Origin of the sequence: Vibrio sp. Vb0888 (genome assembly GCF_033338835.1) — a bacterium.
GTDB classification, from domain to species: Bacteria; Pseudomonadota; Gammaproteobacteria; order Enterobacterales; family Vibrionaceae; genus Vibrio; species Vibrio alginolyticus.
The window spans coordinates 57,672-113,120 of record NZ_JAWOTL010000001.1; the positions used below are offsets into that span (position 1 = coordinate 57,672).

64 protein-coding genes (2 of these 64 running past the window's edge) are annotated in these 55,449 nt (G+C 43.8%); 46 read left to right on the top strand and 18 right to left on the bottom strand.

Annotated elements, in window-relative coordinates; all coding sequences use genetic code 11:
- On the bottom strand, positions 1 to 224 hold the beginning of the coding sequence (locus R7P72_RS00270) for an endonuclease/exonuclease/phosphatase family protein (protein ID WP_005376211.1). 640 nt of this gene lie to the left of the window's left edge; the window shows 224 of its 864 coding nt (coding positions 1–224); its start codon is at positions 222 to 224; its stop codon lies beyond the left edge, outside the window.
- Positions 225 to 533: 309 nt separating this feature from the next.
- On the opposite strand from R7P72_RS00270, the gene nrdD reads away from it, so the two are divergent.
- Both nrdD and nrdG read left to right on the top strand, forming a co-directional pair.
- Positions 534 to 2,654 (top strand): anaerobic ribonucleoside-triphosphate reductase, encoded by a 2,121-nt coding sequence (gene nrdD, locus R7P72_RS00275; RefSeq protein WP_213907039.1) that lies wholly within the window; start codon positions 534 to 536, stop codon positions 2,652 to 2,654.
- 84 nt (positions 2,655 to 2,738) lie between these two features.
- The gene (gene nrdG, locus R7P72_RS00280; protein ID WP_017634628.1) at positions 2,739 to 3,209 is read left to right on the top strand and encodes an anaerobic ribonucleoside-triphosphate reductase-activating protein; all 471 of its coding nucleotides are present in this window, start codon (positions 2,739 to 2,741) and stop codon (positions 3,207 to 3,209) included.
- Positions 3,210 to 3,293: 84 nt separating this feature from the next.
- On the opposite strand, the gene R7P72_RS00285 is transcribed toward nrdG, so the two are convergent.
- Positions 3,294 to 4,679, bottom strand: coding sequence for an MATE family efflux transporter (locus tag R7P72_RS00285; RefSeq protein WP_005388027.1), 1,386 nt, complete (start codon positions 4,677 to 4,679; stop codon positions 3,294 to 3,296).
- A 120-nt stretch (positions 4,680 to 4,799) separates the two neighbouring features.
- Here R7P72_RS00285 and R7P72_RS00290 point away from each other — a divergent pair, with 120 nt between their 5' ends.
- The 3 genes from R7P72_RS00290 to R7P72_RS00300 all read left to right on the top strand — a co-directional run bounded on the left by R7P72_RS00290 (position 4,800) and on the right by R7P72_RS00300 (position 7,695).
- The gene (locus tag R7P72_RS00290) at positions 4,800 to 5,657 is read left to right on the top strand and encodes an AraC family transcriptional regulator (protein WP_213907038.1); all 858 of its coding nucleotides are present in this window, start codon (positions 4,800 to 4,802) and stop codon (positions 5,655 to 5,657) included.
- A gap of 155 nt (positions 5,658 to 5,812) precedes the next feature.
- Positions 5,813 to 7,000 carry an aromatic amino acid transaminase gene (locus tag R7P72_RS00295; protein ID WP_047101084.1) on the top strand — a complete coding sequence of 396 codons (1,188 nt, stop codon included), beginning with the start codon at positions 5,813 to 5,815 and terminating at the stop codon, positions 6,998 to 7,000.
- A gap of 11 nt (positions 7,001 to 7,011) precedes the next feature.
- The gene (locus R7P72_RS00300; protein WP_005388032.1) at positions 7,012 to 7,695 is read left to right on the top strand and encodes an ATP-dependent zinc protease; all 684 of its coding nucleotides are present in this window, start codon (positions 7,012 to 7,014) and stop codon (positions 7,693 to 7,695) included.
- 129 nt (positions 7,696 to 7,824) lie between these two features.
- On the opposite strand, the gene R7P72_RS00305 is transcribed toward R7P72_RS00300, so the two are convergent.
- Positions 7,825 to 8,361 (bottom strand): hypothetical protein, encoded by a 537-nt coding sequence (locus tag R7P72_RS00305; protein WP_017634623.1) that lies wholly within the window; start codon positions 8,359 to 8,361, stop codon positions 7,825 to 7,827.
- 154 nt (positions 8,362 to 8,515) lie between these two features.
- Complete coding sequence (locus tag R7P72_RS00310) at positions 8,516 to 8,890, bottom strand: YgiW/YdeI family stress tolerance OB fold protein (protein WP_005376220.1); 375 nt, start codon at positions 8,888 to 8,890, stop codon at positions 8,516 to 8,518.
- A 155-nt stretch (positions 8,891 to 9,045) separates the two neighbouring features.
- On the opposite strand from R7P72_RS00310, the gene R7P72_RS00315 reads away from it, so the two are divergent.
- The 4 genes from R7P72_RS00315 to modC all read left to right on the top strand — a co-directional run bounded on the left by R7P72_RS00315 (position 9,046) and on the right by modC (position 13,142).
- Positions 9,046 to 10,497, top strand: a complete 1,452-nt coding sequence (locus R7P72_RS00315; RefSeq protein ID WP_054728981.1) for a cobyric acid synthase — start codon at positions 9,046 to 9,048, stop codon at positions 10,495 to 10,497.
- Between the two features lie 69 nt (positions 10,498 to 10,566).
- Positions 10,567 to 11,322 carry a molybdate ABC transporter substrate-binding protein gene (gene modA, locus R7P72_RS00320; protein ID WP_213903777.1) on the top strand — a complete coding sequence of 252 codons (756 nt, stop codon included), beginning with the start codon at positions 10,567 to 10,569 and terminating at the stop codon, positions 11,320 to 11,322.
- 27 nt (positions 11,323 to 11,349) lie between these two features.
- Positions 11,350 to 12,039, top strand: coding sequence for a molybdate ABC transporter permease subunit (modB, locus tag R7P72_RS00325; protein ID WP_205391170.1), 690 nt, complete (start codon positions 11,350 to 11,352; stop codon positions 12,037 to 12,039).
- Entirely contained in the window at positions 12,036 to 13,142 is a 1,107-nt protein-coding gene (modC, locus tag R7P72_RS00330) for a molybdenum ABC transporter ATP-binding protein ModC (protein ID WP_005388041.1), read from the top strand. Before modB ends, modC begins: the two co-directional genes overlap by 4 nt.
- A 76-nt stretch (positions 13,143 to 13,218) precedes the next feature.
- Here modC and R7P72_RS00335 read toward each other — a convergent pair whose 3' ends face one another.
- Positions 13,219 to 13,656 (bottom strand): DUF3069 domain-containing protein, encoded by a 438-nt coding sequence (locus R7P72_RS00335; RefSeq protein ID WP_005376232.1) that lies wholly within the window; start codon positions 13,654 to 13,656, stop codon positions 13,219 to 13,221.
- A 273-nt stretch (positions 13,657 to 13,929) separates the two neighbouring features.
- Between R7P72_RS00335 and R7P72_RS00340 the strand changes: the two genes are divergently transcribed.
- Positions 13,930 to 14,889, top strand: coding sequence for a diguanylate cyclase (locus tag R7P72_RS00340; RefSeq protein WP_171053575.1), 960 nt, complete (start codon positions 13,930 to 13,932; stop codon positions 14,887 to 14,889).
- A 251-nt stretch (positions 14,890 to 15,140) separates the two neighbouring features.
- Here R7P72_RS00340 and R7P72_RS00345 read toward each other — a convergent pair whose 3' ends face one another.
- Entirely contained in the window at positions 15,141 to 16,379 is a 1,239-nt protein-coding gene (locus tag R7P72_RS00345) for a sensor domain-containing diguanylate cyclase (protein WP_213907036.1), read from the bottom strand.
- 253 nt (positions 16,380 to 16,632) lie between these two features.
- Here R7P72_RS00345 and R7P72_RS00350 point away from each other — a divergent pair, with 253 nt between their 5' ends.
- From R7P72_RS00350 to R7P72_RS00395, 10 genes are all read left to right on the top strand, one after another.
- Positions 16,633 to 17,001 carry a late competence development ComFB family protein gene (locus tag R7P72_RS00350; protein WP_005376241.1) on the top strand — a complete coding sequence of 123 codons (369 nt, stop codon included), beginning with the start codon at positions 16,633 to 16,635 and terminating at the stop codon, positions 16,999 to 17,001.
- 41 nt (positions 17,002 to 17,042) lie between these two features.
- The gene (locus R7P72_RS00355) at positions 17,043 to 17,324 is read left to right on the top strand and encodes an HlyU family transcriptional regulator (protein WP_005376244.1); all 282 of its coding nucleotides are present in this window, start codon (positions 17,043 to 17,045) and stop codon (positions 17,322 to 17,324) included.
- A gap of 434 nt (positions 17,325 to 17,758) precedes the next feature.
- Positions 17,759 to 19,315: a Re/Si-specific NAD(P)(+) transhydrogenase subunit alpha gene (locus tag R7P72_RS00360; protein WP_005376246.1), complete on the top strand. Its 1,557-nt coding sequence runs from the start codon at positions 17,759 to 17,761 to the stop codon at positions 19,313 to 19,315.
- Between the two features lie 8 nt (positions 19,316 to 19,323).
- Positions 19,324 to 20,700, top strand: coding sequence for a Re/Si-specific NAD(P)(+) transhydrogenase subunit beta (gene pntB / locus R7P72_RS00365; RefSeq protein ID WP_005376248.1), 1,377 nt, complete (start codon positions 19,324 to 19,326; stop codon positions 20,698 to 20,700).
- A 155-nt stretch (positions 20,701 to 20,855) separates the two neighbouring features.
- Positions 20,856 to 22,310, top strand: coding sequence for a sensor histidine kinase VxrA (gene vxrA, locus R7P72_RS00370; protein WP_318110354.1), 1,455 nt, complete (start codon positions 20,856 to 20,858; stop codon positions 22,308 to 22,310).
- A complete protein-coding gene (gene vxrB / locus R7P72_RS00375; RefSeq protein WP_005376251.1) occupies positions 22,285 to 22,947 on the top strand; it encodes a response regulator transcription factor VxrB in 663 nt (220 codons plus the stop codon). The genes vxrA and vxrB overlap by 26 nt, the downstream gene beginning before the upstream one ends.
- Positions 22,948 to 22,953: 6 nt before the next feature.
- A complete protein-coding gene (locus tag R7P72_RS00380) occupies positions 22,954 to 23,835 on the top strand; it encodes a DUF2861 family protein (RefSeq protein WP_053303637.1) in 882 nt (293 codons plus the stop codon).
- A gap of 60 nt (positions 23,836 to 23,895) precedes the next feature.
- Positions 23,896 to 25,017, top strand: a complete 1,122-nt coding sequence (locus tag R7P72_RS00385) for a conjugal transfer protein TraF (RefSeq protein WP_005376255.1) — start codon at positions 23,896 to 23,898, stop codon at positions 25,015 to 25,017.
- Between the two features lie 41 nt (positions 25,018 to 25,058).
- Entirely contained in the window at positions 25,059 to 25,220 is a 162-nt protein-coding gene (locus R7P72_RS00390; protein ID WP_005376257.1) for a YoaH family protein, read from the top strand.
- Between the two features lie 871 nt (positions 25,221 to 26,091).
- Positions 26,092 to 26,481, top strand: coding sequence for a universal stress protein (locus tag R7P72_RS00395; protein WP_005376258.1), 390 nt, complete (start codon positions 26,092 to 26,094; stop codon positions 26,479 to 26,481).
- 90 nt (positions 26,482 to 26,571) lie between these two features.
- Here the strand turns inward: R7P72_RS00395 and R7P72_RS00400 are convergent, their stop codons facing one another.
- Together R7P72_RS00400 and R7P72_RS00405 are read right to left on the bottom strand one after the other, a co-directional pair.
- Positions 26,572 to 26,784, bottom strand: coding sequence for a hypothetical protein (locus R7P72_RS00400; protein WP_005376260.1), 213 nt, complete (start codon positions 26,782 to 26,784; stop codon positions 26,572 to 26,574).
- Between the two features lie 296 nt (positions 26,785 to 27,080).
- Positions 27,081 to 27,920, bottom strand: coding sequence for a LysR family transcriptional regulator (locus R7P72_RS00405; protein WP_005376262.1), 840 nt, complete (start codon positions 27,918 to 27,920; stop codon positions 27,081 to 27,083).
- Positions 27,921 to 28,001: 81 nt separating this feature from the next.
- Here R7P72_RS00405 and R7P72_RS00410 point away from each other — a divergent pair, with 81 nt between their 5' ends.
- Together R7P72_RS00410 and R7P72_RS00415 are read left to right on the top strand one after the other, a co-directional pair.
- Positions 28,002 to 28,352 carry a hypothetical protein gene (locus R7P72_RS00410; protein WP_005376264.1) on the top strand — a complete coding sequence of 117 codons (351 nt, stop codon included), beginning with the start codon at positions 28,002 to 28,004 and terminating at the stop codon, positions 28,350 to 28,352.
- Between the two features lie 248 nt (positions 28,353 to 28,600).
- Positions 28,601 to 28,834 carry a hypothetical protein gene (locus tag R7P72_RS00415; protein WP_005376266.1) on the top strand — a complete coding sequence of 78 codons (234 nt, stop codon included), beginning with the start codon at positions 28,601 to 28,603 and terminating at the stop codon, positions 28,832 to 28,834.
- Between the two features lie 40 nt (positions 28,835 to 28,874).
- On the opposite strand, the gene R7P72_RS00420 is transcribed toward R7P72_RS00415, so the two are convergent.
- On the bottom strand, positions 28,875 to 29,141 hold the full coding sequence (locus R7P72_RS00420; protein ID WP_258501129.1) for a helix-turn-helix domain-containing protein: 267 nt from the start codon (positions 29,139 to 29,141) through the stop codon (positions 28,875 to 28,877).
- A 142-nt stretch (positions 29,142 to 29,283) separates the two neighbouring features.
- On the opposite strand from R7P72_RS00420, the gene R7P72_RS00425 reads away from it, so the two are divergent.
- From R7P72_RS00425 to R7P72_RS00525, 21 genes are all read left to right on the top strand, one after another.
- Positions 29,284 to 29,475 carry a hypothetical protein gene (locus R7P72_RS00425; RefSeq protein ID WP_005457445.1) on the top strand — a complete coding sequence of 64 codons (192 nt, stop codon included), beginning with the start codon at positions 29,284 to 29,286 and terminating at the stop codon, positions 29,473 to 29,475.
- On the top strand, positions 29,472 to 29,738 hold the full coding sequence (locus R7P72_RS00430) for a hypothetical protein (RefSeq protein WP_042765862.1): 267 nt from the start codon (positions 29,472 to 29,474) through the stop codon (positions 29,736 to 29,738). The genes R7P72_RS00425 and R7P72_RS00430 overlap by 4 nt, the downstream gene beginning before the upstream one ends.
- Positions 29,735 to 30,169, top strand: coding sequence for a hypothetical protein (locus tag R7P72_RS00435; RefSeq protein WP_258501128.1), 435 nt, complete (start codon positions 29,735 to 29,737; stop codon positions 30,167 to 30,169). Before R7P72_RS00430 ends, R7P72_RS00435 begins: the two co-directional genes overlap by 4 nt.
- The gene (locus R7P72_RS00440) at positions 30,166 to 32,022 is read left to right on the top strand and encodes a hypothetical protein (RefSeq protein WP_318110355.1); all 1,857 of its coding nucleotides are present in this window, start codon (positions 30,166 to 30,168) and stop codon (positions 32,020 to 32,022) included. Before R7P72_RS00435 ends, R7P72_RS00440 begins: the two co-directional genes overlap by 4 nt.
- Positions 31,997 to 32,233 (top strand): hypothetical protein, encoded by a 237-nt coding sequence (locus R7P72_RS00445; RefSeq protein ID WP_162564178.1) that lies wholly within the window; start codon positions 31,997 to 31,999, stop codon positions 32,231 to 32,233. The genes R7P72_RS00440 and R7P72_RS00445 overlap by 26 nt, the downstream gene beginning before the upstream one ends.
- 3 nt (positions 32,234 to 32,236) lie before the next feature.
- Positions 32,237 to 32,548, top strand: coding sequence for a hypothetical protein (locus R7P72_RS00450; RefSeq protein ID WP_005457413.1), 312 nt, complete (start codon positions 32,237 to 32,239; stop codon positions 32,546 to 32,548).
- Positions 32,541 to 33,086 carry a hypothetical protein gene (locus R7P72_RS00455; RefSeq protein WP_318110356.1) on the top strand — a complete coding sequence of 182 codons (546 nt, stop codon included), beginning with the start codon at positions 32,541 to 32,543 and terminating at the stop codon, positions 33,084 to 33,086. Before R7P72_RS00450 ends, R7P72_RS00455 begins: the two co-directional genes overlap by 8 nt.
- On the top strand, positions 33,076 to 33,531 hold the full coding sequence (locus R7P72_RS00460) for a hypothetical protein (RefSeq protein WP_017634759.1): 456 nt from the start codon (positions 33,076 to 33,078) through the stop codon (positions 33,529 to 33,531). Before R7P72_RS00455 ends, R7P72_RS00460 begins: the two co-directional genes overlap by 11 nt.
- The gene (locus R7P72_RS00465) at positions 33,503 to 34,261 is read left to right on the top strand and encodes a hypothetical protein (protein WP_047506899.1); all 759 of its coding nucleotides are present in this window, start codon (positions 33,503 to 33,505) and stop codon (positions 34,259 to 34,261) included. Before R7P72_RS00460 ends, R7P72_RS00465 begins: the two co-directional genes overlap by 29 nt.
- 112 nt (positions 34,262 to 34,373) lie before the next feature.
- A complete protein-coding gene (locus R7P72_RS00470; RefSeq protein ID WP_005457441.1) occupies positions 34,374 to 34,502 on the top strand; it encodes a hypothetical protein in 129 nt (42 codons plus the stop codon).
- The gene (locus R7P72_RS00475) at positions 34,502 to 35,329 is read left to right on the top strand and encodes a major capsid protein P2 (protein ID WP_213889399.1); all 828 of its coding nucleotides are present in this window, start codon (positions 34,502 to 34,504) and stop codon (positions 35,327 to 35,329) included. Before R7P72_RS00470 ends, R7P72_RS00475 begins: the two co-directional genes overlap by 1 nt.
- 9 nt (positions 35,330 to 35,338) lie before the next feature.
- Positions 35,339 to 35,647, top strand: a complete 309-nt coding sequence (locus R7P72_RS00480; RefSeq protein ID WP_025627790.1) for a hypothetical protein — start codon at positions 35,339 to 35,341, stop codon at positions 35,645 to 35,647.
- Positions 35,647 to 35,790 (top strand): hypothetical protein, encoded by a 144-nt coding sequence (locus R7P72_RS00485; protein ID WP_017636141.1) that lies wholly within the window; start codon positions 35,647 to 35,649, stop codon positions 35,788 to 35,790. Before R7P72_RS00480 ends, R7P72_RS00485 begins: the two co-directional genes overlap by 1 nt.
- Positions 35,787 to 35,984, top strand: coding sequence for a hypothetical protein (locus R7P72_RS00490; protein WP_005457419.1), 198 nt, complete (start codon positions 35,787 to 35,789; stop codon positions 35,982 to 35,984). The genes R7P72_RS00485 and R7P72_RS00490 overlap by 4 nt, the downstream gene beginning before the upstream one ends.
- Positions 35,969 to 36,355 carry a hypothetical protein gene (locus tag R7P72_RS00495; protein WP_025766626.1) on the top strand — a complete coding sequence of 129 codons (387 nt, stop codon included), beginning with the start codon at positions 35,969 to 35,971 and terminating at the stop codon, positions 36,353 to 36,355. The genes R7P72_RS00490 and R7P72_RS00495 overlap by 16 nt, the downstream gene beginning before the upstream one ends.
- A complete protein-coding gene (locus R7P72_RS00500; RefSeq protein ID WP_318110357.1) occupies positions 36,356 to 36,871 on the top strand; it encodes a chemotaxis protein in 516 nt (171 codons plus the stop codon). It begins immediately after the preceding gene.
- Positions 36,868 to 37,584 (top strand): hypothetical protein, encoded by a 717-nt coding sequence (locus R7P72_RS00505; protein ID WP_318110358.1) that lies wholly within the window; start codon positions 36,868 to 36,870, stop codon positions 37,582 to 37,584. Before R7P72_RS00500 ends, R7P72_RS00505 begins: the two co-directional genes overlap by 4 nt.
- Positions 37,585 to 37,587: 3 nt before the next feature.
- Positions 37,588 to 38,712: a CalY family protein gene (locus tag R7P72_RS00510; RefSeq protein WP_239938589.1), complete on the top strand. Its 1,125-nt coding sequence runs from the start codon at positions 37,588 to 37,590 to the stop codon at positions 38,710 to 38,712.
- A gap of 2 nt (positions 38,713 to 38,714) precedes the next feature.
- A complete protein-coding gene (locus R7P72_RS00515; RefSeq protein WP_318110359.1) occupies positions 38,715 to 39,185 on the top strand; it encodes a structural protein in 471 nt (156 codons plus the stop codon).
- A gap of 13 nt (positions 39,186 to 39,198) precedes the next feature.
- Complete coding sequence (locus R7P72_RS00520) at positions 39,199 to 39,426, top strand: hypothetical protein (RefSeq protein ID WP_029797398.1); 228 nt, start codon at positions 39,199 to 39,201, stop codon at positions 39,424 to 39,426.
- Positions 39,407 to 39,592, top strand: coding sequence for a hypothetical protein (locus tag R7P72_RS00525; RefSeq protein ID WP_274061105.1), 186 nt, complete (start codon positions 39,407 to 39,409; stop codon positions 39,590 to 39,592). The genes R7P72_RS00520 and R7P72_RS00525 overlap by 20 nt, the downstream gene beginning before the upstream one ends.
- Positions 39,593 to 39,705: 113 nt before the next feature.
- Here the strand turns inward: R7P72_RS00525 and R7P72_RS00530 are convergent, their stop codons facing one another.
- From R7P72_RS00530 to R7P72_RS00555, 6 genes are all read right to left on the bottom strand, one after another.
- Entirely contained in the window at positions 39,706 to 41,487 is a 1,782-nt protein-coding gene (locus R7P72_RS00530) for a DUF262 domain-containing protein (RefSeq protein WP_274061106.1), read from the bottom strand.
- A 73-nt stretch (positions 41,488 to 41,560) separates the two neighbouring features.
- Complete coding sequence (locus R7P72_RS00535; RefSeq protein WP_274061107.1) at positions 41,561 to 41,983, bottom strand: phage protein; 423 nt, start codon at positions 41,981 to 41,983, stop codon at positions 41,561 to 41,563.
- Between the two features lie 495 nt (positions 41,984 to 42,478).
- Positions 42,479 to 42,790, bottom strand: coding sequence for a stress response translation initiation inhibitor YciH (gene yciH / locus R7P72_RS00540; RefSeq protein WP_005376292.1), 312 nt, complete (start codon positions 42,788 to 42,790; stop codon positions 42,479 to 42,481).
- Between the two features lies 1 nt (position 42,791).
- Positions 42,792 to 43,178: a DUF3319 domain-containing protein gene (locus R7P72_RS00545; protein WP_005376294.1), complete on the bottom strand. Its 387-nt coding sequence runs from the start codon at positions 43,176 to 43,178 to the stop codon at positions 42,792 to 42,794.
- A 128-nt stretch (positions 43,179 to 43,306) separates the two neighbouring features.
- Positions 43,307 to 44,296 (bottom strand): D-alanine--D-alanine ligase, encoded by a 990-nt coding sequence (locus R7P72_RS00550; protein ID WP_005376296.1) that lies wholly within the window; start codon positions 44,294 to 44,296, stop codon positions 43,307 to 43,309.
- 149 nt (positions 44,297 to 44,445) lie between these two features.
- The gene (locus R7P72_RS00555; protein WP_005376298.1) at positions 44,446 to 45,015 is read right to left on the bottom strand and encodes an SPOR domain-containing protein; all 570 of its coding nucleotides are present in this window, start codon (positions 45,013 to 45,015) and stop codon (positions 44,446 to 44,448) included.
- A 236-nt stretch (positions 45,016 to 45,251) separates the two neighbouring features.
- On the opposite strand from R7P72_RS00555, the gene R7P72_RS00560 reads away from it, so the two are divergent.
- The gene (locus R7P72_RS00560) at positions 45,252 to 47,885 is read left to right on the top strand and encodes a bifunctional acetate--CoA ligase family protein/GNAT family N-acetyltransferase (RefSeq protein WP_005376300.1); all 2,634 of its coding nucleotides are present in this window, start codon (positions 45,252 to 45,254) and stop codon (positions 47,883 to 47,885) included.
- Positions 47,886 to 47,962: 77 nt separating this feature from the next.
- Here the strand turns inward: R7P72_RS00560 and R7P72_RS00565 are convergent, their stop codons facing one another.
- The gene (locus R7P72_RS00565) at positions 47,963 to 48,850 is read right to left on the bottom strand and encodes a LysR family transcriptional regulator (protein ID WP_005376302.1); all 888 of its coding nucleotides are present in this window, start codon (positions 48,848 to 48,850) and stop codon (positions 47,963 to 47,965) included.
- Between the two features lie 231 nt (positions 48,851 to 49,081).
- On the opposite strand from R7P72_RS00565, the gene R7P72_RS00570 reads away from it, so the two are divergent.
- Entirely contained in the window at positions 49,082 to 51,220 is a 2,139-nt protein-coding gene (locus R7P72_RS00570; protein WP_005376305.1) for a TonB-dependent hemoglobin/transferrin/lactoferrin family receptor, read from the top strand.
- A 335-nt stretch (positions 51,221 to 51,555) separates the two neighbouring features.
- Here R7P72_RS00570 and galE read toward each other — a convergent pair whose 3' ends face one another.
- Both galE and R7P72_RS00580 read right to left on the bottom strand, forming a co-directional pair.
- Positions 51,556 to 52,572, bottom strand: coding sequence for a UDP-glucose 4-epimerase GalE (gene galE, locus R7P72_RS00575; RefSeq protein WP_005376309.1), 1,017 nt, complete (start codon positions 52,570 to 52,572; stop codon positions 51,556 to 51,558).
- Between the two features lie 54 nt (positions 52,573 to 52,626).
- Entirely contained in the window at positions 52,627 to 54,585 is a 1,959-nt protein-coding gene (locus R7P72_RS00580; protein ID WP_005376310.1) for a diguanylate cyclase domain-containing protein, read from the bottom strand.
- Between the two features lie 319 nt (positions 54,586 to 54,904).
- Here R7P72_RS00580 and R7P72_RS00585 point away from each other — a divergent pair, with 319 nt between their 5' ends.
- A protein-coding gene (locus R7P72_RS00585; RefSeq protein ID WP_005376312.1) for a 5-oxoprolinase subunit PxpA crosses the window boundary here: on the top strand, positions 54,905 to 55,449 show its 5' portion. Its footprint extends 211 nt past the window's final position; the window shows 545 of its 756 coding nt (coding positions 1–545); its start codon is at positions 54,905 to 54,907; the stop codon falls past the right edge of the window.

Consider the following 55,449-nt stretch of genomic DNA (forward strand, 5'->3'; position numbering starts at 1 on the left):
GCTTTTTGGATGGCAGCAGCACGTTCGACTTCTTGAAAAGCAAGAATGTCGGCTTGTGTTTTATCCACATAGTGGGTCAGTTTTTCAAAATCTTGTGGTGTTCTCGACACTTTTCCACCATCTATAGATAACCATTCTATGTTCCAACTGGTTAGATTGATGGAGTTTTGAGCAAATGAAAGAGAACTAAAAAGTAATATTAACGTAACAAAAAGTGATCGCATTTTGGCCTGTTGCACTCCTATCTTTTAGCGTATTCCTTTCCATCCTTTATCCTACAAGACCTCCAAAAATAGCAAGTAGATTTAGTACCAATTTTGCAATTTTCATGGTTTTCTTCGCAACTGAGATCAACGCCAATAAGATCGATTTCTTCTTGTTCGCTAGCCAATCTTTATTGATCAAAATCAATGTTTTCGAGTGGTGCTTCTCGTTAAATACGCCACAATATATTGTGTTGCTAGAATAAAAAATAACCCCATATAGTGTGTTTGTGGATAACTCTGTGAGTATGCTCGGGTAAGGAGAACAAAGTGAAACCAATCGTAATCAAACGCGACGGATCAAGAGCTCCGTTCAACAGGGATCGTATCCAAGCAGCAGTTGAAGCAGCAGCGGAAAACAAAGATAAAGATGTCGCTATTTATGCTCTTAATGTGGCTCTTGCTGTCGAGTTACAGTTAAGAGCACACGATGAAGTTCACATCCATGAGATTCAAGACTTAGTCGAAAATGAACTCATGCAAGGTCCTTACAAAGCCCTAGCGCGTTCTTACATTGAATATCGCCACGATCGCGACATCGCTCGTGAGAAGCAAAGTGCACTAACTCGCGAAATCGAAGGTTTGATTGAAGAAAGTAATCTGGATCTAATCAACGAGAACGCGAACAAAGACGGCAAAGTAATTCCGACTCAACGTGACTTGTTGGCTGGTATCGTAGCGAAACACTACGCGAAGACGCACATTCTTCCTCGCGATGTGGTTCAAGCGCACGAAGTGGGTGACATTCACTACCACGATTTAGACTACGCACCGTTCTTCCCAATGTTTAACTGTATGCTTATCGATCTTAAAGGCATGCTGACGCATGGTTTTAAAATGGGTAACGCTGAGATTGATACGCCAAAATCAATTTCGACTGCAACAGCCGTAACAGCACAAATCATTGCTCAAGTCGCGAGCCACATTTACGGCGGTACAACCATCAACCGTATTGATGAGGTTCTAGAACCGTACGTAATCACAAGCTACGAGAAACACCTAGAGATTGCAAAAGAGTGGAACATTGCTGAGCCAGAAGAGTTCGCAAAAGCGCGCACTGAGAAAGAGTGTTACGACGCATTTCAATCTCTAGAATACGAAGTAAACACGCTGCATACAGCGAACGGTCAAACCCCATTCGTTACGTTCGGTTTTGGTCTTGGTACAAGCTGGGCATCCCGCCTGATCCAGAAATCGATTCTGAAGAATCGTATTGCAGGTCTAGGCAAGAACCGTAAAACAGCGGTATTCCCTAAACTTGTATTCGGCATCAAAGATGGTTTGAACCACAAATCAGAAGATCCAAACTACGACATCAAGCAACTTGCGCTTGAGTGTGCGTCTAAGCGTATGTACCCAGACATTCTTAACTACGACAAAGTAGTGGAAGTAACCGGTTCATTCAAAACGCCAATGGGTTGCCGTAGCTTCCTTGGTACTTACGAAGAAAACGGTGAGCTGATTCACGAAGGTCGTAACAACCTTGGCGTCGTGAGCTTGAACCTTCCTCGTATCGCTATCCGTGCAAACGGAAGCGAAGAGAAATTCTACGAGCTTCTAAATGACCGCCTACGTCTTGCTCGTAAAGCACTAGAGACACGTATCTCTCGCCTTGAAAACGTGAAAGCACGTGTGGCCCCAATCCTATACATGGAAGGCGCATGTGGTGTTCGCTTGAAAGCAGACGACTCAATCGCAGATATCTTCAAGAACGGTCGTGCGTCTATTTCTCTTGGTTACATCGGTGTACACGAGACAATTAACGCGCTATTCGGTACAGAAGCGCACGTTTATGATGACGCTGTTTTGCGTGAAAAAGCGGTCGCGATCATCAAGCATCTAAAAGATGCTGTGAATCAATGGGCTGACGAAACAGGTTATGGCTTCAGCTTATATGCAACGCCAAGTGAAAACCTATGTAGCCGTTTCTGCCGCATCGATGCGAAAGAGTTCGGCGTAATTGAAGGCGTAACAGACAAAGGTTACTACACCAACAGCTTCCACCTAGATGTTGAGAAGAAGGTGAACCCATACGACAAGATCGACTTTGAGATGCCTTACCCAGAAATCTCAAGCGGCGGCTTTATCTGTTACGGCGAGTTCCCGAACATGCAACGTAACGTTGAAGCACTAGAAAACGTATGGGACTACAGTTACACCCGAGTGCCTTACTACGGTACAAACACGCCAATTGATGAGTGCTACGAGTGTGGCTACAACGGCGAGTTTGACTGTACAAGTAAAGGCTTCACTTGCCCAAGCTGTGGTAACCATGACTCAACTAAAGTATCAGTAACACGTCGAGTTTGTGGCTACCTAGGCAGCCCAGATGCACGCCCGTTTAACTTCGGTAAGCAAGAAGAAGTGAAGCGCCGAGTTAAACACCTGTAAGGTTTACTACCACTCGTTTTAACACTTTGAAAATCAACTTTAAACAGGTTGATTTTCTCTTTCGCGATAACACAGAGACGCATTATGAATTACCACCAATACTATCCAATTGACGTTGTTAACGGACCGGGTACGCGCTGCACGCTGTTTGTGTCGGGTTGTGTGCATCAGTGCCGTGGGTGTTATAACCAGTCGACGCAACGTTTGGATTCTGGTGTACTTTTCACGCAAGAAGCGGAAGACAAAATCATCGCTGACTTAAACGACACGCGTATCAAACGCCGTGGCTTGTCGTTGTCGGGTGGAGATCCGCTTCACCCTGCTAATGTGCCTCATATTTTGAAGATAGTGAAAAGGGTGAGAGAGGAGTGCCCAGGTAAAGACATTTGGGTTTGGACTGGCTACACGCTGACGGAACTGAATAACGCGCAAAGGGAAGTGGTGCAATACATCGATGTTTTGATTGATGGTAAGTTTGAACAAGACAAGAAAGACCTCAATCTCGAATGGCGTGGCAGTTCAAACCAAATCATTCATCGCTTTACGGACATCTAATCAAGCATTCTCCGCACATAAAAAGGGCTCACGCGTGCATAACGGGTGAGCCCTTTTGGTGTGAGTTCGTTAATGTCTTTTTGGTTACGCCGTCACCGATTGGTCATCTTCAACCATATTATTTATCCAACGTTTAGATTGAATACGGTAAGTCGTCAGTACGCCTTTCACTAACTCTTCCGCGAGCAGAGACATCAAGACAAAATGCAAAGGCAGCCCTAACACCATGCCTGTGTAATAAGTAAGGGGGATGCCAATAGCCCACTGACCGAACGTGTCGATGAAAATGCTATAGCGAATATCAGCGCCACTCTTTAGTACGCCGCCAATCCCAACCATGTTAAACACCCTCAAAATCATACCTAGCGCCATGACTAAACATACGTTAAGTGCCATGTCTGCATCGGTTAACGGGCTCAGTACCAATAGGTGATGAATCATGGGCGAGCTCAACCACACTAGGAAAAACAGCAAGGTGGCTAAGATTGCGCTGGTTAACACATACCACCACGCCGTTTTCTCGACTCGGTCATAATGTTTTGCACCAATATCATTCCCAAGAAGAACGGATGCAGCGACCGCAAATCCCATAAAGGTTGAAATCAGTACCCCTTCAATCGGTGATAAGAATGAGATGATCGCCAGTTCTGAAACGCCCAATTGACCATAGATGATGCTGTAAACGATCAATCCACCAGTCCAAAGCGCATCGTGGACCAACATGGGTAAAGAAACCTTAAAGTACTTTTTTCGATACTGTTTTAAGCGGCCTTGTACCCAATCGAACTTAGTCGGAATTAGGTAAGCATATCGTTTGTAGAAAAAATAAATCAAGACGGCGGTTTGGAAAAATCGAGAAACAAAACTACCTACGGCTGCACCAAATACGCCCCATTGAGGGAAACCAAATAAACCAAAAATCAAAACATAATTAAGCGCGACGTTAACGACAATGGCGGAGATACTAACGTTGGTTGCCAGTTTGGTTTGGCCCACGGAGCGCAATACCGCTTCAATCGGTACTACTATCGCCGTAGCAATGAGGCTAAAGCCCGTAACCACAAGATAATCACGTGCATAAGTGACGTATTCAGGATCGTCTGACATAAAAGAGACGATCTCTTCATCAAAAATCGCATAAAGAACGATAAACGGCAGCGTCACCAAAATGGAAATAAACCAAGATTGCGCCAACGTTCTGCGAATTCCGGCTAGGTTTCCTGAGCCGTAGTATTGAGAAGCAAGTACGGTAACTGCACCGCACAGGCCAAAGACAACCGCTAGGTTGAAGAAAAAGATACGATTTCCAACTCCAACTGCTGCCGTTGCAGATTCTCCGAGTAGGCTTACCATGAAAATATCCACGACGCCGAGCAAAGCAAAAAGCATGGACTGAAGTGAAACAGGTAGGCCAATCGTAATCAGCTTTTGCCAAAATGCTTTATCGATGTATTCGCGTGTTAAGAGCATCGCATTTCTCCTTAAAGATTAATGCGAGTAGTTTATCCTCATGATTTGGCGGTGTATTTTTCAAAGGAATCCAAAACCTTTGTAAAACTCTCTACTAACGCACATGTGAGCCAATAAATCATGGAAGATAAACAAGAACGCTACGCGATTTCAGAAAAAACTTATCAAGAGTTTATTGATCACAGTCGAGTATTAGCACTTGAGGAGAGAGGCATTGTGCAGTGCGGCATTGCCACTTGTCGTGACTTCTTCTCTGTTTATCGTAAAAACCAAAAGAAACACATGCTGCTCTATACGGTGCGTGGTAAAGGGTGGCTAGAGAGTGGGACTTATCGATACGATTTGGAACCGGGCTCGTTGATTACAGTACCCGCAGGTGTTGAAAACGGTTTTGGTATAGAAGAAGAACCTTGGCAGATCGCGTGGCTTTTTCTTGCTCCTGATAGAGAGTGGCCGATATTAGAATGCGATGTTCGCTACCAGCTTTCATCTACACCTGAAGTGATGTATGCATGTATCCAAACGTTACTACGCAGCATTAACCTTCCAATCGATTATGGTGGTGCGGTAGGTGAGCATAGTGTGGCTCAGTTAGAGCTGATGTTAAACATGCCGCCCTCAGAGTCGATATCACGCAGCCAATTGAGGCTTGGGCGTGTATTTGACCTTGTCCAACGTCAGCTCCATAAGGATTGGAGCGTTGAGCAGGTGGCGGCTCTATATCCATGTTCGGAGCCTCATTTGCATCGACTGACTCAAAAGCAGTTTGGTCGAAGCCCAATGGCACATTTAACGCGTATGCGCATGGAATATGCTGCTAGGTTACTTCGTTCAACAGAATGGCCAATTCAGCATATTGGAGAAATAGTCGGATATCCGACCAGCGCTAACTTTAGTACACGTTTTAAAGCGTGGTCGACCATGACACCAAGAGAGTTTAGAAAAAACGGTAGAGTGGATTGGTACAACGAGGAGTGAATCGTTCTTTTTCTGAACGATAGAGCGCACAAAACTCACCGCAATCCAGAATTTTGTTCTCTAATTGATGAAATAAGTGAAAAATCATTTCGTCATTTTTTGCGATGGTGTTAACGTGAGGTTCGGTACTTGAATTTCAAAGGGTTATGACTTTCATGTTTTCTAATCTCCCAACTCCCGTATTAGATCCTATTTTATCTCTATCCGTTGCATACCGTAACGATGAACGTCCAAACAAGGTTGACCTTGGCATTGGCGTATACAAAAACAGCGCAGGCGAAACGCCGATTATGAAAGCCATTCAAATGGCGCAGGATGTCGTTGTTGAAACTCAAAAAACCAAGTCTTATGTTGGTCTTGCAGGTTGCGAAGAATTTAATAAAAGCATGATCGATTTGCTACTGACGGGAACGTCTGCAATGGATCGTGTTGCAGCTATTCAAACGCCAGGTGCAAGTGGTGCGCTGCGTATGCTCGGTGATCTAATGAAGATCGCACAGCCAGATACGACGGTTTGGATTTCCAACCCAAGCTACGTAAACCACAAGCCAGTGATGGAAGCAGCAGGCCTTAAAGTTAAGTTCTACCACTATTTCTCTTCGGAAACGAAACAAGTAGACACCGAAAAAATGATGGATGATCTTGCGAAAGCTGGGCCTTCAGATGTGGTACTTCTTCATGGTTGTTGCCACAACCCAACTGGTGCGGATATTGACTTCTCTGCTTGGCAAGCCATTACAGAATTGTCGCAGAAGAACGGTTTCATCCCATTTGTGGACATTGCTTACCAAGGCTTCGGTGATGGCCTAGAAGAAGACGCAAAAGGCCTTCGTTTTATGGCAGATAACGTTGAAGAGATGTTGATTACTACTTCATGTTCGAAGAACTTTGGTCTGTACCGTGAACGAACTGGTGCAGCGATTGTGGTTGGTAAGAACATGCATGATGTAACCAATGCAAAAGGTAAACTCCTCACTCTAGCTCGCTCGACTTACACGATGCCACCCGACCATGGTGCAGCTTTAGTTAAGACCATTCTGCAAGATGACAATCTCACTTCCGTTTGGAAGCAAGAATTGAGTGAAATGCAACATCGTTTGGTTAGCCTTCGTCAAAGTTTGTGTAACGAGTTGAGAAACAACCATAATACAGATCAATTTGATTTCATTGAGGGTCACAAAGGCATGTTTACTGTGCTAGGCTTTAGTGGAAACCAAATGGCGCAACTGCGTGAAGATTATGGCATTTATGGTGTTGGCGATGGTCGAATTAACATTGCCGGACTTACCGAAACTCATATTCCATACGTAGCGGACGCAATTAAGAAAGTATCTCAAGCTTAATTGGAGTGTGGATGAAAAACTGGAAACTGATTCTGCCGCTTATGATGAGCGGCAGTTTAATTGCTTGTACGTCAACTCAAACGACGCAGGAACCTGTTGAGCCAGAGTCGCCAAAGGTCGAAGAGCCCGTTAAAGTCGAGCCAGAAGTGAAACCTGATGTAGATCCAAAGCCAGAGGTGGAGCCCAAACCAGAAGCGAAACCTGAGAAAAAGCCGGAACCAAAGCCTAAGAAGCCAGTCAAGGTCACAAAAACACCCGATGGCATGTTAATTCTTGGTTCTGAAGAATGGGTTTATGTTCCTGAAATTGACCAGACTTTCAAGGCTAGAGTCGATACAGGTGCGACAACATCATCAATTAGTGCGACTGACATTGTTCCGTTTGAGCGTGATGGTAAAGACTGGGTTAAATTTAAGATAGATTTAGGTGACAAAGACACCAAAGAATTTAAAGTACCCGTTGAGCGCTGGGCTAAAGTTAAGCAGTCTTCGTCAGAAGAGGTGGATAAACGAGCGGTGGTAAAAGCCTACATTACCGTTGGGGATCACAAAGAAAAGACAGAGTTTACGTTAGCGGATCGCGGACATATGACGTTTCCAATTTTGCTTGGTCGAAGCTTTTTTAGAGATATCGCCGTTGTAGATGTATCGAAAAAATATGTGCAAGATAAACCTAAAAAAACCGCTAAAAACTGATGTATTACAGCTAGTTTCTGCTACAAGCTAATAATTCGTGATTAACAAAAAATGGCCTCCAAAATTGGAGGCCATTTTTATTGAATCATATGCTTGCTTGTGATGCCCTGGTAGTCATAGTCATGTCCACTAAAATGCAAAACGAGCAGACATTACAATTTGCTGGCCATAGACACCATTATTTTTGAAATCTGCACCAAGCGATAGTTGCTGAGTTGAGTGGAATCGTGCGCCCAGATTGTAAATGGTGTTCGAATCGTCATTATCTATGATTTGGCCGATACGGCCATGTAGCTCAACATTTTGCATAAACCAAATACGAGTGCCAATATTCACTTCCGTGCGCCACTCGTCGCCCACTTTATCACTGCCGTTCTCTTTAATGTTGTGTACCAACATTTGGCCATAAATATCTGCAAATTGGCCTGCTGGCCCATTAAAGCCTATACCACCAGCAATGTCCCAGTCTCCGCTGAATTCACTGTCTGCGCGAGCAATGAAATGGGTATTCTCTGTAAAGTAGGTATTGAACTCGCCACCAAATGTACCAGGGCTAGTGCCCATGCGAAATTCCATCGTGTTGTAGTTGAAATTATTTGCGTGTGCGGAAAGTGGCAAAATAGCACACAAACCAAAGGCTGCAACCTTTAGAGCTTTACCTAGCATGGTGTCTCCGGGCAAGATGATTAAAATGAACAAAAAAATGGTCTGCAAAAAGCAGACCAAGATTGATAAAGCTATCATTTTAAGTGCTTGCCGTCACTATTTAGCTGTAATCGTCACTACATCATGTTGATATGCACAGCAATCGGGGTTTGTTTTACATGACCACGAGTTGTTCGACTTCAATCTCTGGTTTGTTCCCGCCTTCAAATTCGCCAAACAGACGGACTTTAGTCGTGTGATCAATCGGAGTATTTAGCTGAATATCGTCATCGAGTTCGACCATCACTTCACCGGAACCATCGCTAAAGACAAACTTATCCGCGCGAACTTGACGCAATAAGTTACCTTCAACGACCACATCTTTTTCAGTAAACATATTGGAGTCGTTTAGCAAGGCATCCAATTTTTCCACAGTGACAGGACCGTTAAACTGCAAGTTTGATTGGTTTTGAGCGTTATCTTTCGCGAACGCGATAGAAGGAGCAATAGCTAAGGCGGCGATTGTTGCGATAATTGTATTCTTTTTCATGTTACATCCTCATCGGTTTGTTTTGATGGGGTCATTAAAACAGGGCTTGTTTGAACCAATGATGATTTCAACATTCATATTCTATTCATTTGCTTGAGTAAGTGGGGACGATGACGTTATGATTGTTCATCTTCCTCTATTCCTTACAAACATTCATGAAATCAGCGATCCCATCTTTAATGGTTCAAGGCACCACTTCGGATGCCGGAAAAAGTGTCCTTGTGGCAGGTTTATGCCGTGTATTAGCACGAAAAGGGATAAATGTTGCCCCATTTAAGCCACAAAACATGGCACTAAATAGTGCGGTAACCAAAGATGGCGGTGAAATAGGTCGAGCACAGGCCGTTCAGGCACAGGCGTGTAATATTGAGCCAACTGTACATATGAATCCGGTTTTAATTAAACCTAACAGTGATACAGGTGCTCAGATCATTTTGCAGGGTAAGGCGATTTCCAATATGGATGCGGCTGGCTTTCATGATTACAAGAAAGTGGCGATGGATACGGTGTTAGATTCCTTCTCTCGTCTGACTCAAGAATTTGATTCGATCATTATCGAGGGCGCGGGGAGTCCTGCTGAAATCAATTTACGAGAAGGCGATATTGCAAACATGGGTTTTGCTGAGGCCGCTGATGTACCAGTGATCATTGTTGCTGATATTGATCGTGGTGGAGTGTTTGCACATTTGTACGGAACACTTGCGCTACTTTCTGAATCTGAACAAGCGCGAGTAAAAGGATTTGTTATCAACCGTTTTCGAGGTGATATTCGTTTATTGCAATCGGGCCTCGATTGGCTAGAAGAAAAAACAGGTAAACCTGTACTTGGTGTACTTCCTTTTCTCCATGGTTTGAATTTAGAAGCAGAAGACGCGATCACTGCGCAGCAAGAGTTGCACTCTGAGGTAAAACTGAATGTTGTTGTGCCTGTTTTAACCCGGATTAGTAATCATACTGATTTTGATGTGCTGCGATTGAATCCAGACATCAATCTACGTTATGTAGGTAAAGGCGAAAAAATAGATAAAGCCGACCTGGTTATTTTGCCTGGGACCAAATCAGTGAGAGACGATCTGGATTATCTAAGAAGCCAGGGGTGGGATAAAGATATCTTGCGTCATATTCGTCTTGGTGGAAAAGTGATTGGTATCTGTGGCGGCTACCAGATGCTTGGAAACTTGATTGATGATCCAAACGGCGTCGAAGGCCAACCAGGTCAAAGCGAAGGACTTGGCTTGCTTGATATCACTACGACGCTAACTAACAGCAAACAGCTTACAAACACACAAGCACAGCTTTCTCTTAACGGCAAAACAGCCAATGTAAAGGGTTATGAAATCCATGTAGGGCGAAGTGAAGTACGGGGCCTGCAACCTCTTACATTCAGTTCCGGTGAAGCGGAAGGGGCGATCAGCGAGTGTGGCCAAATCATGGGAACCTACCTTCACGGGTTCTTTGACGAGGCAGATGTCTTAAGCCTGGTATCAGAATGGGTAAACGGCACCCAAATCAAACAACAAGACTTTGAAGAGTTAAAGGAGCAAGGCATTAATCGCATCGCAGATGCGATAGAACAACATATGCGCCTTGATTTTTTGTTTAAATAGCACATTAACTGATTGAACTTTATATTCAAATAACCTGTTCTTTCGCTTGCCTTGTATTGGAGTATCTCTATGAAAGCATGGAAACAGCATGCTTGCCTTGCGGCAGTATTAAGCATTTCATTTTCAGCAAACGCAGCAACGAACCTAAAAGTGTATGCAGCCTCTTCTATGACGAATGCGATTAACGAGATCGCGCAAAACTTTGAAGAAAAGTATGACGTTTCTATCACTCCCGTTTATGGTGGTTCTTCTTCTATCGCTCGACAAATTATCAATGGCGCACCAGCGGATGTATTCATTTCTGCGAACACGAAATGGATGGATTATTTGGTCGATAAAGACGTCATTTATCGTGACAATGCCATAAATCTAGTGCGCAATAGCTTAGTGTTGATTGCTCCCCAGTCTTCAGAATTAACCTCATTTAACTTTTCTGATGCAAAGGCATGGGAGAAGGCATTGCATGGAAATCGTCTTGCGTTAGGCAATCCGACGTCAGTGCCTGCTGGTATGTACGCGAAAGAGTCATTGACTACACTGGGTGTATGGAAAGCGGTTCAAACTCACGTCGCACCAGCAAAGAATGTGCGCTTAGCTTTGGCGTTGGTTGAACGTGGAGAAGCGCCTTTAGGTGTGGTCTACAAAACCGATGCTCAGTTAACTGATAAAGTCAAAATTGTCGGCGAATTTGCGAGTGATACGCATGCGGCTATTGTTTACCCGGCTGCAATTGTGAATGATTCTACTGAGTCGGAGCAGTTCTTCCAGTACCTAAAATCGGACGAAGCCGCACGCGTTTTTGCTCAATATGGCTTTCAGCAATAAACCGGCCTTCAATTATAGGAACGAAGCGTGACAGAACTGGAATACCAAGCCTTAATGTTAAGCCTCAAAGTAGGCGCGTACGCAGTACTTTGGCTGATTCCTCTCGGCGTTTTTCTTGCTTGGCTACTTTCTCGAAAAACGTTCTTTGGTAAATCGATTCTCGATAGCTTAATTCATTTACCACTGGTATTGCCGCCAGTGGTAATCGGCTATTTATTGTTGATTTCTTTAGGACGACAAGGGGTCCTTGGAAAGTGGCTCTATGAAAACTTAGGGGTAGTCTTTAGCTTTAATTGGAAAGGGGCAGTAGTCGCTTGTATTGTCGTGGCTTTGCCTTTGATGGTTCGTTCAGTACGCTTAAGCTTAGATAGCGTCGATCCTAAATTGGAGCACGCAGCCTCTACGTTAGGCGCTTCTCCTTTAAAAGTGTTTCTCACCGTCACGTTACCACTGACCATTCCCGGAATTATTACGGGCACGATGCTGTCATTTGCTCGTAGTCTTGGCGAATTCGGGGCGACGATCAGTTTCGTCTCTAACATTCCGGGTGAGACCCAAACGATTCCGCTGGCAATGTACAACTTTATTGAAACGCCAGGTGCAGAAATGCAGGCGGCTCGTCTGTGTATCATTTCTATCGCGTTAGCCTTGTCTACATTAATGATCTCTGAATGGCTAAATCGTAAAGCGGCAAGCAGATTGGGTGCGAAGCAATGACGATTAAAGTCCAATTTAAACAAATGCTTGGTGAGACTGACTTCGACATCAAACTTAAGTTACCCTGTAACGGGATTAGTGCCTTGTTTGGACGATCTGGTGCTGGTAAAACGACGTTGATTAACATCATCAGCGGATTGGTCACTCCAAGGCAAGGGTATGTTGCGGTTGGTGAGCATGTTTTGTTTGACAGTGAACAGGGAATAAACCTACCAACGCACAAGCGTGGCATTGGTTATGTGTTTCAGGATTCACGTTTGTTTCCTCACTATTCGGTTCAAGGCAATTTGTTGTATGGCGTTAAAGAAAAAGATGACGAGTATTTTGATGCAGTCACCGAACTCTTGTCTATCAAACCGTTACTAAAGCGCTTTCCGGTATCACTTTCTGGTGGTGAAAAGCAACGTGTTGCGATTGCGCGCGCATTGCTATCTAAGCCCAATTTGCTTTTGATGGATGAGCCACTTGCCTCACTCGATATGCCAAGAAAGCGTGAGGTAATGCCTTTTCTCGAGGAGTTGTCGGAGAAGGTAAATATCCCTATTATCTATGTCACACACAGTCTCCAGGAAATTTTAAGGCTTGCTCAGCACCTTGCAATTATTGACCAAGGTAAAATTTCGAGTTCAGGTAAGCTCGAAGAGGTGTGGGCTTCTCATGCTATGCGTCCATGGCAATCTTTCTCAGATCAAAGCAGCTTATTTGAAGGCCGGATTGCTGAACATCATGAACGTTATGCACTGACTTGTATCAGCCTTGCACCTAATGTATTCCTGTGGGTGCAAAAGATCGACGGAACACCAGACACGCCAATACGCTTGCAAGTGCGTGCCAACGACGTTTCTATCACGCTCGAGCAACCCAAGGCGACGTCGATTCGAAATATTTTGCCTGCTATTGTCGATTCCATCGAGGCGTTTAACGCAGCCGATGACAAGCAGAGTATTAATGTATCACTCAAGCTAGACGAGAAATGTTATTTGTGGGCAACGATCACACCGTGGGCCCTTGATGATCTCAACCTAAAAGTTGGTAGCCGTGTTTTTGCACAAATTAAAGGTGTCAGTGTGACACAAAAAGATATGGCACTAGCGCCTCATTAACCGTTTAGACTGATTTACGCTTCATGATCAAAAAAGGCCGCAAAGTGCGGCCTTTGTTACTAGAAGAATGTCGGAATTACTTCGCGAATACTTCTTTGAATTCACGCTTAAGAAGTGGGTCACGACGTGCTTTCTTAAGTTGCTTAACCATGTCTTTCACACAGTTGTGAAGCACATTATCAAGTAGTTGAGCACGGTATTCTTCTTTATCTTCATCTGTCATGTTTTCTGGCAGATTAAGAGTAGGAAACTCTTCCATCACATTAATACCAGCGAATGCTTGGCCTACAGAAACTAGAGCATGAAACTGTTCAAAGTTGTCTAGAATGTTCTGTGCGCTTGCTGGCATTTCGTCCCATGATTCACGTACCGCTTCTTCAGACACTTCATGGATAGAGGTAACCATTTCGAACATTTGCTCTGGAACTTCGTCAAATTCGATAACTTTACGTAGCTCTGGAGAAATGCTGGCTAGATCGATTTTTTTGCTTTCGCTGTTAGTTGCTTCTGACATGGTGTGTCTCTCATTACAAAAAGGCGGGAATATTAATACCAAATGCATCAAATAGCTATACCCATTAATCCACAAGATGACCAAAGTGAATGAGTTTGTTGAACTTCTGCTCACAGGCCATGATTAGATAGGGTAACGTCCAGTCTAACTGCTTTATGCAATGGATTCCGTGATATTCAAACAAAAATATAGCACTTAATTATGAGTCGAATGCAACAACTCTATGAGTATGGTATATGTTTAATAAAGACATAATTAAAAATGGAACGCGTTATGCAACCGACAGGGACATCGATGCGAATCCTTCTGGTTGACGATGTTCAGCTAGACAGGATGCAGTTGGCTATTCGTCTAAAGCAACTTGGACATATTGTAAAAGCCGTAGGTAGTGGACTAGAGGCGTTAAATACCTACGAGAGTTTTGATCCGGAACTGGTGTTGCTCGATATATCAATGCCAGATATGAACGGTTTTGAAGTCTCTCTTCATATAAGAGAAACGTTTCCGGATTGGATCCCAATTATTTTCTTGAGTAGTCACGAAGAGCCAGAAATGATTGCTAAAGCCATAGATGCGGGCGGTGATGACTATTTAATTAAGCCGGTAGATAAACTGGTACTAAACTCTAAACTTATCGCAATGCAGCGTATTGCTCATATGAGACGAGAGCTTAAGCAAGCGACAGCTCAATTAGAGCAAGTTAATCAACTTTTGACTCAGCAAGCGAATGAAGATGGCCTAACCAAACTCTATAACCGCCGTTATATCGACCATAAGTTGGAATCGATGGTTGCATGGCATGGCCGTCACAACATGCCAATGGCTTTGATTCTATTGGACGTCGATTTCTTTAAACCGTTTAATGATAATTACGGTCATATTGAAGGCGACCGTTGCTTGCAAGCGATTGCGAATCAACTAAAGGCGACGTTTTGTCGCTCTGGGGAATATGTAGGTCGATATGGTGGAGAAGAGTTTGTTGTGTTGCTAGGGTGTACCGACACTCAAACAGCAGAAAGAGAAGCCGAGCGTATACAAGAGGCTATGTATTTTCTCGATTACCCACATGAGTATTCTAGTGTGTCAAGTAGAGTGACGGTGTCACAGGGTGTTTTTGTTTTTCAACCGACAGGGAAAGAAGTGCAATCAGATTTGTATGCGACAGTTGATAAAGCACTATATACATCAAAATCTTTGGGAAGAAACACACATACTGTGGTTAATTCTTTTTAAAAACAAAATCTTATGAATATTACTCTTTTTGTTGCGTTGTCACTTTTTGGTGGTTATTTTAAAGCTAACTCAAAGTAAGATAGGCAAACAGTGCGAACGGAATGTCGCAATCGGGCGTATACCTTATACCTTTGATTAGATTGATAACATCAGGATAGTGGCAACGATGAGTGCAGTTATTATGCTGATGGGGAAGTTCGGTTTTGTTGTAAACCCAGACAAGCTTGTTAACTTTCACGATTGGTGAGGGTCTAACGAAGCTTTATGCAGTTACGTCCGGCCTTTTTCGCTTTGTAAAGTGCTTCGTCCGCTGATTTAATGACGTCCAGAGGAGCTTGTCCATTCTGGCTATCAGCAACTCCGAAACTTGCGGTAACAAAAACCGACTTTCTTTTCGAACTGTTGCTACCACGACGTTTTTGTCCTTGTTTATGGTTCTCAGGGCGAGATTCTTCATCGCGTAATATCATCTCGTATTCTGCAATCGTTTTGCGAGCTTCTTCCAAAAAGTTCTTACATTCGTCAGCGTATTTGCCTTTAAAAACGATGGTAAATTCTTCTCCGCCAAATCGATAAACTTTTGCGCCGCCTGGGGTTTTAGTGAGGCGCGAAGCGACCATTTTTAGAACGTCATCACCAGTATCGTGACCGTAGGTGTCGTTAAACTTTTTAAAATGATCAACATCAAGCATTGCGATCGTGAACTTCTTACCCATGTGTTTTAGATCGAGATCAAGTGCACGTCTGCTCGGAATCAGCGTTAGGCTATCGGTGAAAGCCAGTTGATGGCTAGCGGAAGCGGCATAAATAATGATAAGCAGCCCTGTTAGCGTAAACATGGTGCTTGATATGTACTGCACATCAAAGAAAATGAACGTCGCAGACGCCAATACCATGGCAGAGTAGGTCATCGCATGGATAATTTCATTCTTCTTTAAAACAAGGATTCCAAGAAAACAGACAATACCCACGCAATATAAAACAAGAATTAAAGGCAGTTTAGAGACGGTCGGTACAATAAATAAAATACCGCTTGTCCATTGTTCAAACCCTCCTTCAACGTAATATGCTAGCGTTAGATAAGACCAAAGAACGAACATTGCTAACATCAAGATATAAGTCAACATGGCTCTAGAGTCAAAACCTTCTTTACTAAACAAAAATACCGTAAGAAACGAGACAGGAAGTAACGTGGCTAAAATGGTTAGCTCAAGTAAAGCGGTACCACTTTGAAGCGGGACTTGTAGGCGGTGCTGTATCACGAAATAGGCTAGCAACATTGCCAAGCACACCATGGACTCTCTGCCTTGCTTAAATGAATAACAAAGGAGTAGCGCACAACCTAATAGTATGTACGGCAAGTTTGCGGCAATGCCCCAGTTTGCCTGAGTCATCTGAATAATGCTGTCCATGCCCGAACTCACTATGCCCAGTAGCAAAAAAGGGAATAAGAATCTGAAGCCTGATGAAGTCATTGACGATGAGGACATCTATTACAAACTGCCTGAAAATAGTTGACTATATAATTGGTTAGGTAAATCGTTTTATCAATATGGATATTTATCCGTTATTGAATTTCGAACTTTGAGAATTAGCAAGAATACGTCTATTTGTTCCTTTTCCCAAGTATTTTGGAAGACATTACGGCAAAAAGAGAGAGATTGATTAAATTAAGAGCAATCAATAAGTTGTTATAAACAAGTCGTTGCTATACTCATTTCATAGGAAAAAGGAGATTTACAGATGCAGATAAGCTCAGATGTGCACAACTACATGGAAACATTAGTAGGCCAGGTTCTCAGTTTGCCCGAATTTTTAGAACAGTATGACAACGAACAGTTAGCCGATATTGCTTGCCTTGCGCTTATCCAGCTCAAGCCTGTCTATATCCGTCATGATATTGATTTTTTGTCTTCACTTCCTGAACAAAAATTAAGCCAGTTTAAGCAAAGCGCGGATATAGCGGTGAAAAACGCCGCAGAAATGGTGAAAGAAGACAGGCGTAAGAACCGAGAGTATGATGTGCCTGTAATTTTTTCCCATACTAGTTATGATGATGACAAAGAGTTGGATTGGTATGAAAAACCGATCCTTAACGTTAATATTAAGTAAGAGTCGCTCAGTTGACTAGTGAGCTGACCCAAGGAGGAATCGTGGGATTTTTTTCGCGTTTGTTTGGTGGTAGTGAGAAAACGGTTGAAGCCAAAAATATCGAACCAGTTGAGTATAAAGGTTTCCTTATTTACCCAGAGAGCCTTTCAGAGGGCGGACAATATCGCATCGCTGGTCGAATAGAAAAGCATGACAATGATGAAGTGAAAACACATCGGTTTATTCGCTCCGATTTGCTTGGCTCAGAGCAAGATGCCAATGACCTTATGTTGAAGAAATCTCAAATGTTTATTGATCAAATGGGCGATAAAATCTTCGACTAGCAATTTACTGCAATTTGATTCCAGTCATCTTAAAAAGAGCCATTAGTGTATATGCTAGTGGCTCTTTCTTTTTAACGCTTAAATCTCTGTTAAGTCAGTATTTAATCGTCACCTGGTTAGACCTCAGTCTAGTACGGTGTTGCGTTGTTATTTTTCGTGCACAGAGCGACAATCATTCATTACTTAGCGTTATATGTAATGAAATTTAGTATTTAAATTACAAAACACTTGAAGTAATGAGACGCGTTCGATACAAACAGAATAATAACAGGGCTGTTAGTCAAGGTGTTATTGTGCAAATGGGTGTCCCCAAACATCATCTTTCGTTTGCAATTGTCTTGCGTGGTAAACAGATAGAAATAAAAAAGAATTAGAGTAGAGCGACGCTCTGTTTTGGGACTAATTTATTGATATGTATACAAGGAGTATGCGTTTTGCAAATCGGTGTACCTAAAGAGATACTCGCGGGTGAATCGCGAGTGGCTGCATCGCCGAAGTCGGTTGAGCAGTTAATAAAATTGGGATTCGATGTCGCGATCGAATCCCAAGCGGGGGTGCTAGCGAGTTTCGATGATGCCGCTTATGAAGCAGCTAGTGCGAAAATCGTTTCTAGTGAAGAAGTTTGGGCATCTGGCCTTATTTTAAAAGTTAATGCGCCAATTGTGGATGATGAGCAAGGCATTGACGAAATTGCGTTACTGCAAGATGGAGCAACACTGGTTAGCTTTATTTGGCCGGCTCAAAATGCTGAGTTGATGGAACAACTTTCAAGTAAGAACATTAACGTTCTTGCCATGGATTCCGTTCCTCGTATCTCACGTGCACAAGCCTTAGACGCGCTATCTTCGATGGCTAATATCGCTGGTTATCGTGCAGTGGTTGAGGCAGCTCATGAGTTTGGTCGTTTCTTTACAGGTCAAATTACGGCTGCCGGTAAAGTACCTCCAGCGAAAGTATTGGTTGCAGGTGCTGGCGTCGCTGGCTTGGCGGCTATCGGTGCTGCAGGTAGCTTAGGTGCTATTGTCCGTGCGTTTGACGTTCGCCCAGAAGTAAAAGAGCAAGTTGAATCGATGGGCGCTGAGTTCCTGACCGTTGACTTTCAAGAAGAGTCAGGCTCTGGGGATGGCTACGCAAAAGAAATGTCTGATGACTTCAACAAAAAAGCGGCAGAGTTATACGCAGAGCAAGCTAAAGATGTTGATATCATTATTACGACCGCGCTCATCCCTGGTAAACCTGCGCCGAAGTTGATCACCAAAGAAATGGTCGACAGCATGAAAGCGGGCAGTGTAATTGTCGACTTGGCAGCTGCTAATGGCGGTAACTGTGAATATACAGTGAAAGACCAAGTTATCATGACGGATAACGGCGTAAAAATTGTTGGTTACACTGACATGGTTGGTCGTTTGCCAACACAATCTTCTCAGCTTTACGCGACAAACCTTGTTAACCTTCTAAAACTGCTGTGTAAAGAGAAAGATGGCAACATCAATATTGATTTTGAAGATGTTGTTATCCGTGGCGTTACCGTGGTGAAAGAAGGTGAAGTTACTTGGCCAGCGCCACCAATTCAGGTTTCAGCTCAGCCGCAAGTGAAACAAGAACAGCCTGTGAAGCCAGAGCCTAAAGTAGAAGAACCTACGTCTCCAACGAAGAAAATTATTGGTGTGGCAGCGGCTGTTGGAGCCTTTGCATGGGTAGCATCGGTTGCTCCGGCAGCGTTTCTTTCTCACTTTACTGTATTTGTTCTAGCGTGTGTTGTCGGATACTACGTAGTATGGAATGTTACCCATGCACTTCATACTCCACTAATGTCAGTAACGAATGCTATCTCTGGCATTATTGTCGTTGGTGCATTACTGCAAATTGGACAAGGTAATGGCGTCGTTTCATTCCTATCTTTTATTGCCGTATTGATCGCGAGTATCAATATCTTCGGTGGTTTCACCGTCACCAAGCGTATGCTTGAAATGTTCCGCAAAGATAAATAGGAGTCACAATGTCTGCAGGATTAGTACAAGCAGCTTACATTGTTGCTGCATTATTTTTCATCATGAGTTTGGCGGGGCTTTCAAAGCAAGAGTCTGCTCGTAATGGTAACTACTACGGTATCGCTGGTATGACGATCGCGCTGATAGCGACGATCTTTAGCCCAGATGCGCAAGGTTTTGGTTGGATCATTATCGCGATGGCGATAGGTGGTGCGATCGGTATTTTCTATGCGAAGAAAGTAGAAATGACCGAGATGCCAGAACTGGTTGCGATTCTACACAGCTTTGTAGGTTTAGCTGCGGTTTTAGTTGGCTACAACAGCTACCTAGATGCGCCAGAAGCAGCAACACATGCTGAGCATGTTATCCACCTTGTAGAAGTATTCTTGGGTGTGTTCATCGGTGCCGTAACTTTCACCGGTTCAATTGTCGCATTTGGTAAGCTGCGTGGTGTGATTTCTTCGTCGCCACTTAACCTGCCTCATAAGCACAAAATGAACCTCGCAGCGGTTGTTATTTCTACGCTTCTTATGATCTACTTCGTAAAAGCAGATGGCAGCATGTTCGCTCTTATTGTGATGACTTTGATCGCGTTCGCATTCGGCTACCATTTAGTCGCTTCAATCGGTGGTGCTGATATGCCAGTTGTTGTCTCTATGTTGAACTCATACTCAGGTTGGGCAGCAGCGGCAGCAGGTTTCATGCTAGCAAATGATCTATTGATTGTAACAGGTGCTTTGGTAGGTTCATCAGGTGCGATTCTTTCTTACATCATGTGTAAAGCAATGAACCGTTCGTTTATCAGTGTTATTGCCGGTGGTTTTGGTCAAGAGATAGTGATTTCAGGTGACGAAGAGCAGGGCGAATATCGTGAAACAACGGCTGAAGAAGTTGCAGAGATGTTGAAGAACTCAAAATCAGTAATCATCACTCCAGGATATGGCATGGCAGTAGCTCAGGCACAATACCCTGTTCATGAAATTACTGATGTACTTCGTTCACAAGGTATTGAAGTTCGCTTTGGGATTCACCCAGTAGCGGGTCGTCTACCGGGGCATATGAATGTGTTACTCGCTGAAGCAAAAGTACCGTATGATATCGTTCTTGAAATGGATGAAATCAATGATGACTTTGCAGAAACCGATACCGTATTGGTTATCGGTGCTAACGATACGGTCAACCCAGCCGCACTGGAAGATCCGAACAGCCCAATCGCTGGTATGCCCGTATTGGAGGTATGGAACGCGAAAAACGTAGTGGTATTCAAGCGCTCAATGAATACTGGTTACGCAGGAGTACAGAACCCACTGTTCTTCAAAGAAAATACATCAATGCTATTTGGTGATGCGAAAGAAAGTGTTGAGTCTATTTTTAAAGCACTTTAACCATTCTTGATTTAAAACTATACAGGGTCAGCAATCGCTGGCCCTTTTTTGTTCCGTTTCAATGTTATAGTAATGCAAATCCTTCTGTTAGCAGATGTCAATTGCTTGTAGATTGATGTATAGTTTTGGCTAATGTAACAAGTGACGGTAACAGTTTGATTAAAAAGTTTTTGCTCGGTTTTGCAACTGTATTGCCGCTTTTTTCGGCACCTGCATTTTCCGATTCACTACCAGAAAGAATAGATACGTTTACAGAGCTATTTAACTATGAAGTAGCTCTTAAGTCGTACGATATTCGTATTCTGCAATCAAATTATCCTACCAAGTTACTTGCGCCAGATTCGCTTCTGCCGCAAACGTCTGACTATCCGTTAAAAGATATCCAACAGCTTTACAGCTTGGCGAATACTTGTCGTGGCAAATTACCATTAAGTCCTTTAATTACTGAGCCTTTAGTATTTACAAGGGCGATTTGTAAAGGGACGCAGCTGACACCTCGTTGGTTCTCGCGTAGTGGTCTCATTCACCCTGGTGGTGGGACGTATGCGGCACGTTATGTGGATAAGTATCCAGAACTCAAACCCAAACTATCTCAGTACATGCATATAAAAGAGCGTGATAACGAGGAAGGGGATGAGTTGCTAGAAAGCTTGAAAAACATGGATGACGACGCCATTAATGCTTTGATTGCAGGCGCGAGCATGTTTATTGAAGGTAACGAACTTTGGTTAAGACGTGGTGACCGTTACTTTGTTTTCGAGAAAGATATCTGGCAAGAGAACGTAGCGAATGCGGGTCTGTCATACGCTCTAGCGTCTCAAAGCAAAAGTTGCTTTGTTAAACGAGGTAATATTTGTTGGGATGTAGAAGATCACTCGCAAGTTTTGCGGATCAGTATGATCATACTGGTAATCGCCAATATTCTTGTGGTGATTGGTTGGGCGGTGTACCGTTGGAATAGCAAGCGAGAAGAACTACGTAGTAGAATGCTCGTGTTGCAAATTTTAACGCATGAGCTCAGAACACCGATTGCATCTCTGTCACTAACGGTTGAGGGCTTTCGTCGAGAGTTCGAGCATTTGCCTGAAAGTGTGTATGACGAATTCCGCAGATTGTGTGAAGATACGCGCCGCCTGCGTCAATTGGCAGAAGCGAGTAAAGATTATTTGCAATCTGATAACCAAATGCTTGCAACAGACTGGGTACCATCCGTTGCAGATTGGTTAGAATTTAAGATCGAAGAAGAATTTGATAGTGCCGTGCTTTTTAACATCAATGAAGATGTGGCTGCTAAAGTTAATGTGTACTGGTTAGGAACTTGTATCGATAACTTGCTTCGTAATGCGCTTAAGTACGGTGTCGCACCGGTTGAATTGGATGTCTCAACTAGTGAAGAAAAAATAGTATTCCAAGTCCGAGATGCAGGAGGCCTAACGGCTAAAGATTGGGCAAATTTGAAGAAACCGTTCGTAAGTAAGAGCGGGTTAGGACTTGGATTAACAATCGTTGAATCTATGGTAGGCCGCATGGGCGGAAAAATGTCCTTAATGGGACCACCTACAACTTTTATATTGGAGATACCTTGTGAAACAGACACTGCTTCTCGTTGAGGACGATAAAAACTTGGCTGACGGCCTGTTAGTAAGCCTGGAACAAGCAGGATATGAGTGTTTACATGTGGAGCGTATTGCAGACGTAGAGCCACAATGGAAAAAAGCTGACTTGGTAATTCTCGATCGCCAACTCCCAGATGGTGACTCTGTACAATGTCTCCCAGAATGGAAACAGATTAAAGACGTACCAGTTATCTTGTTAACGGCACTTGTTACCGTAAAAGATAAAGTTGCAGGCCTTGATTCCGGCGCGAACGACTACTTAACAAAGCCTTTTGCTGAGGCGGAGCTTTTTGCGAGAATCCGTGCACAGCTACGAGCACCGGATTCAGCAGAACAAAGCAACGCTGATAAAGTGATTACAAAAGACTTAGAGATTGACCGCTCGACTCGTGAAGTGACTTATAAAGACGAGCTAATTACGCTTACTCGAACAGAGTTTGATTTGCTGCTATTTTTGGCGTCAAACTTAGGTCGCGTGTTTACTCGTGATGAGCTACTTGACCACGTTTGGGGTTACAATCACTTCCCGACAACACGTACGGTTGATACACATGTACTACAGCTTCGTCAAAAACTGCCAGGACTGGAAATTGAAACACTTCGTGGTGTTGGCTACAAGATGAAAGCATAAGTCGTAATGAAAATACTACTCCCTGTAGTTCTCTCATTAGCGTTAGTGAAACCAGTCCATGCGATGGACTGGTTTCAAACTAACACGCCTTTAACACAGGCACATCAACACTTACTTGAAGATGATCTTGCGGGTATGTTCAACTCTCTTGTTGAACTCTGGCAAACGGAACCAAGTAAAGATTTGACTCCTCACCTTAATGATCTTCTTGGTCAGTCACTATCTAAAAACTGTGGCAAGGCTCTCACTGGTGTAACGCTGCCTGATTGGATAAGTGGTGTGAACGTTATTCGTCAGACTATTCAAAGCCCTGGGCGAGATACATTTAGATTGGTAATCAAGCTAAGAGCTACAACTGACATCGAAAATATTTCATTTAATCGATGGGTGGATGATTCTATATCCGCGGACAGTTCATTCAGCTATGAACAACAGCCGAACGGGACAGAACTTGCCAACGAGCGTAGTTACTCGAAACGCTATAACTTAACAGGTAAACTTGAAGCTGGTTTATATCACTTAACCGTTGTTTCTACTGATAAACAAGAGTATCGAACTTGGGTAATACTCGGAGATTCAAACTCTTCTCAATATGTTCGTTGGACATCTAAAGAGAATTGGAAAGTAGAAAAGAGCGCACTTCGTAATCCCCATTGTCCATTACCGCAACTTGAAGTCGGTTTGTATGACTACATTGATGGCCAGTACGAGCAAATGTGGAAAAAGACTTACGAGTCTAACTATCCAAATTCATTGGAGCTAGCGGGTGTCCCAAACGATAGATACGTATTGGCGGTAAGTATCAATAGTCGCCGTTGGCAGGGCGATATAATTGTTGAGCAGGCTCAAACTATTAGCCGAACCTATGATCTTTCCCAGGAAGAATAGTTAAAGAAATACTACTTGTGCCGATAAAGGTTCAGGACGAACTAAAATCACAAGTGTAGTATGAAAAACAAATATAAAATTCTTGCCACTTCTGTTGCTACTATTCTTTTCGCTAATGCTGCCTCTGCTGCTACTTATGCGATAGAGGCTCGTAGTGATGCAATGGGTGGCGTTGGTACCGTATCAGCAACTTATCTAACTGCGCCTTTTTTCAACCCCGCTCTTACTGCGATTTATCGCCGAAATGACGATGCAGGCATGATCGTGCCAAGTTTTGGTGGCAGCTACGATGATCAATATGATCTAGTTGATGAGATCGAACGCATCAGCAAATTGGCAGACGTCGATGAAATCAAAAAATCGATGGATGCTATCGATGGGAAAAAGACAGACTTTGATCTTGGTGGTGTCGTTGCCATTGGTATTCCCAACAAATTCTTATCTGCAACTGCATACGGTAAGTTATACACTGAATCATTCGTACAACCAAATGTTGATACCTCAGGTACTAATCCATTAGATGATAGCTATGTACAAGGTGTTTCTATTGGCGTGGCTGAAGCTGGTATTTCACTTGCTAAATACACTAATTTCATGAACCAACACCTTTCTTTTGGTGTTACTCCTAAACTTCAGCGTATATACACGTACTCATACGCCACGAGTTTTCAGAATTTTGATACTAAAGACTTACGTGAAAATGAGACCGCGGAAACGATGTTTAACTTAGACGCAGGCGCACTTTGGTTCTTTGGCCCATATCGTCTCGGTATTTCAGCGAAAAATTTGATCGGAAGAGACGTTAAAACAAAATCATTCCAATATGGCAGTGATACGATAAAATCATACGAATATAGCATGCGTCCTGTATACACCGTTGGGGCAGGGATTGTTGCCGATTACTTTACGATGAGTGTTGACTACGATCTTAACGAAGAAAAACGTTTTTCATCCTTTGATGATAATACGCAAATGATTCGAGCTGGTATTGAGTTTGATATTTTGCGTCAAATGGCATTACGAGCAGGGTATATGAAGAACTTAGCTCGAAGTAATGACGAAGGAACCATTACTGCTGGCATCGGGTTGTCCCCACTTAAGTTGTTCGAATTGGATATCGCAGCTCAGTACACAAACGAGAACGCTATGGGTGCATCCATTAATTTCCTTGCTACCTATTAATTGAATCGTTATAGTCAGCTCCTCAAAATGAGGAGCTTTTTATGTTTGACGATTTACCCCCTCTATCTCACCAAGAGCAACAACAAGCTGTAGAGAGAATTCAAGAATTGATGGCGAAGGGCACAAGCACTGCAGAAGCTATCAAAATTGTTGCCGAACGGATTCGTTCTGAGTACGCAGAAAAACAACAGCAACAAAACTAATCAATTCATGGACAGGGCATACGCCCTGTTTTTTTGCCTTTCTATTTTCTATTCCTTTACACTCCCAAACACCACCCTGGTTACGCTGTAACTAAAATTTATTATACCTATATGATTTTAATCTTGTTCAATTGCCTTTAAGACTAAATAGCGAGTTAGTAAAATTTTACCTAATCGTGTTAACCTTAGTTTTCGTAGCACAGGTAATTAGGCATTTTTAAAGAACTAACAAATTAAACTCAATAATATCAATTGTTTACCTCGGTCTTTTAATCTGCCAACCATATTGGTCGCGATTGATCTTGTAATTTAATTACAAAGCCCAAGAGAGCTTCGCTCTCAGACAGAAGATTATGCTAAAAAAAGAAAAAGAGACACCGTAACTTATAACGATAATTAAACTAGAGTTATTAAATAAGCGATATAAGAACAGTAAGCACTCGCAGACATATGTAATAGATGAATCGAAATTCATCTTATTGAGCTGCTTTTTTAGCCGAAATACGTCTCCTGGATTTGAGCGGAGCGTTACATATTGAACACGCTTAACCTAAAGTAGTTTTACTAAACTAGGCGACGTTGAAGTGGGTAATATGAAACCTCAAGAGTAGTAGAAATCAAGAGCAGTAACGCCTATTACAACGTAACGTTTCCTGACGTCCTTCCTGTTAAATAGTCCGATAATTAGAGAAGAAATTGGAAAAACATCGTTGATCTTTGGATGAGAGGAAGCAACAAGGTTGTAATGAAAACTATTTGCCTGTTTTACACTAAACTCCTTTAACTATCATGTAGCAGTAGTTTTGATGTTGTGTTCGCTCTATGTGGACTAGACTTAATATGAGAACAAAAACTAACCAAGGGAGGAATGATGGGTTACAAGCACGTTTTGGTTGCTGTCGACTTATCTAAATCTAGCCAAGCCGTTATCGAAAAAGCAATAATGCAAGCGGATAACTCAAGCAGCAAACTCTCATTTGTTTACGTAGATGTTGATCGTATAGTCATGGAAGCGAAGGAAGAGCAAGAATTGGAAAGAAGGCTGCAAGAGCTCGCTGATAAATGCTTATGCCCAGTAAACGAGACCATGGTAGTAATCGGCGATCTTCATATAAAACTATCGGGAATCGTCAAAAAAGAGGGGATAGATTTAGTTGTCTGTGGTCATCATCACAACTTATTGAGTCGCTTTTTTTCATCGATACCAAAGGTTGTGAACGAAGTTGAAGCTGATTTATTAATCGTCTATTTAGACGAGTGATCGACAACTCTTGTTCGCACTCATCATTTTTTGTCACTAAAAAGCCGAACTTTTATGTTCGGCTTGGTGTATCGGTGATAATAAAAGTTTTTAGCCAGGAATGATTGATGCCTCATGAGATAAAACAGATGCAGACTCCGCGTTTGACTGCAGATCAAAATGTACGTTAACTTGCACGCCTTCTCGCTCAAAAGTGACATCATCAAAATCGGTCATAGCGATTTTGAATCCATTTCTAGCAAAAAAGCCAGTCACCATAGTTCGCTGCTTAATTTCTAATGCAGACGCGAGTAGCTTATCCATGGCATTCTCCTTGGTTATTGTGGGGATATGGGTAGAAGATACACACAGATTGTTATGAAATCAATTTTATATAAAGTTACTTTTGATGAAAATTTTAATGTAAGTCAATCTATCGTTTACCCCACGTGATTTATTCCACGCAAAACCTTGATAACAAGACGGCAGAGCATCTCACATTGTGATAGCAAGCATAAAGATGGGGGTGTTAATAAATACCGCTGAAACAATATGTTACAAAGATTAGCGTTAGGCCTAGTTGAGTAGACAACGCAAAATTCTAAATCTGAACAACCGCCCTAAAATGACTCACTCTTCAATACTTGTGATAACTCAGACCTAATAAAAGTAGATATCTCGGCTAGCTTTCTTGGCAAAGGGTTTTGATAAGGGTAGGCCATATACATGGAACGTTCTATATCAAAAGTTTGCGATATTCGGATGTTTTTGTCTATATAGTTACTTTTAACAAGATAGTTTGGAATGACACCAACCCCAACTCCCTCAGAAACAAAGTTTATTAAAATAGAGGTGTTATCAACTTCGATAACATCAGTATATTGACTTTTAATTGATTCCTTATTCGAATGATGTTTGTAGATTAATAGTGTTTTGTGGTTGGCATTACTTACCCTAGATATCAAAACATCACTATAATCACCAAGTTTATGTGCAATAAGAGTGTCATCAATAACATTATTAAGCCTAATCGCTAAATCTACATTGCTTTCTAATAAATTTTCTACATTGTTACTTGACGATATTTCAAAATCAACTTTTGGATATCGTTCTTTTAAGTCTTTAAGAACAGAACCAAAAATAGAAGAGGCTATAGAGTTGGGCATTGTGATTTTAAACTTTCCATCAATGCATTCACTCAACGAGCTAGCTCTGTAATTTAACTCGTGCAAACTCTCTAACGTCTTGATAGCAAGCTCTCTAATGCTTTCGCCATGATCAGTTAAAACGAGTTTCCTTGTTGTTCTGTGGACGAGTGTTACGCCAAGTTGTTTTTCTAATGCTGCTAGCTGCCTGCTGACTTGAGCTTTAGACTTTCCAAGTTCTTTTGATGCATCTGTAAGAGAGAGGCGTTTACAAATGGCTGCAAAGCAGATCAGCTCATTGTTCATCAATTCCATGATTGTTACCTTTTTGCAACTCTGAGTCACGTTGTCTTTTAACTGGTGGGAAAGTATAACTTGCATCATCGGAGGGGGACAATGATATTTAAAAGCCGTCATGAAATAATGGCAGACTACTATCTTAATAAAACCATATTGGATATTAAGTTAAACCGATATCCTGAAGGAATTAACTCAACCGGATTAAATATAGAAAATAAAGATTTAAAAATAAAAAATTTGTCTCGTGAACTTACTAAGTTGGATTCGGGTGATTTAATTATTTATTGTGCATCATTGATAATGACTCATTCCATATCGGAAAAAGTAATAATAAAAGTTGAAATTGATTCTTTAAATTATAAAGTTAAAAGTGTGAGGATATTTAAATATGAAGACTGCAATACAAAATTCGAAAAGATCTGTTTATCAGAAAGATACATTGTATAGAATAATAAATAATATTAGTACTTTGTATACCAAATCACTAGTAAAATTATTTGGTGAAGAGTTGAGAATCCATCATTGCAAACATAAGATTAATGTAAGAACCACTAACGAGTTGAGTGAACATATGAAGAAAGATCTAGGTATAGATTGAAAAGTAGAGAGTTTACATCTAATAGATTCCTTGTTCCTATAAAGATAATCTAGTACTTACACGTTTGGGTTAAGCAAATGCGTGTCCATGTTGACTCATGTTGATTGAGCAAGATGCAGAACCAACGTGTACAGTGTTGAACGTAACCCAAGATACAATGAAGGAACTTAATCAGCCACACGGTTTTAAAGTTGATGACTGGTTATTATCAAGTTGTCGCTGTGGTGAAATCGAAGTTCACGGTCCATACAAGACAGCTGATGAGGCTTGCAAAGCAGCAACAGCCAAATACGGTATAACTAAACTGACTTCACCAATGCTAATCTTCTAACTCTTAAGTTCGTATTATGTATAAGCTGGTAAATGGGAGGTTAGGCTGGCGCCCCTGCCTGTAAGGCATTGATTAGGCGGGGGTTTATAGACTTATCTTCGAGTAAACCGTATACCACATCTTGATCATCTAACCCCAATAAGTCGGCGATTTTAAAGGCAATTTCCCAATCAAGAACACTGCGACCATTGCGGTAATTGCTAATTCTACTTGTGCCAACGCCCAAAACTTTAGCTAACTGATAGTCAGAGGTAAGCTCTAACTGGGTTTTCAGTCTATCTAAAAGCACATTTGTGTAATTAGTCATGTTCCCGCATCCTTTCGCAATATTGTTAAATTTTAGTGGATAGTCTGGCTTCTTTCACTACCGCAAGCCACTTGCGTGCTTAAAAAGATTTCCTTAACGTTATTTTTGAGACAGGAAATCAATAGCTTGCGGAGGCTACAACATGGAACGTATCGTTACCGACCCAATTCACTTACCTTGCCCAGATATGGCAGGGTGTACCAATCCTGACCCAGCTAAAACAGCAAACTCACTTCTTAAGATTGCACAATTACGCGAAAAGTTCGCTGAACAATTCCCAAAGAAGAAACAAACCTACATTCCTACACGTTTTCGTCAGGGGGTTGTAGCATGAATTTGAGTATCTGGAAAACGCGCCGCAATCAGCGCCAACTTGTTGCATCTCAATGCAACGGAACTCATATTTACTTCGACAGTTTTGAGCTTGAAACCTCTGAAGCCTCACTTTGGCTTTATCAAGGTTCGACACTGGTCGCGTGTATTCGTGCATCAAGCGTAACTCTGACACAAATTACCGACTACGCTCGCCGCATGGTGGTGCTAGGTGCTAAAAATTATGGTGAGCCGTTAAGCGAAGCTAAGGCGGTGCAATCATGAAAATTTCAAATAACAAAGACTTTAGAAAGTTAGTCGTAAGATTTGAGCGCCAACTAAGATGCGGTGATATTGTTGGAATAGCAATGGATTATGACTTTTTAGGGTTTGAACATCATCGTGATTATGTAACAGGCATGATAATTTGCGCTCAGAAAATTATTAATAACCGCTCTGGAGAAATGAGGTTTGAAGATGCCGAGCGTCTAAAGTTAAGAACGCCAGAATTACTAGCAGCGGTGCGCGCAAATCAACGTGTGCTTCGTAATCGAGATTCTCTAAGGGCTCAACTCAAATCAAAACGAATCCGCAAGCAAGATGAAGCGCCCCAAGTGGGCGCGGATTCTTCCATCGAGCTTTGTGACGGTTGTAAAAACACGTTCAAACAAGACCACGTCGTTTGCCCTGATTGCTCTCAGTTGGGGGGTGTATGAAACATCTGTACGACGTGCAATCGCCACGCGAATTTACCCAACTTTTAAGCCCGCATGATGTGGGCTTTATTACGGCGTTAGCGCAAGACGTTACCGTTACCGAGAAAAACATTGCCGCTGTCGAAAGCGGTTTTTTTAGTGCTCCAAACCGTGATTGGATGGAAAGTGAGCTGCAAAAGCTCAAATCGTTTGACCAAATCCACCATTTACGCACCTTAAAAAGTGCTGAACTTGGGCGCGAAGCGCTGGACGAAGTCCAGAAAAGACTAGGCTCGTCAAAGGGCGCAAAAGTCGGACACGGAAAACGCAAGCAGATAGACCGCTTAATGACCCGTTCTCGACGTCTGCCGCCGCGCCATAAAACGGAATCGTTTTGTGGCGACAACGTGACCGATGAATATCGGGCACGCTCACAAGCGCAAACAGGTTGGATTCGTAACGAAAACAACCGCCTTGAATGGCAACCGATTGGCACTAGCCGAGCCTATTTGATGTCCCGTGGTTGGGCGCAACAGATGAAAATGCAGGTGAAATACCATCCAAGCCCGTCCGAAGCACCCGCGCCACAAAGTGGTGAGCGTTTCACTGACAAGCTAAACCCACGCGCTGTAAAGAAAATCTTTGAATCGGGCGCGTATGTTGCCGCGTGTCACGGTGGATTCAGCACGTTTCTCACCCTGACGTTTACTCAAAAGCAACGCGACCGTATTTTTGGTGGCGAAGCGGTCACCGATGAGGGGCTGCCATATTGCCCAATCCAAACCACGATTGGTGCCGAAGTATCCCGTTTTCTAAATGGCCTCAAGAAAATGTACCAACGCGGGTTTGAATATTCCGCAAGCGAGGCGGGGTCACTTGGGTTAGACGGTGATAAAGTCAAAGTGAATGGCCGAATTGGCCGCCCGCTTAAAGCTGCTTGGAAAGATGACGACGGCATCAAGCACGTTAAAGAAATTCATGGACCAACCGCCAACCCGTTTGATTTTCATTACATTTGGGTAGCGGAATCTCCGGCGAATGAAGATGGCGAGCCCAATCCCCATGTGCATGTGCTGCTGAACTGGCGAGTGGAACAGCACCACTTTGCAGGATGGGCGAACCGCATCGAGCAGCTTTGGGGCAATGGCATGGCGCATCTGGAGAAAATCAAATTCAGCGAAGCGGCGGCGGGCTATCTCATCAAAGCCGTGGGTTACGCGGCCAAGGGCGATAACGCCGACCAAGGACTGATAAAAGGCAATCGCTACAACATCGCACGCTGTAGCCGTGCCCCTGATTGGGATGTGTTGGCATCGTTCGAAGTGGACAACATGACGGGCATCATCAAAGAGTGCGGTTACATGTTGGAGCAATGGCGCAAGCCAATGCAGCGAGAAATCCGACGCAAGGAAACCAAAAAGCAAGATGCGATTCGCGCTATCGACATCAACCGCAAACAAGGCAATCACGATGCCGTGCAAAAGCTTAACCATTTGATTAAGAAGCTAGACCACGAAGCACGCCAGATTCGCAATCAAATCAAGAGCCGCGGCACGTTCGCCAGTAGCTTGAACCAATTTTCTATCGTGTTTGAGGGCGAAAAATCGAAACACAAGGCGGGGGCGTTTTTGTATTGGGCACGCGGTGCGCGTGGTTGGTCGATGAAGTGTACCGCCGAGCGTGATGGTAATGATTTGACGTTAACTCGTGACGACGCCACCGACCTTTACAAAGAACAGTTTGAACGATTTCAACTACGACAAGCCGACTGGAAAAATCAGTTAGCACAAGAGCGGCCGCCAGAGCCGGACATCAACATAATCAAGAGCAATGACATGGCGATTTACCATGATTATTGCCACTACGTTCATTAGCCCGTTTGGGCATTGCTTGCGACAACGATTTCAGCAACTAGGTAAGGACAACCCAATGAGCAACATCGACAAAATCACCCAAGAAATGGAAGCCGAAGTGAAGCGCAGCAAAGGCGGCGTGTTTTGGCGCCTCATGTTGGTCTGGATGAAGGAAGTCAATAAACAGATTCAGAACAAACCGAACACCGATGAAGAACTAGCCGAGGCTTAAACAATGGAAATGCTATCTCTCAAAGAATGTCAGCAAGCAATGGCCGCGCTTGATGCGGCCGACAAGCTCAACGCCAGTGTGGAAAAGGAGTTGAGCCAGTTCAAAAACATGGACACCAACGCGATTATCAAACGTGCAAGCAAGATGCTCATGACGGGTAACTTTTCGCTTGAAGCGTTTGGTTTGAATCCGACGCTGTTCGACCAAATTGAGCAGCTTACCAAGCTCAACAACAAGGTGCGTGAAAAGTATCGCGGTTGTGTCAAAGGCAACATGCAGCAATTGGAAACAGTTGAGGCGGCCGCCGATGAGTAAACATCCCAACCCAATTCGCGGGCACGTATCGTGCCCCGTTTGCCAAAGTCCCTCAACCGTGCATCGCGTCGGTGAGGGCAAGCTCATTGCTGAGGGCGAGCCAACCAAAAACGGGCGCAACTTAGGGCTGCTGTATTACAAATGTCCGAGCTGTGGCAACAGCCCAATGAGCAAGAGCATTAACGCTTTTGTAGAAACCAACATGGTTGACTCGGTTGAACAGTTAGAAGTGGATGACGCCGTCACAATTAAGGCTGAATCGCCAACGGTTGAACCAGTACCCGAAACAGTTGCAAGCACTGATACGCCTAGCGTTGAAGTAATTGAACAAGTGGAAGCGCCAAGCGTTGAAACTGAGCAAGCAACCGAAGCGGAACCCGTTCCAACGCCCGCTAAAAAGCCGCCGTTTCCGGTTAAAAAAGTCTTAGCGGGGATAGCCTTTGTCGCTTTGCTTATTTGGGCGATTCGTCAACTGATGCCAACCAAGAAACCAACCGAACCAGATACCGAACAAGGGGAGCCAATCAATGCAGGATGAAATGGAAAACCAACCAGAGCTAGATGATTGGGGCGACTTTTCCGCGGTTATCAGTGGGCTCGAACAAACCGAAGTCAGCGAGTTAACCGACTTACCAACCGAAGCGGCCAACGATGACAACCACCAACCCGCGGGTGAAATGTTCGAGGGCGCATTGTCGGTACTGTTCACCATTGCCGAACAAGCGACGTCGATTATTTCCGGTGTCGATTTTGAGTTTGATGAAAAAGGCAAAGCGGCGGTGATTGATGCGGCGTTGCCTGTGTTGGAAAAGCACAGTGATAGTGTGTCGTCGCTGTTTGGTGACTACATGCAAGAGGCCGTTCTCGGCTTGGCGGTGTTGTCGCTGGTCTACAGTGCCAAGAAAACCATGGCATACCAAAAAGAGCTATTAGCCATCGAGGAGGAAAAACAGCGTGAGCAAAAAGAAAAAGACGCCGCTTAAATTCCCCAATCCGGTCAACTCCAATCCGTCACACGATGCCGAGCATGTCATCTACGTGGCGGGCACGGGCGGGGGTAAAACCTCCGCCGTTAAGCACTTGGGGTTAGTGCCAAAAGCCGCGCAAGCGGTTTTTTTTGACCCTTACCGCAACTACGCGGGGGCGAAATTCCGCGGCCAACAATGCCTTGAAACCAGTTCTCGCGTGGCGTTCGTCAAAGCTTTGGTGATGGCACGTAAACGCGGCAAGTCGTTCAAACTGGCGTACATTCCCAAAGATGGCGCGTGTAGTGAGGAACTCGAATTTTTCAGCGCGGCAGTGTGGGCGGTGGGTAATGGCGACGCTAAACAACTGCATGTGATCATCGAAGAGCTAGCAAGCTGCGTGGAAACGTCCGGTAAACTCAAAGGCAAAGCGGGCGAATTATGGCGCGGTGGGCGTCAATATGGGCTTGTGCTGCATTCGATTTTCCAACGCGGGCAGGAAGTCCCCAAGACCGTGACCGAGCAATCGCCTGTTTGGTGGATTGGTGCGGTCAACTCGATGGCCGATGCACGATGGCTCGCGGATAAAAAAGGCTTGTGCGTCGATACCTTGGCGGGATTGAAATCAGCCAAGAACAACAAAGCCGCGATTGGTAAACCCATTGCTGAATATATGCTCGTTCGGGATGGTATCGGCAACGTCGAAAAAGGCGCATTCAACTGTCTAACCGGAGCACTTCAACGCTAAATCCAACCTATAGGTTAACCACTTAACCTATAGGTTGCGCCCGCTTTCGCTTCCTCTCAAATCCCTGTTTCATGAAATCACTTTTTAACCGTGTACAACCGAAAGGGACAACATGAAACAGCAACACAAAAACCTACTGATGGCACTGATTATCACGTTAATCGTGATTGCCGCTATCAACAACATCAGCGTGCTAAACCCAGTGCGTGAAACTCTTAACGGCGAAAATGGGTGGTTCTAATGGAAGCACTAAAACAACCTTTTAACCCGCGTCCACGTGAGCTTGACCCTGTAGAGGGTGTGAACTGGGGCAACCAAGCCACCTTGCGTTTGGTATCGGGTCCAACTTACCAAAACATTGAACTGGTGACGGACATTCTCGACGCGGCAGACATCGAGCGCATCACGGTAAAAGTGAACGGCCGTGAAATCGTCAACGTGACGGGTCAAGACCTTATCGACTTGCAAGAGCACAAGAAAGAATACGTGCAAGCGGGTCGCTACGTGCTGAACTTCTCGGATTTGTCGATGCGTACCAAGCTGGGTATCCGTACAGGTGAGCTAGTCACGCTGCAAGGCGAAATCTGGTTCATGTACATCCAGCTAAAAGCCAAAACGGGTGCCGCGGCACCAATGATTCGCGCTCGTGCTCATACCACGGCGGCGCAAAGCCAACGCATTTACATGCCGCGCATCTATTCGCAAACGTGGTACGCCTCATCGAGTGGTCGCACACCGTTTGACTTTGCCGAGCGTAGCGCGGCGCTGTCTATCAAGCGTTTGCACCTCAAAGACAACACCATTGAACGCGTTCGCGTCCTGCGTGATGAACGTGAAGAGCTCAACGTCAACAAGGCCGATAACGCCTACGACTTAGCCGCGGCAGGTCGTGAGCAGAATGCGGGCTTCTTCTCGATGGACTTCACGCGTTGCGGTTTTGGTAGCGAAGCACGTTTACCAACGGCGGCCATGAAACAACTGGCGTTTGAAGTGGAAAAAACGGCGGCGGGTAGTATTCCGGTGCTGATTGAAGCCATCGAACAAGTGGCGGTGCCTACCGCGCAGTAAGGGGGCGTTATGGCGCAAGAGCAAAGCATGTGGGGTTCCATTTGGGACGGCGTCTTAGAAACGGGCGGCGAACTGATGACCGACGTCACCGACTTGGGCAAAGACTGGCTCGGCGTGAAGATTGAGAACGAAGCTCAACGCGTCGAATCCAGCAATCCAGATGAACAGCGAAAGCACAATAACGACTACCAACAACCCACGGGTGAGCCTGTGTACACCTCCGCGTTTGCGGGGGTGACCACCACGCACCTGATGATGGGAATGCTGTTCGTACTGTTGTTATTGGCGATGTTCTACGTCGCTAAGGGGAAGAAGTAATGCCGTTTATTCCATACCTGATTGCAGGTGCGGTGGGCGTATGGGCGGGCATCAAAGTCTCGGGCGGGTTTGACCGCATCGGATGGGTGCTCGGTCTGCTTCTGGTGTGTTATGTCCTGTACAAGAAAGGATTCAAATTATGATTGGTGGGCTTTTAGGCAATTCCGGCTCGATGCCAATTAGCGCCAACGGTGGACCCGCGGTCAGCGGTGCCGATGGTGAATCAAGTGGCAGCCTCTCGGTAGGCAATATCAACATGGGCGGGGGCAATTCCACCACGTTGATGATTCTTGTAGTGATTGTGATTGCGGCGGTGTTGCTATGGAAAAAGAAGTAATTGAAGTCGTGACGCAATCGAAACGTGCGCTTGGGGAACTCAAGCCCGCGTTTCGCGCTTGCCCTGATGCGTACGTTGAACTGTGCAAAGCGGTCAAGGATGGCCGCGTGAGTCTGTATCGCCTAATCAGCAATGAAAATGATCTCATCATTGCGGGTGAGCGAGATGGGGACAACTACTTTTTGTGGGGCGTTGCGGGTCACGGTCTGCGTTCGGGAATTATCCAGTTATGCAAAGTGGTGAAAGCGGCGGGCATGTCATCCATGACCGCCGACACCGCCTTTGATGGCGTTGCTCGTTTGGTGCGCTCAATTGGCGTCACCGCCAAGCAAGACGGTGACTTTATTCGTTTGGATTTGGGAGTGCAGTAAATGGGTAGTTCTAAATCAAAATCGAGTAATACCAGTAACACCACTAACTTCAGCGGTCAGAATGCCATCAGTGGCGATAACCTCGGTGTGGCGATTTCGGGGGTGAACAACTCGACCATCAACACCACCATGACCGACCACGGCGCAGTCAATGCCGCCATGGAACTTGGCGAACAGGCCTTTGAGTTTGGCGGGGAAATGCTCAACAGCAATGAGCGCATTTCGCTTGAAGCGATGGACACCACGCACGACATAGCCGAAACCGCCATTGATGAAGTGGCCGATTTTGCAGGCGATTCCTTGGCAACGTACGCCTCAACCAACAGTGAAAACCTCGATATGTTGGCGGGATTGGCGGGCAACCAAGCGGCGCAGAACTCGAAGAATCTACAAGCCATGATGGACTTGGCGAAATTCAAACAAGACGGCGGGCAAGTCGAAACAAGCAAGATGATGGTCGTTCTGGCAATCGTGCTTGTGTTGGTGCTTGGCTACGTAATGGTGAAGAAACGATGAACACGCAACTATTAGCGGGTCAAGCCATCCCGCTGACACCTGATGGTAACTGGCTGTATCTGAAAGCGGCGCAAGCTGAAATCGAAATCTATCGTGAATCGTCCGGTGAGCGCGTCACGCTTGGCAAGTCGTCGGTGTTTAACGTGGGCGAGGGTAAACACCTTGGGCGTTTGCTTATCTCAAGCCGCACCGATAACCAGATTGAAATTCAATTTGGCTTTGGGATGTTCACGCCGCCCGTTGAGGGTCAAAGCGTTGTGGTTCAAGCCTTGCCGAATGTGGTGATTGAACAGCAACCCGCGGTAGAAATTGCGCCCAATCAACAACTGGCAGTGAATCAACTTCCCGCGGTTGAATTGGCTGCGAATCAACAGCTCGGCGTCACGACGTTGCCGCCTGTTGAGTTCAAAGCGCCGCAACCCGTGAATGTTCAATCATTGCCCGCGGTCACGCTCGAAGCTGCACAAGTGGTGAAAGTGGATGAGCAAGTGAGTAGCGGTCTTGTGACTGAAGCCGTGAACGTGTTCCCGCACAACATTGCGCAAAACGCCACACGCAAAGCCATCACGATTAAGGCGGCGAAAACCAATAGCGCCTCGGTGTTTATTGATGCGTTTGAACTGGAAGCGGGCGAGCGCATCACCATTGAAAGCACGGCCGACATGACCTTAACAGGTACGGCGGGTGACACCGTCACGACTATGGAGATTTAACGCATGGGACAAGTACGAGAGAACCTACCGAACGGCGACCCGCGCAACAAAATTGAATACTTGGCCGATTGCATCGACGACGCCAAGGCCGCGAGTGCAGAGAGTGCAAGCGACGCACCGCAAAACCTATTGGTAAACCCTGAACTATCACATTCCGGTGTTGATTTGGCGATGGGCTCACCGCATCAACTGCGTTGGCTCACCAATGCCTACACCTACAAAGACCAAGCTGCAAACCAAATGCACCTTGGGCGCAGTTTTGGCCGTCCGGCTCCCGTGGGTTGGGGTGTGGAAGTCGTGCCGATTGATGGCGTGAGCGATTATCACAGCGTGGCGTACTCAAGCCTTGGCGGTGATATTGAGAAATTCGACTACACGGCCAAAGCGTCCTATTTACTAGCGACAGGCTCAAACAGCCGAGTGTTGCATTTCAGTGTATTCAGTGCGCCTTTTGACCGAGAGCTACGAGCACTCAACGATGAGGGCACTGCATGGGTGCCAGAAAATCAATCGTATAGCTTGTTTTTCCGTGGTGAAAAGAACACCGCCGTGCGCTTTGGTTTGCTTGAACTCGATGCTAACGGCGATTTCGTCGGGTATGTGGCACAAGCGCAGATTCCCGTGGAAGCAGGGTTTAACCAGTTTTCACAAGCATGGTTGCACGGTATCAAACTCCAAGCGGGCGGTTTGTACGCTTACTTTGTGGAGTCAGATACCAGTTTGGGCGAGTTCACCTCAAGCCCAGTCAGTGCGGGCGTGTTTTTAAACCCTGATGAACTGGACATCATTCCAGACTTGACGACAAGCGACACCGCCACACGCCGTTTTCGATTAACGGAGTCGTTTGGCGAATTCAGCAAAGCAGATGTTGAAGCGGGCGTCCACCTCAACGTGAGTAAGTTTTTGATGCCGTTTGGCATGGAAAAGCACCTTATCTTTGCGAGCTTAAAAGGCACGCCAGGATATTACACCGTGCAGAACTTGCCCGCCGAAGTGGTGAAAACCCGTTATGACCAAGTCAGTGTGCGCGGAGCGGTTGCCGATGCAACTACTGTCATCATGGCGTACTACTCGGAATCGCCTGTGCACTTGAATTACTTCAACTCAGTCAACTATCAAGCGGTGTAGTTATGCCGCTATTAATCTTTGTCATCATACTCTTAGGGATGGGAGCTTTTACTATGACAACCTCAACCACATCAAGCGTTCGCGGTATTCGCATTCATAACCCGCTTAACATTCGCATTGCCTCTAATGCGTGGAAAGGCAAGGTGACGCCGTCACGCGATAAAGCCTTTGAAACCTTTAAAGCGCCCGAATGGGGCTTTCGTGCGGGAGCGATTTTGCTGCGTAACTACCAACTACGCCACGAACTGCACACGCTGACCGAAATCATTCACCGCTTTGCGCCACCAAACGAAAACCACACGGCTAACTATGCACGCTTTGTCGCGGGTCGCGTGGGCGTTGGTATGGATGAGCGCATTGATTTAGTGAACAACAAACCGCTGTTGGTCGAAGTGCTTCACGCCATGAGCATCATGGAAGTGGGCCGCCACTACAGCAAACACACGGTGCTGAAAGGCGTCAATCTGGTTTAAGGAGAAACACAACATGTTTGAACGTTCCACATTCAAAGGCTTGGCGCTACTGGGTTCCGTCGTCGCGGCGGTCACTGGCTACGGTCATTTATTCAGTGTCGAAATCACCGAAACGGGCGTCAACCTTGGCGGCGCTGTCGGCTTGGCCATTCCCGCCGTGATTGGTGTGTACGAAGCACTGCCGGACAGCTGGAAACCGACAAAAAGTGTAGGGGGCTTGGATGGAAAGCGCCCTAGTTAACGCCTTATCGGGTCTGGGCTTTTCGTCGGAATCGCTTGTGCTGTTTGCTTTGATGGGTATGAATCTGAAATACCAGATTGCTATCAACAAGCAACTCACCAAAGGGCTGCAAGATGTCCGAGAAAGCGTGTTGGTTCTAAAAGCTTCGCGCAACGCTGAAGCATAAAGGATTAAGACGTGCGACAGGCTTCCAATTCGTTTTCATCGACGTCCACCAAAATCAAGAAGCCTACAAAAAAGCCGAACCTTAGCGATGGGGTTCGGCTTTTCGTAGTGACTTTATAAGCCTCGAAGGTAATTAGATATCAGCGCTGTAAGATTTTTGGTACCTTCAACTTTAACGGTGCTAGTACCTTGACGAAGATAAGGTGAACCTTCAAGCTCACAAACCTCGCCAATACTCTTAACCTCAATTTTAATTAGGTGCTTACCTTTGTATTGGCATAGCCTAACATCCTTGAGGATTTGTTGAGTTAAACCTTCCGTAATATCGTAGTTTTTAAGGATCTTGTCTTTGATCGCACTAAAGTAAGTGTCCAAATCCCCAAAGAGTCGCTCTGCCTCATGGTCAATGCCTGTTATATAGAAACCATTTTTCTCGATGCTATCAACACCATAGAGGTCTGCCAAACGTGTTGCATCACGTTCTTTTTCTGCGATCCCAATAAGAAGAAAGCCCTCGGATTTCTGTCCAATATTGTTTATGCCAACACAAGTTTCTAATACGGTACGCAAAGTTGAGTCTTGGAATGTACCTTTACCGTCAAGCGACATAAACCCTTGTTTAAAGTCATAATTAGCTTGTTCTGTGCGTGAGCTAGTCAAAATGTTATCGATTTCAGTAACCCACGCGTGATTTTCTTTAGCCCTGTCGGATTTATCGAAGTAACGAAGAATCAGAGCCTTAAGATTGTCTACGCTATCTTTACGCTTACTAGCAGCCCATCGACCGCCATCAGATACTTCAATCACCCGAGAACCAGAATCTTTTAGTTGGTTTAGTAAGCCTTCTTGGTCTTTAATCTCTTGCTCGTCGTTAATTATGAGCTCATAAAACGCTAAAAACACGGCTTGAAAATATCGTGGACATTCGTGTGATGACTTTGATTCACCAAGAATATGAGTATTAAAGTTCGTCTCAGTGCGAGAGAATAAGCCAACCAACTGGTCATATACAAAGATAAAGTTGTCTAGTAATGCTTCTTCACCTTTAGTCTGGACGAAAGTTTCAAGAGCTTCTCGTTGTGTGCTTGTGTGCTGGGTGTCTTTGACACCGTAGAAGCCGTCTAGTTGCTCAGAGCCCGAGGTCGGCTTCTCAACCAACCCGATATAACCAAGGATGTTAGCAACCAGTTCTTCATCTGCAGAAGCACGAATCGATGCTCTTGTTAGTACACCATTGCTAACATAAAAATGGTCATCTATGGAAACACCATATCCTAGACCATCATTGTTGATTGAGATGCTTGACATTGAATTTAGTTTCAAAGTATCGCTGTGAGACGCATCACCTCGAATTGCGATTGATATCTTTCGCACCAGCTCAGTAAAGTTTGTAACGTTACCTGCGCTTCTAAGCTCTTGTTTCGACAACGTCTTACCGTTACTGTTGATTCTTCTGAAAACCTCATCAATGTTACCTTCTGATGAAGAGTACTCCGAGACAGGGAACTTATAACTAGCGATTTTTGAGGAGATCTCTCGAGACAAGATAGGTGTTTTTTGTTCTATGAGCTCCGAGTCTTTTGCAAGCTTTGTAAAAGCTGTGGCATCAAGATCAAAGTAACAACCCTCATAATCATACTTTTGGCTTATAAAACTCATTATGGCCTCTAAGCGCTGCATTCCATCAAGGATTTCACGTTGCTCCTCAAGTCTTACAAAAAGCAGCAACGGGATAGGGTATTCTTCGATAATTGAAGATATAAGTGCACGCTTTTCTTCAAGTGACCATACCAACTTACGCTGGTAACGTCTGTTCACGATCAGCATTTCTTTTTGGTACCACTTAAAAAGATCTTCAATAGACCTAGCATCGATATTGAGGTTTTCGTTAATCATGTTTTTTCTTCTAATTGTTGGTCAAAGCAAGAATGTACTTAGGAAAATCTATCCATGCAAATAACATGTGTATTTACTTGAGTTTAGTTGGAATCCATTCGGCGGCTTTCATTCGACGGCCACCTTTAAACGGTAAGACGTTTTCTTTAGCAGGATAGACCTTAGGCTGGTCTATATGACCGAATTTCTCGACCAATTGACGATGCTCGTCACGCCAGAACACAAAACTTTCCAATTCCTTCGGGCTGAACTCTCGACCAGATGGCGTGATGATAATGGCGCGTTTCTCACACACACGAAAGCCAGACCAACGCAAATCATTAGGCAAGTAACCAAGCGACTTAATCAACATGAGTTTTTCTGCCATTGGATTGATAGGAACCGTACCATCAAGCCAACGAGTAATCGTGGGTTTGGATACGTGAAAATATTCAGCGCCTTGCTTGATGGAGGTAAACTCACGCCAAAAGAGTGTGCGGAATGATTCGTGAAACATGACAACGCTCGCATATTGAATAACTGACTAAAATTATTTTTCTTGTTGTTTTGGGCGTTACCGAACGCAACATTATGTGGCGGTCAGGCTTATAGTGGTTTTTCGTTGATTGCACAAAACGAACGTCACGAATAGTACAAGTAACTTGAGTTATGGAAACTCACAAAATTAAAAATTACAGCTTGGTTATCAGACACTTATGAAAGGCTTAATCAAATAGTTAGTCTTTGTTAACAATCACCCCTCAAGTGCGCATTATGTATATTATGTTAAATCACATATAGCCGTACGCTAAATGTTGTCTGAGTATGCTCCTATTCCCCTGCAGATTTTAAATTTAAGGGCCTTACGGTGAGCATTAAACATAATGGTTATTTACCATAAAATAGCTAATATCGATCTATCAATCTACGATTGCTTGCTCTTCAATTAGCAACTTATAAAAAATGGCGTCTATTTCTTTAGACGCCATTTTTGTTTACTGGAAATATTAAATTAGCCACCGGCTAATTTGACTGTCATGCCTTTCTTTTCAAGATGTGCCTTGATCTTGTCTCTAGCATCACCTTGAATCTCGATATTGCCATCTTTTACAGAGCCACCACAGCCACAGACTTTTTTGAGTTCTGCCGCTAATAACTTTAAAGGTGCATCATCCAAGTCTAAACCTGTAACAATGCATACGCCTTTACCTTTACGGCCTTTCGTTTGGCGCTGAATCCGAACAACACCATCGCCTTTAGGGCGAGATACTTTTTCTTCTTCCGGTTTAATTCGACCGGTTTCTGTTGAATATACCAGAGTCATTCTATTGTTTCTTTTGTTGTTGAGCTTGCATCGCTTTTTGCTTTGCAACCAAATAAGCTTCGATATGGCGTTGAATAGCGGCTTTACTGCCCTTAATCAGTTTACCATTAAACATACAGTACCAAGAGTTAGGTTGGCCTGTATCGTTTTGAATAGTATAGCCGTTAAAGACCTCTGATTTTGCAACACCAGTTTGCTGCACTCTTTGTCCGAGTGAAGCAAACTCTTTGGGATCAATAATCGATGCGGTGTCACACCACCAATCAATGCTTTTCTTTACCGCCGTCAAACTGCCCTGTAAAACGTGGTTCTTGATTTTAACCTTCCAAACACTGCCATCTGATCCGACTGACTGCAGGTTAAAACCTCTATAATTTGAAATCGCCATACCACTGAGTCATCTGTTTAATGCGTTGATATAATCATAATTGCTACTGAGCAATATTCAAATACGGCTTGAATAATCCTTGCTCTAGAAAACAACTTGTATCATAAAACGCGTCTCGATAACGTTAATCACTTTGCACTGTTTATACAATCTTCCAAGAACTCATGAAATTTGTGCCCGTTGTTTTGAAGCATTTTAGGGAACATTGAGATCGGAGTCATTCCTGGAAATGTGTTTACTTCGTTTAAGTAAATCTCATCATCTTCCGTTAGGAAAAAGTCGATACGAGATAAATGACGAAGATTCATTTGTTTAAATACCGTCTCTGACGCGTGTTGGATGGAATCTAATTGTATTTGAGTTAGATTCTTCGCCTCAACTTCTGTGAGCGAGTGACTTGAACTGCTGTACTTTTCATCGTACGAGTAAAAAGCACCATCAGGCGCGATGACCTCGCCTGGCTTAGTGATATGTAGTTGGCCATTCATCTCATATGCAGCAACTTCAAGTTCTCGAGGTTTTACTGCTTTCTCAACCAACACTTGGTCAGAAAACCCAAAAGCATCATTTACTGCATTAGAAAGCTTGTCTTTTCCTGTGACACTGTAACAGCCAACGGAAGAGCCTTGGCGAGCGGCTTTAACAAAAACTTTTCCCCACTTTTCAAAGGCTTTATGAGCTTGAACGTGAGCTTCTTCATCGTTTCGTGTTAAGAATAAGTATGGCGTATTGGGTATGCCAATAGCGTCGTACCAAAGCTTAGATGTGATTTTATTGAAACTATTGCTACTCGCTTCTGGCCCGCAGCCAAGATAAGGAATACCTGCGATTTCAAACAGAGATTGAATGTCGCCTGTTTCGCCAGGAAAACCATGTATACAAGGCACGATGAAATCAATGGTTTGATTAGATTCACTTGAGCACAACTGCTTGGTATTGAGATCCAAGTAAACCAACTCACCTTGGTTGGTCATCCAACCTTCGTTTTTTATTTCTACGCGTGTAACGTGAACGTCTTCAATAAGATTTAGTTGTTGTTCGACAAAGTTTGCAGACAATAATGAAATCTCGTGCTCAGAAGAGCCACCGCCGCATAGTAAAAGAATATTTTTAATCATGAATCCATCTTTCCGTGACCTACAAAAGATACTATTTATTATGATAAACCTTTGAAGTGTGACGTACAGTAATTTTAATGTGAGGAATGTTGTTCGAATAGGATTTGAGCAAATAAATAAGGGAGCTATTCGCTCCCTTATTTGATGTGTTAATTTAATTTGTTAAGCGTTGGGTAAGCTGAGTTTTTGATTGCATCAATGCTTTTAACAAATGGTCTTAACTGCTGAAATTGAGCTGGCAAAGTCGAAATCGCTTGCTTGGCTTCTGCGCTTGTTGCGTAGTCTCCGTATAAAACTGAGAACCACTTAGTACCGTTTACAACTTTGTAGTTTTCCCAAATTGGCTGACCGTTCTGTGGCAGCTTATTTGCAAACTGATCGACTTTAGCTTGGCTACCCACAGCTGCGACTTGAATGGTATAGCCGAATCGTTGAATGCCAGCTTGCTTTTTACTTGGTGGTACGATCTTAACTGGCTTCGCCTGCTCTTTTGGCGTTAGCTTGACTACTTTCTTCTCTTCAGGCTTTGCCGTCTTTTTCACAACAGTTGGTTGTACGTCTTTTTCTACTACAGCGTTTTCAGACGCCATAATTGGTTTAGAGATACGATCTGATTTGTAGTCCTCTCGGTAACTTTCTGAGGTCACATCCGTGATGTAAGTTTCAGATGCACAAGCAGAAAGCAGAACTGACAAGCCGATGATTGCGATTTTTTTCATGAAGTAACAAATGCTCTGGATAAATATTACGATAAATCATGCCGATAGCAGGGCCGTTTATCAAGCATCAAATACAATAATCTGTGATTTTGATGTGATGAATAACACAAACTCCATAAGCATCGTACACATTTTCTGCAATGTCTGGTCTGAAGATGTTTTATCAGTAAATTATTCGTTTATGATTGATATGAAACCGAGAAGCCAACGTGACTTACAAACGGCCAGGAGTCAGCATGAATAAACTACATAAACTCTTTAAACCCAACTCTGTGGCCGTTATTGGGGCATCTCAAAAAGCATTGCGAGCAGGACATGTTGTGATGCGCAACCTTCTACAAAGTGGATTTGGTGGCGCGATTATGCCAGTAACGCCGCGATATAAAGCCGTATCTGGCGTGATCGCTTACCCTGATGTAGCTTCCCTGCCCTATACGCCAGATATTGCAATTTTGTGTACGAACGTTTCACGTAACGAGCAATTGCTTAAAGAGCTAGATGAGAGAGGCACACCGTTTGCGATTGTTATCTCTGATGACCCTAATCCTTTAGATATCTCATCATTGAACATTCGAGTCTTAGGCCCAAACAGCTTAGGTATCATCCTTCCTTGGCACAATTTTAACTGCACGTTTTCCCCTGTTGCAGCTAAACCCGGAAAAATTGCTTTCATCTCACAATCCGCGGCGGTTTGTACCACGGTTTTAGACTGGGCAAATGATAAGAACATCGGTTTTTCTTCGTTCCTTTCGATTGGGCGCGGACAAGATATCGATTTTGCAGATTTGCTCGACTATTTGAGTATGGATGGAAACACTGAAGCTATTCTGCTTTATGTTGATAATATCCAAGACGCTCGCCGATTTATGTCTGCTGCGCGCGCCGCTTCACGTAACCGACGTATATTGGTGCTAAAAGCGGGCCGCTCTAAAGAGATGAATACTTTCGAGCAGCAAGACGGAGATACACTTGACGTAATTTACGATTCTGCTATTCGCAGAACTGGTATGTTACGAGTCAGCAATACGCATGAGCTTTTTGCCGCGGTAGAAACACTCACGCATTCTGTGCCACTTCGTGGAGAGCGTTTAGCGATCATCACTAATGGCGGCGGCCCTGCTGTTATGTCCGTTGATACTTTGATTGAACGTGGAGGCCAACTCGCAACGCTTGATGACGCTTCCATTGAGCAATTACAAGCAGTACTTCCATCCAACTGGCGTGCTCGAAATCCAATTGATCTGTCTGGTGACGCAACCCAAAAACGCTATATTGATACCATTAACGCACTGATGAATAACGACTGTGCAGATGCGATATTGATTATGCATAGTCCTTCTGCTGTTTCTGATCCTCTTGAAACTGCTCAAGTCGTTATTAATGCCATCAAATCTCACCCTCGGCATAAGCATTTTAATATCTTGACCAACTGGTCAGGAGAACAAACGTCGAGAGAAGCGCGACTGGCCTTTACTCAAGCAGGCATTCCAACCTATAGAACACCTGAAAGTGCGGTTGTAGCATACATGCACTTGGTCGAATACAGACGAAACCAGAAACAACTAATGGAAACGCCAACGACGGCAGAGCCATTACATTCTGGAAGTGTGAGTTCAGCAAAAGAATGGGTAAACGAACGACTACTGGATAAAAACACAGTTACCTTGGATACGCATCAAACCAGCCCATTATTTAAGCTGTTCGGGTTTAACGTTTTGCCTACGTGGATTGCATCTGACGACATTGAAGCCGTTCATATGGCAGAAAATATTGGATATCCTGTTGCGGTTAAATTGCGTTCTCCAGACATTCCTCATAAATCGGATGTTCACGGTGTCGCTCTAAATTTAAGAAACAGTCGAGAAGTTTCCAACGCAGCGCTATCCATTTTAGATACCGTAAAGCTCAGCTACCCTTCCGCCAATGTACATGGGCTGTTGGTACAAGGGATGGCAAAGCTCGGCAGCGCTGAAGAGCTGCGGATTAGTATTGCAGTAGATAAAGTCTTTGGACCAGTGATCTTGCTTGGTCAAGGTGGCTCTGAGTGGAATATCGCCCAAGATGCCGTCGCTGCACTTCCTCCTTTGAACATGACGCTTGCGCGCTACCTTGTCGTTGTTGCCCTAAAGTCTGGAAAGATTCGCCTGCAGAAACACAAAGATGCGCTCGATATTACTGAGTTGTCGAAGTTCTTGGTTCGTATCTCCCAAATGGCAGTTGAGTTACCAGAAATACAAAAGCTGGATATCCATCCAGTACTGGTGTCCGGAAGCGATTTAACTATCCTTGATGCAGATGTCACACTGTGTAAGTACGAAGGAGACGCCCAAAAACGGCTAGCGATTCGCCCTTTCCCGGCAGAGTTTGTCGAAACGGTGACGCTTCGAGATGGCCAACCTATCTTGCTTCGCCCTATCTTGCCTGAGGATGAGCCGCTGCATGCTCAATTCATTAATAGCGTATCGAAAGAAGATCTCTATAAGCGTTTCTTTTCTGAAGTTGGAGAGTTCAACCATGAGGCTTTGGCAAACTTTACTCAAATCGACTACGACCGCGAAATGGCGTTTGTTGCGGTAGCGTTTAATACTGACGGACCGTCTATCATAGGGGTAGCCCGCGCATTGATTACACCAGACAATAGTGACGCTGAGTTTGCTATTTTGGTTCGTTCAGATTTGAAAGGAAAAGGTTTAGGCAAAGTGCTGATGCAGAAAATAATCAGCTATTGCAAAATTAAAGGCACAAAGCAAATGTCTGGAATGACCATGCCAACAAACAGAGGAATGTTGATGTTGGCTCAGAACTTGGGGTTTGAGATCGATGTCCAGTTTGCAGACGGTACGGCAGATATGGTGCTCCCTTTAAATTGAAAAGCGCAGCATTAGCGATGACTTTTACTTCTTACATTCGATAATCAATGGGAATCTAAGAAGTAAAAGTTACGTTGTTACTTTAGTTTCCAATTCTTTTTTAAGTACTGAATACACCAGGATTTTGCCTCACCCATAGTGTTCCGGCGCCATGCCAAAATAATATCCATCGGCTGTTCTTCAGTGCCTTCGATTCGTTTCAATACACCACTATCAATAAGAGGTTGTGCAATTTGGCTTGGTAATGTACCAATGCCTAAACCTGCAGTTAGCGCTTCTACTTTTGCCGTAAAGTTGGTGACGGTCAAGCGAGGCTGTTTTTGAATGATATTAATTGAGAGCGCGGGTTGCTCACGTGCGGTATCTGCAATAGCAATAATCCGATACTTTTCTCGCGCTGCTTCATCAAACTTACCACTACGCTTGTGAACATAGTGATCAGCGGAAGCTACCCAATACATACTCATTTTACCAATTTTTTCTGACTTAACTTCTTGAGGAAGCGTATCCAGTGATGGGCAAATCAGTAAATCAGCTCTCCCCGTATTCAAAGACTCCCAGCTACCAGCCAGAATCTCCTCTTGCAGCCTGACTCGAGTTGAGCTGACCTCGGCCAACGCATCAACCATCGGGAAAAAATTGGATATAGGAATAATGCCATCAAAGGCAATGGTAATATCCAGTTCCCAGCCATTCGCCAATAACATTGCATCGTTCACTAACTTTTCACTGGCTTGTAAAATGGCTCTTCCTCTTTCAAGAATAAGCTTACCTGCTTCAGTAAAATGGGCTTTGTGACCAGAGCGATCGAAGATAATAATGTCTAAGTCTTGCTCGAGTTTCTGGATTTGATAGCTCAGCGATGACGGGGCTCTGTCTAACTCATTCGCAGCAGCAGCAAAACTCCCTCTTCGATCAATAGCATCTAGAATATGGAGTGCTTCTAACGTAATTGGACTCTGCACATGGCCTCTCTTAATGTGATATCCATCACATTCGTTGTATTTGGATGAACTTATCAAGAACTAACGACAAATAATATAACATATTGATAACTAAAGACTAGGAATGCTCATAGCCAAAGAAGAAGATTCAATACAAACCAATAAATGACAATGGTAATGATAGTAATTACCATTTAGATCCATTAATATCCGCGTGTTGTTACCTATTATGGATCTAAGGTATTGAAGCCAATGTATAAAAAATCAATTTTGTCAGCCTCCATTTTAGTTGCCCTTTCCCATACTGCTTATGCGGAAGAAGCTTCTAAGTTTGAAGAAGTCGTTGTGTCGGCCACCCGTACCAACCAAACCATAAACACTGTTGCTGCTTCTGTTGCTGTTGTATCAGAGAAAGACATCGAAGAAAACATGGTAAAGGACTTGAATGACCTATTCGAGTATACGCCAGGTGTTACTGTTAATGGCACTCAACGCCAAGGCGTCCAAAGTATTAACATTCGCGGGATGGAAGGTAAACGAGTTAAAATCTTAGTAGACGGTGCATCTCAACCAGGTGTATTCAGCGGTGGACCATATTCGTTTATCAATTCTAGTGCCGTTACTGTCGACCCCGATATGCTAAAGAGTGTCGAAATTGTTAAAGGAGCAGCTTCTAGCCTACATGGTAGTGATGCAATTGGCGGTGTTGTCGCATTCGAAACAAAAGATCCGAAGGATTTCCTCAAAGATGGTAAAGACTTTGGTGGTCAAGCTAAACTCTCTTATTCATCGGAAGATAACTCTTTTAGTGAGCATGTAGCTTTAGCAAAGCGTTTCGGTAATACAGAAGCACTTATAGCCTTTACACGCCGTGATGGTGCAGAGCTACAAAACTTCTCTAAGGCGCCTTACGATAACTATTCTGTGGACAACCAAGATTATTACAAAAACGATCTATTGGTAAAACTTCAATCTCAATTGAATGACGCTCATCGCTTGGAGTTTTTGGGAGAAGTTATTTACAACGAGACTGACTCAGAGATCGCACATAAAAGTTACAAAAACTTCAACGCTGAAGACACAACCAAGCAAAATCGCATTGGGCTCAAGCACATTTGGTTCGCAGATGCAGCTATCTCGGATACGATCACGTCCAAGCTTACATGGATTGGTAAAGAAGAAAACGGCGTCTCTAATCGCTTTATCGAAGCCAGCCCTGGTTACCCACCTTACGTACCGCCTAGTGGTGACAACCAACAGAAAAAAGATTACGAATATACTGAAGACAAATTTGAATTCGAAACTCAGTTAGATAAAGAGATTCAAAATCACTATATTGTTTACGGAATATCGTACAAACATAGTGACATCAGTAATACCAATCGCGAGTTTAATTCCGATCCTGGCACGCCAGATACTGTTTACGTTTACACACCGGATGCAAAAGAAGAAAGCTTTGGTTTATTCTTGCAAGATGAAATTTCGCTTCTTAATGACAAGCTAATTCTGACTCCAGGTGTGCGTTACGATTACTTCTCTACTAATCCTTCAAATACTTCTGAAGAGTCATTCGAGAAGTTTAGCGACTCTGCATTAACTGGTCGTTTAGGAGCAACTTACTCTATATCGCAACCAGGCACGATCTTCGCGCAAGTGAGCCAAGGGTTCCGAGCGCCATCGTTCGACGAGCTTTACTACACCTACGATAATCCGGCTCATGGCTATACCAACCGCCCTAACCCAAATTTGGGATCTGAAAAGAGTTTGTCTTATGAGCTTGGTTACCGTCATAACACTGCAGCGTCGGCAACTGAAGTAGCGTTCTACTACAGTGATTACAGTGACTTTATTGAGCAAACGTCATCAAACAATGGTGGTTTAACTGAATTCACAAATATCAATATTAGTGAAGCAAACATTAAAGGGGTTGAGCTCTCTAACCGTCTTGATTGGCATGCCATTGCTGGTCTTCCATCAGGCGTGACAACTCGCTTTGTTGCAGCATACACAGAAGGTGAAGATGGTGATGGTAATCCTTTGAACAGTGTAAACCCATGGAATGCCGTAGCTGCTGTAAATTACGATTCACCAAATGCACTTTGGGGGACAAGCCTAAAAGTAAACTACACGGCTAAGAAATCGAACAGTGATATCAACTCTGATGGTGATAAAGGCGGAATCAAAGACCAAGTTGCTTTGCCGTCTGCGACAGTCGTTGACTTAACGGCGTACTACAAACCAATGAAAGATATAACCATTCGTGCTGGTGTTATGAATCTAACGAATGAAGAATACCATCTTTGGAACGATGTTCGCGGTAAGACTGAGTTAAGTCGAGACAAAACGCAAGCTGAGCGTAATTATAACATTAGTGTTAAATACGAGTTCTAAACCTTAAAAACACAAAAGCCAGCGTAATGCTGGCTTTTTTTATGGCTTTCATTTCAAAAATGTAAAGAAAAGTATGAAAAATGAAAGTTTACTGTTTTGCCATCTCTTTTTTCACCATTACTGCTGCTGCAATGATGAAAGTGATGATCAGACCGAGTTCCATGAACTACCCCAATAGCTATGAGAAAATTTATAACCCAAATTAAGAGTCGGGCATAGTTTAACAGCTCTATATATACTTGCTACCTTTTAACCAGTAATTTACGATTTTTTCCGATTTGGATCAAAAAAGACGCAATCACGCGCCTTTTTGTTACTATTATGTAAATTAAAGATTAGGCATCTGGATAACCTTGAGGGTTAGTAGACTGCCAGCGCCATGTATCGCCAGTCATTTCTTCTAGAGTGCGAGTTGCTTTCCAACCTAACTCATTCATCGCTTTTGATGGATCCGCCCAACACTCTGCAATATCACCTGGACGACGCTCAACAAGTTGGTATGGGACATCTTTACCACTTGCGGCTTCAAATGCTTTCACCATGTCCAGTACACTGTAGCCGTTACCAGTACCGAGGTTATAGATATGAAGGCCAGCTTTGCTACCTACTTTTTCTAATGCAGCAACGTGACCATCAGATAAGTCCATTACATGAATATAATCACGTACGCCTGTGCCATCTTTGGTCGGATAATCACTACCAAACACAGAAAGGAACTCTCTGCGCCCTACCGCAACTTGAGAAACAAACGGCATTAAGTTGTTTGGAATACCTTGAGGATCTTCACCTAGCTCGCCTGTTGGATGTGAACCTACCGGGTTAAAGTAACGAAGAAGTGTAATGCTCCAGTCAGGGTTCGCATTTTGGAAGTCGGTTAAACACTCTTCTACCATTAATTTGCTGCGCCCATATGGGTTAGTTGCGCTAGTTGGAAAGTCCTCTGTGATGGGTACAGATGCAGGATCACCATATACAGTCGCTGATGAACTAAATACCAACGATTTAACTCCGGCTTCACGCATTGCATCAACCAATACTAAAGTGCCATTAACGTTGTTGTCGTAATACTCTAAAGGTTTTGCTACAGACTCACCGACGGCCTTTAAACCTGCAAAATGGATAACAGCTTCAATATTGTGCGACTTTAGTGCTTCTACCATCGCCAATTTATCTCTGATATCGGCTTTAATGAAGGTTGGCTTTACACCACATACCTTTTCAATTCGATCTAATACCGTAGATTTACTGTTGTACAGGTTGTCTAGAATCACTGGCGTCATGCCAGCTTCGATCATTTGAATACACGTATGACTACCGATATAGCCCATACCACCCGTAACGAGTACTTTCATTTTATTATTCCTTCTGACGCGAATTGAGTTAGTTTAAAGCTTTGACGTTACGATTTAAACTGTCTCTTGTAATTCGCATCCCATTAATATTGCTTGGCCTTTTCCGGCTTTCTTTGCTTGATACATTGCCGTATCCGCACTTTTTAAAACTCGAGTAGCATCGCGCTCATTTACGCCGACTAATTTTACGCCGATACTAACGCCAACTTTGAGTAAGTGACCTTTGTACTCAATTGGAGCACATATGCTCTCGAGCAACTGTTCTGCTATTCGGGTGACCACTTTTTGATTGGCGGGATTTACCAACATGACAAATTCATCACCAGAAAGTCTTGCGATTAAATCACTATGTCTCGTCGCAGATGTTAGACGCTCGGAAACTTTTTTCAAAACTTCATCACCTGCATCATGACCGTAGGTATCGTTAACTTCTTTAAATCCATCCAGATCGAGGTACAAAACTGCAAATTCGTCACGCAAGTATCCAGAGCGTTGTACTAGTTGTTCCAACTCTAAATGGAACTTAGATCGATTGGCTAACCCCGTTAAAGCATCGTGATGAGCTAAATGCTCCAATCGTTCCATCTCTTTTGCGCCGGAAAGGTCGGTAAGAACAATAACCAGATCATAGAAACCATAGTCTTCACACTTAACGATACGATTGACTCGAGCAAACATCGGTACAAACTGACCAATATGGTTCTTCTCGATAACTTCACCTTGCCAAACGCCATAATTTTCTATCGACTCGATGATACTAGGCATCATTTCCTGTAACTTGCGCCACTTTAGCGTTTGGATGAATGATTTCCCAATAAGCTGATCCACCTCTAAGCCGACTAACTTAGTGACGGCAGGGTTTGCCATCGTAATGACACCGCGATGATTAAGAACAATGAGACCATCTTGGCTGCTTTCAAAAACACGCCCCGCAACACGTTGCCGGTTTATGGCTTCTTCAATTTCGGTGATATCTTGAATCGAAAACAGTAAGTATTCATGTGTCGAGAGGCGACGACTGGTTAGGCTCAACTGCTGTTCGTTATCTGCATTTTTGAGGTGAATATCATCGCACTCTAGGCCTCGACTCAGGATCTGACTCAGCTCATTCGGTGTTTTGGTTTTAATTAGATCACGAATATTGGCATATTTAAGTTCATCTAATTTTTTTTGAAATATTTGCTGGGTCGCCGTATTACAATGAATAACACGTCCGGAATTGTCGGTAATAACTAATGCATGCTGAACAGATTCGATAACCTCTTCTGAAAATGCGCGCTTTTGTTCTAGTGTGTCTAGCGAATGTTGCCGCTGCTTCTCACGTACTGTTAACCTATTCATCATTTGATTGAAAGAGCGCGCGAGGTCTCCAATTTCATCCTTGGCGTAATAGCGAGCTTGATTTTCCGTGTTTCGTCCGTGTGTCACATTCTCTATTACGCGGTTGAGTTCCATCACGGGCCTGAGAACAAGCCTCTCGATACTTATGTAAAAAACAGTGCCACCAGCGATCAGAAACAGAAGAAGTAAAGCGCCATCTTGAAGTAAAGATTGTATGGCTTCTACAATTGGGCGATGAGAAAGCGTAACTCTAATGCTACCAATGACATAGCCATCATGGATAATCGGCTCTAGAACATAAAGAAATTTGGTTGATAAGGCATAGCCTAGAGCGTGCAACCTACTTCTTTCGGTTTGACTTGGAACGGGTGCCAGTGCCCCACTTATCTCCATAACAGCGAATGGTTGGTCATCTTGGTCATAAAGTTTGACCCGAGTTACATTTGGCTGGTTTAAAAAGTTGGCGAGAATAGTTTGAGCTTTTTGCTTGTCCTTTGTCGTCAGCGCATCTTTAATTGAGAAAGAAACGTTGTTAATCAACTTTCTTGTCTGCTCGACCAGTTCATGCTTAGACGATTGGTATACAGTATACGAGGTGTAACCTTTTGAGATAACAAAGATAGCCGTTAAAAAGACCAGAAGAGGCCAAATAAGCTTCGCTCGTAATGACATATATATTCCTGTCGCAGACAACCACAAAAATGACAGAAGAACCATTATGCAATCTATCACCCATGAAGGGCGACAAGATTAACACGATGCTAATGCAAAATAACCTTAAATTCTCAAAAATTGGATGGAAAAGAAACGAAATACCTTAAAATTCGGATCAACTCAAATAACGGCAACATCTTTATGGACTAACGTGATCTTTTTCGTCAACTATCTGCTCAAAAAGCTTCGTTTTCATGATAGAAGAATGAAGTGAGTCACTGAACCTAGATGCATTTTCCTGCATCGTAAACCCATTGCTTGTGTAGAAATAAAACGTATGGCATTGAATAAACAGCAACTTACATTGAACTGTGATATGGGCGAGAGCTTTGGCTCTTGGAATATGGGCGCAGATGAAGACGTGATGCCCCATGTTGATATGGCGAACATCGCGTGTGGTTTTCATGCCTCCGACCCTAATGTCATGCACGACACCATCACCCTAGCGAATGACAACGATGTTGATATTGGCGCACACCCAGGTTACGCCGACCTACAAGGCTTTGGCAGACGAAGCATAAGCATGACGGGTGATGAAATTACGAACATGGTTATATATCAGGTTGGTGCTTTACAAGCATTATGCCGGGCGCAATACACAGACATCAGTTACATAAAGCCTCATGGCGCTCTATACAACGACATGATGAAAAGTGATGCGATATTTAGAGCGGTAGTAAAGGCGGCAGCACTGTTCAAAGTACCGTTAATGATCCTAGCTTCACAGGAAAACGAAAAATACTTAGAAATCGCAGACGATTATGATGTTCCCTTGCTATTTGAAGCATTTGCAGATCGTTTGTACCAAGATGACGGCTTACT

What these genes read in the sequence shown, in the direction of transcription:
- R7P72_RS00535 (WP_274061107.1), bottom strand. Translation starts at nt 41,983, where the DNA reads ATGTTTCACGAATCATTCCGCACACTCTTTTGGCGTGAGTTTACCTCC.
- R7P72_RS00485 (WP_017636141.1), top strand. Translation starts at nt 35,647, where the DNA reads ATGCCGTTTATTCCATACCTGATTGCAGGTGCGGTGGGCGTATGGGCG.
- R7P72_RS00310 (WP_005376220.1), bottom strand. Translation starts at nt 8,890, where the DNA reads ATGAAAAAGAATACAATTATCGCAACAATCGCCGCCTTAGCTATTGCT.
- modA (WP_213903777.1), top strand. Translation starts at nt 10,567, where the DNA reads ATGAAAGCATGGAAACAGCATGCTTGCCTTGCGGCAGTATTAAGCATT.
- R7P72_RS00480 (WP_025627790.1), top strand. Translation starts at nt 35,339, where the DNA reads ATGGCGCAAGAGCAAAGCATGTGGGGTTCCATTTGGGACGGCGTCTTA.
- R7P72_RS00530 (WP_274061106.1), bottom strand. Translation starts at nt 41,487, where the DNA reads ATGATTAACGAAAACCTCAATATCGATGCTAGGTCTATTGAAGATCTT.
- R7P72_RS00395 (WP_005376258.1), top strand. Translation starts at nt 26,092, where the DNA reads ATGGGTTACAAGCACGTTTTGGTTGCTGTCGACTTATCTAAATCTAGC.
- R7P72_RS00455 (WP_318110356.1), top strand. Translation starts at nt 32,541, where the DNA reads ATGAGTAAACATCCCAACCCAATTCGCGGGCACGTATCGTGCCCCGTT.
- R7P72_RS00420 (WP_258501129.1), bottom strand. Translation starts at nt 29,141, where the DNA reads ATGACTAATTACACAAATGTGCTTTTAGATAGACTGAAAACCCAGTTA.
- R7P72_RS00520 (WP_029797398.1), top strand. Translation starts at nt 39,199, where the DNA reads ATGTTTGAACGTTCCACATTCAAAGGCTTGGCGCTACTGGGTTCCGTC.
- R7P72_RS00490 (WP_005457419.1), top strand. Translation starts at nt 35,787, where the DNA reads ATGATTGGTGGGCTTTTAGGCAATTCCGGCTCGATGCCAATTAGCGCC.
- R7P72_RS00285 (WP_005388027.1), bottom strand. Translation starts at nt 4,679, where the DNA reads ATGCTCTTAACACGCGAATACATCGATAAAGCATTTTGGCAAAAGCTG.
- R7P72_RS00500 (WP_318110357.1), top strand. Translation starts at nt 36,356, where the DNA reads ATGGGTAGTTCTAAATCAAAATCGAGTAATACCAGTAACACCACTAAC.
- R7P72_RS00290 (WP_213907038.1), top strand. Translation starts at nt 4,800, where the DNA reads ATGGAAGATAAACAAGAACGCTACGCGATTTCAGAAAAAACTTATCAA.
- R7P72_RS00335 (WP_005376232.1), bottom strand. Translation starts at nt 13,656, where the DNA reads ATGTCAGAAGCAACTAACAGCGAAAGCAAAAAAATCGATCTAGCCAGC.
- R7P72_RS00555 (WP_005376298.1), bottom strand. Translation starts at nt 45,015, where the DNA reads ATGAAAAAAATCGCAATCATCGGCTTGTCAGTTCTGCTTTCTGCTTGT.
- R7P72_RS00345 (WP_213907036.1), bottom strand. Translation starts at nt 16,379, where the DNA reads ATGTCCTCATCGTCAATGACTTCATCAGGCTTCAGATTCTTATTCCCT.
- R7P72_RS00505 (WP_318110358.1), top strand. Translation starts at nt 36,868, where the DNA reads ATGAACACGCAACTATTAGCGGGTCAAGCCATCCCGCTGACACCTGAT.
- R7P72_RS00510 (WP_239938589.1), top strand. Translation starts at nt 37,588, where the DNA reads ATGGGACAAGTACGAGAGAACCTACCGAACGGCGACCCGCGCAACAAA.
- R7P72_RS00560 (WP_005376300.1), top strand. Translation starts at nt 45,252, where the DNA reads ATGAATAAACTACATAAACTCTTTAAACCCAACTCTGTGGCCGTTATT.
- R7P72_RS00390 (WP_005376257.1), top strand. Translation starts at nt 25,059, where the DNA reads ATGTTTGACGATTTACCCCCTCTATCTCACCAAGAGCAACAACAAGCT.
- R7P72_RS00550 (WP_005376296.1), bottom strand. Translation starts at nt 44,296, where the DNA reads ATGATTAAAAATATTCTTTTACTATGCGGCGGTGGCTCTTCTGAGCAC.
- R7P72_RS00295 (WP_047101084.1), top strand. Translation starts at nt 5,813, where the DNA reads ATGTTTTCTAATCTCCCAACTCCCGTATTAGATCCTATTTTATCTCTA.
- R7P72_RS00515 (WP_318110359.1), top strand. Translation starts at nt 38,715, where the DNA reads ATGCCGCTATTAATCTTTGTCATCATACTCTTAGGGATGGGAGCTTTT.
- R7P72_RS00315 (WP_054728981.1), top strand. Translation starts at nt 9,046, where the DNA reads ATGAAATCAGCGATCCCATCTTTAATGGTTCAAGGCACCACTTCGGAT.
- R7P72_RS00445 (WP_162564178.1), top strand. Translation starts at nt 31,997, where the DNA reads ATGATTATTGCCACTACGTTCATTAGCCCGTTTGGGCATTGCTTGCGA.
- R7P72_RS00570 (WP_005376305.1), top strand. Translation starts at nt 49,082, where the DNA reads ATGTATAAAAAATCAATTTTGTCAGCCTCCATTTTAGTTGCCCTTTCC.
- R7P72_RS00440 (WP_318110355.1), top strand. Translation starts at nt 30,166, where the DNA reads ATGAAACATCTGTACGACGTGCAATCGCCACGCGAATTTACCCAACTT.
- galE (WP_005376309.1), bottom strand. Translation starts at nt 52,572, where the DNA reads ATGAAAGTACTCGTTACGGGTGGTATGGGCTATATCGGTAGTCATACG.
- R7P72_RS00410 (WP_005376264.1), top strand. Translation starts at nt 28,002, where the DNA reads ATGATATTTAAAAGCCGTCATGAAATAATGGCAGACTACTATCTTAAT.
- nrdG (WP_017634628.1), top strand. Translation starts at nt 2,739, where the DNA reads ATGAATTACCACCAATACTATCCAATTGACGTTGTTAACGGACCGGGT.
- R7P72_RS00380 (WP_053303637.1), top strand. Translation starts at nt 22,954, where the DNA reads ATGAAAATACTACTCCCTGTAGTTCTCTCATTAGCGTTAGTGAAACCA.
- R7P72_RS00430 (WP_042765862.1), top strand. Translation starts at nt 29,472, where the DNA reads ATGAATTTGAGTATCTGGAAAACGCGCCGCAATCAGCGCCAACTTGTT.
- R7P72_RS00525 (WP_274061105.1), top strand. Translation starts at nt 39,407, where the DNA reads ATGGAAAGCGCCCTAGTTAACGCCTTATCGGGTCTGGGCTTTTCGTCG.
- R7P72_RS00340 (WP_171053575.1), top strand. Translation starts at nt 13,930, where the DNA reads ATGCAACCGACAGGGACATCGATGCGAATCCTTCTGGTTGACGATGTT.
- modC (WP_005388041.1), top strand. Translation starts at nt 12,036, where the DNA reads ATGACGATTAAAGTCCAATTTAAACAAATGCTTGGTGAGACTGACTTC.
- R7P72_RS00305 (WP_017634623.1), bottom strand. Translation starts at nt 8,361, where the DNA reads ATGCTAGGTAAAGCTCTAAAGGTTGCAGCCTTTGGTTTGTGTGCTATT.
- yciH (WP_005376292.1), bottom strand. Translation starts at nt 42,790, where the DNA reads ATGACTCTGGTATATTCAACAGAAACCGGTCGAATTAAACCGGAAGAA.
- R7P72_RS00415 (WP_005376266.1), top strand. Translation starts at nt 28,601, where the DNA reads ATGTTGATTGAGCAAGATGCAGAACCAACGTGTACAGTGTTGAACGTA.
- R7P72_RS00350 (WP_005376241.1), top strand. Translation starts at nt 16,633, where the DNA reads ATGCAGATAAGCTCAGATGTGCACAACTACATGGAAACATTAGTAGGC.
- R7P72_RS00495 (WP_025766626.1), top strand. Translation starts at nt 35,969, where the DNA reads ATGGAAAAAGAAGTAATTGAAGTCGTGACGCAATCGAAACGTGCGCTT.
- R7P72_RS00470 (WP_005457441.1), top strand. Translation starts at nt 34,374, where the DNA reads ATGAAACAGCAACACAAAAACCTACTGATGGCACTGATTATCACGTTA.
- R7P72_RS00405 (WP_005376262.1), bottom strand. Translation starts at nt 27,920, where the DNA reads ATGGAATTGATGAACAATGAGCTGATCTGCTTTGCAGCCATTTGTAAA.
- pntB (WP_005376248.1), top strand. Translation starts at nt 19,324, where the DNA reads ATGTCTGCAGGATTAGTACAAGCAGCTTACATTGTTGCTGCATTATTT.
- R7P72_RS00300 (WP_005388032.1), top strand. Translation starts at nt 7,012, where the DNA reads ATGAAAAACTGGAAACTGATTCTGCCGCTTATGATGAGCGGCAGTTTA.
- R7P72_RS00425 (WP_005457445.1), top strand. Translation starts at nt 29,284, where the DNA reads ATGGAACGTATCGTTACCGACCCAATTCACTTACCTTGCCCAGATATG.
- R7P72_RS00450 (WP_005457413.1), top strand. Translation starts at nt 32,237, where the DNA reads ATGGAAATGCTATCTCTCAAAGAATGTCAGCAAGCAATGGCCGCGCTT.
- R7P72_RS00475 (WP_213889399.1), top strand. Translation starts at nt 34,502, where the DNA reads ATGGAAGCACTAAAACAACCTTTTAACCCGCGTCCACGTGAGCTTGAC.
- R7P72_RS00400 (WP_005376260.1), bottom strand. Translation starts at nt 26,784, where the DNA reads ATGGATAAGCTACTCGCGTCTGCATTAGAAATTAAGCAGCGAACTATG.
- R7P72_RS00545 (WP_005376294.1), bottom strand. Translation starts at nt 43,178, where the DNA reads ATGGCGATTTCAAATTATAGAGGTTTTAACCTGCAGTCAGTCGGATCA.
- R7P72_RS00385 (WP_005376255.1), top strand. Translation starts at nt 23,896, where the DNA reads ATGAAAAACAAATATAAAATTCTTGCCACTTCTGTTGCTACTATTCTT.
- R7P72_RS00435 (WP_258501128.1), top strand. Translation starts at nt 29,735, where the DNA reads ATGAAAATTTCAAATAACAAAGACTTTAGAAAGTTAGTCGTAAGATTT.
- R7P72_RS00580 (WP_005376310.1), bottom strand. Translation starts at nt 54,585, where the DNA reads ATGTCATTACGAGCGAAGCTTATTTGGCCTCTTCTGGTCTTTTTAACG.
- R7P72_RS00460 (WP_017634759.1), top strand. Translation starts at nt 33,076, where the DNA reads ATGCAGGATGAAATGGAAAACCAACCAGAGCTAGATGATTGGGGCGAC.